Source organism: uncultured Microbulbifer sp. (assembly GCF_913055755.1).
Lineage (GTDB): Bacteria > Pseudomonadota > Gammaproteobacteria > Pseudomonadales > Cellvibrionaceae > Microbulbifer.
In genome coordinates this window covers 1-57,671 of record NZ_CAJXKH010000007.1, presented here as the reverse complement: position 1 = coordinate 57,671, position 57,671 = coordinate 1, and the positions used below count along the sequence as shown (strand labels likewise).

At 57.5% G+C, this 57,671-nt stretch carries 45 protein-coding genes and 1 pseudogene (1 of these 46 running past the window's edge); 24 read left to right on the top strand and 22 right to left on the bottom strand.

Features of this window, described 5'->3' with window-relative positions; genetic code table 11:
* The 5 genes from QZ511_RS02885 to QZ511_RS02865 form a co-directional block, all read right to left on the bottom strand.
* Nucleotides 1-1,582 carry the 5' portion of an OPT family oligopeptide transporter gene (locus tag QZ511_RS02885; RefSeq protein WP_295798666.1) on the bottom strand. It extends 428 nt beyond the left edge of the window, so the window shows 1,582 of its 2,010 coding nt (coding positions 1-1,582); it begins with the start codon at nucleotides 1,580-1,582; the stop codon falls past the left edge of the window.
* 113 nt (nucleotides 1,583-1,695) lie between these two features.
* Complete coding sequence (gene metF / locus QZ511_RS02880) at nucleotides 1,696-2,538, bottom strand: methylenetetrahydrofolate reductase [NAD(P)H] (RefSeq protein ID WP_295798663.1); 843 nt, start codon at nucleotides 2,536-2,538, stop codon at nucleotides 1,696-1,698.
* A gap of 109 nt (nucleotides 2,539-2,647) precedes the next feature.
* Nucleotides 2,648-4,033, bottom strand: coding sequence for an adenosylhomocysteinase (ahcY, locus tag QZ511_RS02875; RefSeq protein WP_295798659.1), 1,386 nt, complete (start codon nucleotides 4,031-4,033; stop codon nucleotides 2,648-2,650).
* 71 nt (nucleotides 4,034-4,104) lie between these two features.
* A complete protein-coding gene (gene metK, locus QZ511_RS02870) occupies nucleotides 4,105-5,325 on the bottom strand; it encodes a methionine adenosyltransferase (RefSeq protein ID WP_295798657.1) in 1,221 nt (406 codons plus the stop codon).
* A 100-nt stretch (nucleotides 5,326-5,425) separates the two neighbouring features.
* Nucleotides 5,426-6,382, bottom strand: a complete 957-nt coding sequence (locus tag QZ511_RS02865) for a metalloregulator ArsR/SmtB family transcription factor (RefSeq protein WP_295798653.1) — start codon at nucleotides 6,380-6,382, stop codon at nucleotides 5,426-5,428.
* Nucleotides 6,383-6,697: 315 nt separating this feature from the next.
* On the opposite strand from QZ511_RS02865, the gene tkt reads away from it, so the two are divergent.
* From tkt to QZ511_RS02830, 7 genes are all read left to right on the top strand, one after another.
* Nucleotides 6,698-8,698 carry a transketolase gene (tkt, locus tag QZ511_RS02860; RefSeq protein ID WP_295798651.1) on the top strand — a complete coding sequence of 667 codons (2,001 nt, stop codon included), beginning with the start codon at nucleotides 6,698-6,700 and terminating at the stop codon, nucleotides 8,696-8,698.
* A gap of 219 nt (nucleotides 8,699-8,917) precedes the next feature.
* Nucleotides 8,918-9,946, top strand: a complete 1,029-nt coding sequence (gap, locus tag QZ511_RS02855; RefSeq protein ID WP_295798648.1) for a type I glyceraldehyde-3-phosphate dehydrogenase — start codon at nucleotides 8,918-8,920, stop codon at nucleotides 9,944-9,946.
* Between the two features lie 10 nt (nucleotides 9,947-9,956).
* Nucleotides 9,957-10,433 carry a DTW domain-containing protein gene (locus tag QZ511_RS02850; protein ID WP_295798644.1) on the top strand — a complete coding sequence of 159 codons (477 nt, stop codon included), beginning with the start codon at nucleotides 9,957-9,959 and terminating at the stop codon, nucleotides 10,431-10,433.
* Between the two features lie 208 nt (nucleotides 10,434-10,641).
* Nucleotides 10,642-19,323 carry an RHS repeat-associated core domain-containing protein gene (locus tag QZ511_RS02845; RefSeq protein WP_295798640.1) on the top strand — a complete coding sequence of 2,894 codons (8,682 nt, stop codon included), beginning with the start codon at nucleotides 10,642-10,644 and terminating at the stop codon, nucleotides 19,321-19,323.
* A 1-nt stretch (nucleotide 19,324) separates the two neighbouring features.
* Nucleotides 19,325-19,831, top strand: coding sequence for a hypothetical protein (locus QZ511_RS02840; protein WP_295798638.1), 507 nt, complete (start codon nucleotides 19,325-19,327; stop codon nucleotides 19,829-19,831).
* A gap of 43 nt (nucleotides 19,832-19,874) precedes the next feature.
* Complete coding sequence (locus QZ511_RS02835; RefSeq protein ID WP_295798635.1) at nucleotides 19,875-20,384, top strand: hypothetical protein; 510 nt, start codon at nucleotides 19,875-19,877, stop codon at nucleotides 20,382-20,384.
* Entirely contained in the window at nucleotides 20,335-20,886 is a 552-nt protein-coding gene (locus QZ511_RS02830; RefSeq protein ID WP_295798634.1) for a hypothetical protein, read from the top strand. The genes QZ511_RS02835 and QZ511_RS02830 overlap by 50 nt, the downstream gene beginning before the upstream one ends.
* Before the next feature lie 63 nt (nucleotides 20,887-20,949).
* On the opposite strand, the gene QZ511_RS02825 is transcribed toward QZ511_RS02830, so the two are convergent.
* Nucleotides 20,950-21,291, bottom strand: a complete 342-nt coding sequence (locus QZ511_RS02825; RefSeq protein WP_295798706.1) for a helix-turn-helix transcriptional regulator — start codon at nucleotides 21,289-21,291, stop codon at nucleotides 20,950-20,952.
* A 104-nt stretch (nucleotides 21,292-21,395) separates the two neighbouring features.
* Between QZ511_RS02825 and QZ511_RS02820 the strand changes: the two genes are divergently transcribed.
* The gene (locus tag QZ511_RS02820; RefSeq protein WP_295798632.1) at nucleotides 21,396-22,088 is read left to right on the top strand and encodes a transposase; all 693 of its coding nucleotides are present in this window, start codon (nucleotides 21,396-21,398) and stop codon (nucleotides 22,086-22,088) included.
* A gap of 159 nt (nucleotides 22,089-22,247) precedes the next feature.
* Here the strand turns inward: QZ511_RS02820 and QZ511_RS02815 are convergent, their stop codons facing one another.
* Genes QZ511_RS02815 through QZ511_RS02805 form a run of 3 tightly spaced genes read right to left on the bottom strand, consistent with a single transcriptional unit; the run spans nucleotide 22,248 to nucleotide 25,010 of the window.
* Nucleotides 22,248-23,186: a tetratricopeptide repeat protein gene (locus QZ511_RS02815; protein WP_295798629.1), complete on the bottom strand. Its 939-nt coding sequence runs from the start codon at nucleotides 23,184-23,186 to the stop codon at nucleotides 22,248-22,250.
* Nucleotides 23,174-23,665 (bottom strand): hypothetical protein, encoded by a 492-nt coding sequence (locus QZ511_RS02810; RefSeq protein WP_295798627.1) that lies wholly within the window; start codon nucleotides 23,663-23,665, stop codon nucleotides 23,174-23,176. The genes QZ511_RS02815 and QZ511_RS02810 overlap by 13 nt, the downstream gene beginning before the upstream one ends.
* Nucleotides 23,666-23,678: 13 nt before the next feature.
* Nucleotides 23,679-25,010 (bottom strand): ATP-binding protein, encoded by a 1,332-nt coding sequence (locus QZ511_RS02805; RefSeq protein ID WP_295798623.1) that lies wholly within the window; start codon nucleotides 25,008-25,010, stop codon nucleotides 23,679-23,681.
* A 454-nt stretch (nucleotides 25,011-25,464) separates the two neighbouring features.
* Here QZ511_RS02805 and QZ511_RS02800 point away from each other — a divergent pair, with 454 nt between their 5' ends.
* The gene (locus QZ511_RS02800) at nucleotides 25,465-25,980 is read left to right on the top strand and encodes a peroxiredoxin (protein ID WP_295798620.1); all 516 of its coding nucleotides are present in this window, start codon (nucleotides 25,465-25,467) and stop codon (nucleotides 25,978-25,980) included.
* Nucleotides 25,981-26,113: 133 nt separating this feature from the next.
* On the opposite strand, the gene QZ511_RS02795 is transcribed toward QZ511_RS02800, so the two are convergent.
* Complete coding sequence (locus tag QZ511_RS02795; RefSeq protein ID WP_295798618.1) at nucleotides 26,114-26,929, bottom strand: DUF2884 family protein; 816 nt, start codon at nucleotides 26,927-26,929, stop codon at nucleotides 26,114-26,116.
* Between the two features lie 289 nt (nucleotides 26,930-27,218).
* Between QZ511_RS02795 and QZ511_RS02790 the strand changes: the two genes are divergently transcribed.
* A complete protein-coding gene (locus QZ511_RS02790) occupies nucleotides 27,219-29,804 on the top strand; it encodes a TonB-dependent siderophore receptor (RefSeq protein ID WP_295798615.1) in 2,586 nt (861 codons plus the stop codon).
* A gap of 176 nt (nucleotides 29,805-29,980) precedes the next feature.
* Here the strand turns inward: QZ511_RS02790 and QZ511_RS02785 are convergent, their stop codons facing one another.
* Together QZ511_RS02785 and QZ511_RS02780 are read right to left on the bottom strand one after the other, a co-directional pair.
* Nucleotides 29,981-31,114, bottom strand: a complete 1,134-nt coding sequence (locus QZ511_RS02785; protein WP_295798613.1) for a histidinol-phosphate transaminase — start codon at nucleotides 31,112-31,114, stop codon at nucleotides 29,981-29,983.
* Between the two features lie 77 nt (nucleotides 31,115-31,191).
* Entirely contained in the window at nucleotides 31,192-32,010 is an 819-nt protein-coding gene (locus QZ511_RS02780; protein ID WP_295798611.1) for a sulfite exporter TauE/SafE family protein, read from the bottom strand.
* Between the two features lie 322 nt (nucleotides 32,011-32,332).
* Here QZ511_RS02780 and QZ511_RS02775 point away from each other — a divergent pair, with 322 nt between their 5' ends.
* Nucleotides 32,333-34,723, top strand: coding sequence for a zinc-dependent metalloprotease (locus QZ511_RS02775; protein WP_295798609.1), 2,391 nt, complete (start codon nucleotides 32,333-32,335; stop codon nucleotides 34,721-34,723).
* A gap of 103 nt (nucleotides 34,724-34,826) precedes the next feature.
* On the opposite strand, the gene QZ511_RS02770 is transcribed toward QZ511_RS02775, so the two are convergent.
* Nucleotides 34,827-35,636, bottom strand: a complete 810-nt coding sequence (locus QZ511_RS02770; RefSeq protein ID WP_295798607.1) for a transglutaminase domain-containing protein — start codon at nucleotides 35,634-35,636, stop codon at nucleotides 34,827-34,829.
* A gap of 10 nt (nucleotides 35,637-35,646) precedes the next feature.
* Complete coding sequence (locus tag QZ511_RS02765; RefSeq protein WP_295798605.1) at nucleotides 35,647-35,877, bottom strand: DUF350 domain-containing protein; 231 nt, start codon at nucleotides 35,875-35,877, stop codon at nucleotides 35,647-35,649.
* A gap of 131 nt (nucleotides 35,878-36,008) precedes the next feature.
* Between QZ511_RS02765 and QZ511_RS02760 the strand changes: the two genes are divergently transcribed.
* The 3 genes from QZ511_RS02760 (at nucleotide 36,009) to QZ511_RS02750 (ending at nucleotide 37,925) form a co-directional block, all read left to right on the top strand.
* Complete coding sequence (locus tag QZ511_RS02760) at nucleotides 36,009-36,902, top strand: SPFH domain-containing protein (RefSeq protein WP_295798602.1); 894 nt, start codon at nucleotides 36,009-36,011, stop codon at nucleotides 36,900-36,902.
* 20 nt (nucleotides 36,903-36,922) lie between these two features.
* Nucleotides 36,923-37,342, top strand: a complete 420-nt coding sequence (locus QZ511_RS02755) for a hypothetical protein (protein ID WP_295798599.1) — start codon at nucleotides 36,923-36,925, stop codon at nucleotides 37,340-37,342.
* Between the two features lie 199 nt (nucleotides 37,343-37,541).
* Complete coding sequence (locus QZ511_RS02750; protein ID WP_295798596.1) at nucleotides 37,542-37,925, top strand: hypothetical protein; 384 nt, start codon at nucleotides 37,542-37,544, stop codon at nucleotides 37,923-37,925.
* A gap of 94 nt (nucleotides 37,926-38,019) precedes the next feature.
* Here the strand turns inward: QZ511_RS02750 and QZ511_RS02745 are convergent, their stop codons facing one another.
* The 5 genes from QZ511_RS02745 to QZ511_RS02725 form a co-directional block, all read right to left on the bottom strand.
* Nucleotides 38,020-38,418 (bottom strand): globin, encoded by a 399-nt coding sequence (locus QZ511_RS02745; protein ID WP_295798591.1) that lies wholly within the window; start codon nucleotides 38,416-38,418, stop codon nucleotides 38,020-38,022.
* Nucleotides 38,419-38,591: 173 nt separating this feature from the next.
* Nucleotides 38,592-40,166, bottom strand: a complete 1,575-nt coding sequence (locus QZ511_RS02740; protein ID WP_295798589.1) for a S8 family serine peptidase — start codon at nucleotides 40,164-40,166, stop codon at nucleotides 38,592-38,594.
* Nucleotides 40,167-40,590: 424 nt separating this feature from the next.
* The gene (locus tag QZ511_RS02735) at nucleotides 40,591-43,425 is read right to left on the bottom strand and encodes a pitrilysin family protein (protein WP_295798585.1); all 2,835 of its coding nucleotides are present in this window, start codon (nucleotides 43,423-43,425) and stop codon (nucleotides 40,591-40,593) included.
* A 224-nt stretch (nucleotides 43,426-43,649) separates the two neighbouring features.
* The gene (locus tag QZ511_RS02730) at nucleotides 43,650-43,844 is read right to left on the bottom strand and encodes a CPXCG motif-containing cysteine-rich protein (RefSeq protein ID WP_295798582.1); all 195 of its coding nucleotides are present in this window, start codon (nucleotides 43,842-43,844) and stop codon (nucleotides 43,650-43,652) included.
* A gap of 17 nt (nucleotides 43,845-43,861) precedes the next feature.
* The gene (locus QZ511_RS02725) at nucleotides 43,862-44,632 is read right to left on the bottom strand and encodes an alpha/beta hydrolase (RefSeq protein WP_295798580.1); all 771 of its coding nucleotides are present in this window, start codon (nucleotides 44,630-44,632) and stop codon (nucleotides 43,862-43,864) included.
* 359 nt (nucleotides 44,633-44,991) lie between these two features.
* On the opposite strand from QZ511_RS02725, the gene QZ511_RS02720 reads away from it, so the two are divergent.
* The 3 genes from QZ511_RS02720 (at nucleotide 44,992) to QZ511_RS02710 (ending at nucleotide 48,539) form a co-directional block, all read left to right on the top strand.
* Nucleotides 44,992-46,155 (top strand): phosphoglycerate kinase, encoded by a 1,164-nt coding sequence (locus QZ511_RS02720; protein WP_295798578.1) that lies wholly within the window; start codon nucleotides 44,992-44,994, stop codon nucleotides 46,153-46,155.
* A gap of 245 nt (nucleotides 46,156-46,400) precedes the next feature.
* Nucleotides 46,401-47,465 carry a class II fructose-bisphosphate aldolase gene (gene fba / locus QZ511_RS02715; RefSeq protein WP_295798576.1) on the top strand — a complete coding sequence of 355 codons (1,065 nt, stop codon included), beginning with the start codon at nucleotides 46,401-46,403 and terminating at the stop codon, nucleotides 47,463-47,465.
* Nucleotides 47,466-47,561: 96 nt separating this feature from the next.
* Nucleotides 47,562-48,539 (top strand): alpha/beta hydrolase, encoded by a 978-nt coding sequence (locus QZ511_RS02710; RefSeq protein ID WP_295798573.1) that lies wholly within the window; start codon nucleotides 47,562-47,564, stop codon nucleotides 48,537-48,539.
* A gap of 10 nt (nucleotides 48,540-48,549) precedes the next feature.
* On the opposite strand, the gene rarD is transcribed toward QZ511_RS02710, so the two are convergent.
* Nucleotides 48,550-49,464 carry an EamA family transporter RarD gene (rarD, locus tag QZ511_RS02705; RefSeq protein ID WP_295798570.1) on the bottom strand — a complete coding sequence of 305 codons (915 nt, stop codon included), beginning with the start codon at nucleotides 49,462-49,464 and terminating at the stop codon, nucleotides 48,550-48,552.
* 183 nt (nucleotides 49,465-49,647) lie between these two features.
* Nucleotides 49,648-50,880 carry a phosphoglycerate dehydrogenase gene (serA, locus tag QZ511_RS02700; RefSeq protein ID WP_295798568.1) on the bottom strand — a complete coding sequence of 411 codons (1,233 nt, stop codon included), beginning with the start codon at nucleotides 50,878-50,880 and terminating at the stop codon, nucleotides 49,648-49,650.
* 163 nt (nucleotides 50,881-51,043) lie between these two features.
* On the opposite strand from serA, the gene QZ511_RS02695 reads away from it, so the two are divergent.
* The 7 genes from QZ511_RS02695 (at nucleotide 51,044) to QZ511_RS02665 (ending at nucleotide 57,234) form a co-directional block, all read left to right on the top strand.
* Nucleotides 51,044-51,706: a fumarylacetoacetate hydrolase family protein gene (locus QZ511_RS02695; RefSeq protein ID WP_295798566.1), complete on the top strand. Its 663-nt coding sequence runs from the start codon at nucleotides 51,044-51,046 to the stop codon at nucleotides 51,704-51,706.
* Nucleotides 51,707-51,826: 120 nt separating this feature from the next.
* Nucleotides 51,827-52,351 carry an asparaginase domain-containing protein gene (locus QZ511_RS02690; RefSeq protein WP_295798565.1) on the top strand — a complete coding sequence of 175 codons (525 nt, stop codon included), beginning with the start codon at nucleotides 51,827-51,829 and terminating at the stop codon, nucleotides 52,349-52,351.
* Between the two features lie 231 nt (nucleotides 52,352-52,582).
* Nucleotides 52,583-54,088, top strand: a complete 1,506-nt coding sequence (locus QZ511_RS02685) for an aldehyde dehydrogenase (protein WP_295798563.1) — start codon at nucleotides 52,583-52,585, stop codon at nucleotides 54,086-54,088.
* Between the two features lie 237 nt (nucleotides 54,089-54,325).
* Entirely contained in the window at nucleotides 54,326-54,640 is a 315-nt protein-coding gene (locus tag QZ511_RS02680) for a hypothetical protein (RefSeq protein WP_295798561.1), read from the top strand.
* Nucleotides 54,641-54,708: 68 nt separating this feature from the next.
* Nucleotides 54,709-55,098: an STAS/SEC14 domain-containing protein gene (locus QZ511_RS02675; RefSeq protein WP_295798559.1), complete on the top strand. Its 390-nt coding sequence runs from the start codon at nucleotides 54,709-54,711 to the stop codon at nucleotides 55,096-55,098.
* 146 nt (nucleotides 55,099-55,244) lie between these two features.
* The gene (locus QZ511_RS02670) at nucleotides 55,245-55,997 is read left to right on the top strand and encodes a TerC family protein (RefSeq protein WP_295798558.1); all 753 of its coding nucleotides are present in this window, start codon (nucleotides 55,245-55,247) and stop codon (nucleotides 55,995-55,997) included.
* A gap of 124 nt (nucleotides 55,998-56,121) precedes the next feature.
* On the top strand, nucleotides 56,122-57,234 hold the full coding sequence (locus QZ511_RS02665) for an energy transducer TonB (protein WP_295798556.1): 1,113 nt from the start codon (nucleotides 56,122-56,124) through the stop codon (nucleotides 57,232-57,234).
* Between the two features lie 103 nt (nucleotides 57,235-57,337).
* Here the strand turns inward: QZ511_RS02665 and QZ511_RS02660 are convergent.
* Nucleotides 57,338-57,671, bottom strand: a pseudogene (locus tag QZ511_RS02660) (hypothetical protein); the annotation flags it as partial.

Sequence of the window (57,671 nt, the reverse complement as noted above, 5' to 3'; positions counted from 1 at the left end):
CCGTGGACAGGTCCCGCATCAGACTCGCCTGCGGTGCCGACAGGGGCGTTGCCTCGGGATTGACCGGGCTGACCCGGCCGATGCCGTAACCCTGGTCCAGCACCGACAGCACCAGCGGGATGGCACCGGCAGCGGCGCAGACACCGATAATCTGGAAAACCTGCTGCCGCCAGGGGGTGGCGCCGAGCAGGTGGCCACACTTCAGGTCCTGCATGTTGTCGCCGGCAATGGCGGCGGCGGAACAGATCATCCCCGCGAGATACATCACCGCGATGGGACCGAGCTTACCGGCGATGCCCTCGTTGCCCATCAGCTGCAACAGGATCAGCGCGGAGACGATCACGGTGGCAATGGTGACACCGCTGATGGGGTTGTTACTGGAGCCCACCAGACCGGCCATATACCCGGCCACCGAAGCGAACACGAAACCCAGCACCAGCATCAGCAGCGACATGATGCCGGCAATCCAGAAGCGCCCTGGGTAGCCGTCCAGCGCGTACAGGAAAATAAAGTACAGCGGCACCGCCGACAGCAGCACCAGCAGGCTCACATAGGGAATCGGCATGTCCTGTTCGGTGCGCAGGGCCACCTGGCCGGCCTTGGCCTGGCGGTGCGCGTGCAGCGAGGCCCTGACCCCTTCGACCAGCGGGCGCGCCAGGGTAATCAGTGACCAGACTCCCCCCACCATCATCGCGCCGACGCCGATACGCCGGCACTGCTGCCAGGAGGCCCCGGCCAGATTCTCCCAGTCCTGCGCCGACCAGCTGCCCATATCGCCAGTGACCCCGGCCAGCGCCATCAGCTCGTCGCCATTGACCAGCCAGTTGAGCGGCACGCCGATGATGGTGCCGATAACACCGCCGAGAAATACCAGTACCGCCACATTGAGGCCGACGATATAGCCAACGCCGAGCAGCGCCGGGCTGAGGGTAATGTCGCCGGTGAATAGCCAGTTGCCGCCCAGCCAGTGCCTGGTGGTAGCGACGCCCCCCGCAAGCAGGCCGACACCGGACTCCAGCAGTTTGATCAGGCCGCCGAGCCCGGCGGCCACCAGCAGCACGCGGAAACCGCGCTTGGCTTCCGCGTTGGGACGGTACTCCGGGTGGTCCTTGTCGGTCTCGATGCCACCGGTTTTCAGTACCTGGGCGGTGGCCATGCCCTCGGGAAACGCCAGTTCCGTTTCCACGATCAGCGCCCGGCGCAGGGGAATGGTGAAGGCCACCCCAAGCACCCCGCCAAGAATGCCGATCAGGGCCATGGTGCCCCAGTGGTAACCGGCCCAGGCCCCCATCATCACCAGCGCCGGCAAGGTGAAAATAATTCCCGCCGCCAGGGATTCGCCGGCGGAGGCGGCGGTCTGCACCATGTTGTTTTCGAGAATGGTGGAGCGGCGGAACAGGCGCAGAATGCCCATGGAGGTGGCAGCGGCGGGAATGGAGGCGGAAACGGTGAGGCCCACCAGCAGGCCGATATAGGCGTTGGCGGCGGAGAGCACCGCCGACAGCAGTGCCCCCAGGATCAGCGCCTTGATGGTGATTTCGCTGATTACCCGCTCCGCGGGGACAAGGGGACGGTCGGCCATAGGCAACTCCCTGTCGCTGGCTTTGAAGTTATTTTCCCCTTTAGATAGCAAAAAAAGGGGCCATTGGCCCCTTTAATGCGCAGCCCGTATGGTAAATACGGGAAATCGGCGGCTTATTCCTCGCCTTCCTTGTAGCCCAGGGCGCGCAGGATATCGGCGCTCGGGGATACCTGGTTCATGGTGTAGAAATGCAGGCCCGGTGCGCCGCCTTCCAGCAGGGTTTCACACAGGTCGGTGACAATCTCCAGTCCTAACTTCTTCACGTCTTCCGGATTGCGATAGCTTTCCATGCGGTATTTCAGCCAGCGGGGAATTTCTGCGCCGCAGTTGCGGGAGAAGCGCGCCAGGTTGGTGAAATTGGTGATCGGCATGATGCCCGGGTAAATGGGCGCATCGATGCCTGCCTTCTCACACTGGTCCAGGAAGTAAAAGTAAGCATCCGGGTTGTAGAAGTACTGGGTCAGCGCACTGTTGGCACCGGCCTCGAACTTGCCTTTCAGGAAGCGGATATCGTCGTCGTAGCTCTCCGCTTCCGGGTGGATCTCCGGATAGGCGGCGACTTCCAGATGGAACTGGTCACCGGTGTGGCGGCGAATGAACGCGACCAGTTCGTTGGCGTAAACCAGCTGCGCCACGGACCCCATGCCGGAGGGCATATCGCCGCGCAGCGCAACGATGCGATCCACGCCGGCTTCCCTGTAGCGCTCGAGCAGGCCGAGCACGGTTTCCTCATTGTCACCGCCGAACGACAGGTGCGGAGCAATGGAGATGCCGTCCTTGCGCAGCCCGGTCACGATATTGGCGGTGGTGTCGCGGGTGGTGCCGCCGGCACCGTAGGTGACGGAGAAAAACTCGGGGTTGAATGCCTGCAGTTGTTCGCGGGTCTGATACAGCTTTTCCCGGCCCTCTTCGGTCTTGGGCGGGAAAAATTCGAAGCTGATGCGTAATTCACTCATGGTCTTGTTCCATTCCCTCGGGCTGGATTCCGGTCTGCGCCGGAATGAGGTCCACGCGTTTGCGCGAGCGTCATCCCGGGCTCGACCCGGGATCCAGTACGGAGGTCAATTAATACTTGTAACTTTCCGGCTTGTAGGGGCCGTCTACGGAAACGCCGATGTACTTGGCCTGGTCTTCGGTCATGCGGGTAATCACGCCGCCGAAGCCCTGCACCATGTACTTGGCCACTTCCTCATCCAGATGTTTCGGCAGTACCTTCACGTACAGAGCCGGGATTTTGTGATCCGCCGGCAGGTCGCCGAACTTTTCCTGGAACAGGTGGATCTGTGCCAGCACCTGGTTGGCAAAGGAACCGTCCATGATGCGGCTGGGGTGGCCGGTGGCGTTGCCCAGGTTCACCAGGCGGCCCTCGGAAAGCAGCAGCAGGTGATCGTTGTTTTCCGCGTTGCGCACAATCTTGTGCACCTGCGGTTTTACTTCCTGCCACTCCCAGTTCTTGCGCATGAAAGCGGTGTCGATCTCGTTGTCGAAGTGGCCGATATTGCACACCACCGCGCCGCTCTTCAGCGCCTTCAGCATATTGGCATCGCACACATTGACGTTGCCGGTGGTGGTTACCAGCAGGTCGGTATGGGCCAGCAGGTCGCTGTTGATACAGGACGCTTCGCCGTTGTTGACGCCGTTTACGTACGGGGAAACCAGTTCGAAGCCGTCCATGCACGCCTGCATCGCGCAGATGGGATCCACTTCGGAGACCTTTACGATCATGCCTTCCTGGCGCAGGGAGGCAGCGGAGCCCTTGCCCACATCGCCGTAGCCGATTACCAGCGCTTTCTTGCCGGACAGCAGGTGGTCGGTACCGCGCTTGATGGCGTCGTTGAGGCTGTGGCGACAGCCGTACTTGTTGTCGTTCTTGCTCTTGGTGACCGCGTCGTTGACGTTGATCGCGGGTACTTTCAGGGTGCCCGCCTTCAGCATGTCCTGCAGGCGGTGCACACCGGTAGTGGTTTCTTCACTGATGCCGTGGCACTTGTCGAGCAGTTCGGAATATTTGCGGTGCAGCAGCTCGGTGAGGTCGCCGCCGTCGTCCAGGATCATGTTCGGCTGCCAGCCGGCAACATCCGCGCCCACGGTGCGTTCCAGACACCACTCGTACTCTTCCTCGGTTTCGCCTTTCCAGGCAAACACCGGAATGCCGCGGGCGGCGATGGCGGCAGCGGCGTGGTCCTGGGTGGAGAAGATATTGCACGAAGACCAGCGCACTTCCGCGCCCAGCGCCACCAGGGTCTCGATCAGCACCGCGGTCTGGATGGTCATGTGGATACAGCCCATGATGCGGGCGCCTGCCAGCGGCTGCTCGGCGCGGTATTTTTCCCGCAGGGTAATCAGCGCGGGCATTTCGCCTTCGGCGATTTCAATTTCCCGGCGGCCCCAGTCGGCCAGGTTGATGTCGGCAACTTTAAAATCTTTGAATTCGGTGTTCATCTGGTTCATTAAAAATCCTGAATTTTTCGCTGTTGTTGTACTGAGCGATTTAACGCGGGCTTGTGGCCCGCGTGTTCAAATCAAAGGCCTGCCTGTGCGCGCAGGGTATCCGCCTTGTCGGTTTTTTCCCACGGGAAGGCGGTGAAGGTTTCGGTCTGCTGGTGGCCGCTGCTGTCGACCCAGTTGTAGGTATGCTCGAACGGCTCGCGGCCGAAGTGGCCGTAGGCAGCGGTGAGCTGGTACATCGGGTGCAGCAGGTCCAGCGCCTTGGAGATGGCGTAGGGGCGCAGGTCGAAGTTTTCCCGCACCAGCTCGATCATCTTCTCGTCGCTCACCTTGCCGGTGCCAAACGTATTGATGGACACGGAGGTGGGCTCCGCCACACCGATGGCGTAGGACACCTGGATCTCACAGCGGTTGGCGAGGCCAGCGGCGACGATATTTTTTGCCACATAGCGGCCGGCATAGGCCGCGGAGCGGTCCACCTTGGAGGGGTCCTTGCCGGAAAAGGCGCCGCCGCCGTGGCGGGCGGAACCGCCGTAGGTGTCGACGATGATCTTGCGCCCGGTGAGGCCGCAGTCGCCGACCGGGCCGCCGATCACGAACTTGCCGGTGGGGTTGATGTGGAACTTGGTGTTTGCGTGCAGCAGTTCTGCCGGCAGCACGTGGTGCACGATCAGTTCCATTACCGCTTCGCGCAGGTCGTCTTGGGAAACCTCCGGGTTGTGCTGGGTGGACAGCACCACCGCATCGATCGCGCAGGGCTTGCCGTTTTCGTCGTAGCGGAAAGTGACCTGACTCTTCGCATCCGGGCGCAGCCACGGCAGCAGGCCGGATTTGCGCGCTTCTGCCTGGCGCTCTACCAGGCGGTGGGCGTAGTAAATCGGTGCGGGCATAAAGGTGGGGGTTTCGTCGGTGGCGTAGCCGAACATCAGGCCCTGGTCACCGGCACCCTGGTCTTCCGGCTTTACCCGGTCCACGCCCTGGGCGATATCCACGGACTGCTTGCCGATCACATTGATCACACCACAGGTTTCGCCGTCGTAGCCCACCGCGGAGGAGGTGTAGCCGATATCGGTAATCACCTTGCGCACTAGGTCTTCCAGGTCGACCCAGGCGGCGGTGCTGATTTCACCGGCGATCACTGCGACACCGGTTTTCACCAGCGTCTCACAGGCAACGCGGGCATTCTTGTCGCGTGCCAGCAGGGCGTCCAGAACTGCATCGGAAATCTGGTCGGCGATTTTGTCCGGATGGCCTTCGGAAACGGATTCCGAAGTAAAGATGCTGTATTCACTCATTGTGATTTCTCCATTTGCGCCGTGGCGCTCCTTTTTTCCGCTGCTGGCGGAATGCGAAACTTACAAAGTGTTAAACCCACCTGATAAGGGAACCAGGTAATCAGGGCTTAACAAATTCCTGAATTTGAATCTGAAACCCGTTGCGCAGTGCACTGTGCACACTGCGGCCTTTGTGCAGGCCAACTTCTGCAGCCCATTCAACCAGCTGCTGTGGTGCAAACCCCAGCCACAGGTCGCCGCAGGCTTCACGCGCCCAGTCCTGCTTGTGATCGTGCAGATCCGTAATCAACAACTGCCCGCCGGTCTTCAGGGCTTTCTGTAAATCGTGAAATATCTGCGCCGGCTCCGGCGTATGGTGTAGCACCATATTCACAACTATGCAGTCCGCGCTCTCCGGGCGGGACGCCGCGGCGCGGGTGTCGTCGCACACAAACTCGATATTCTGCAGTCCCTTTTCGTCGGCAAACTCCTGCGCCCGCTCGAGCATGGTGTTGGAGAGGTCCAGCGCCGTCACCGTGCCGAAGCGGCTCGCCAGCTCTTGCAGGAACTCGCCCTCGCCGGGGCCCACTTCCATTGCGTGACGTCCCGGTTTCAGCAGCTGTGCTACCTGGGGGCCGTAGACGCTATAACTGGCGATCAACTCCTGCTGTTCGCGAAAACGATTGCCGTAATCGGCAAAGAAGCGCCGCGACGCCTCCGCGCGTTCGGCGGCAATCTGGGCCACGGTCTGCGCGCGGGCCTCGGTCAGGGGCAGCAGGTCCAGGCCCGCAAACAGCTGCTGCAGCAGTTCGCTGGCGGCGGTGCGGCGGTAGAACAGGTTGTTGCCCTCGCGGCGCTTGCTCACCAGCCCCGCCTGGGCGAGTACCTTCAGGTGGTGGGACAGCGCCGGCTGGCGCAGGTCGAAGATGCGACACAGCTCCAGCACGCTGTAGGAGTCCTGGCTCAGCAGGCGCAGTATCTCCAGGCGCAGCGGATCGCCAGCGGCCTTGAGGGTCGCTGCCAGCTGTGGAATCTGGTCGCTGGGCTGGCCCGCCTGGGCGCTACTGGAATCAAGCATGCCGCGGAGTCTAGCAGCGCCCCGAATCTATATCAAAGTTTTTTGATTTAGGTGTATTAAAATTTTTTGATACAGCTGTAACCATTGTTCATTCAGGTAGCCAGATTGCAGGTTGTTAGGAAAATGTTGCTGTCAGCGACCGCTATTTGCTCCTCTGACCTTTGCGCCGGCGGGCCGATTACGGGAAAATACGCCCCCGTTTTGTCCCCGGTCGCCACCGGTAGCGGCAACTCGAGGTAGCGGAAAACTGGCCGCCAGAGCCGGGCCCGCAGCGCATCTGATGAACCGAAGATCCCCAAACCGAGAAATCTCCCTATGTCTTCTACTCCGTCTCGCACAGAAAAGGCCAACGCCATCCGCGCCCTCGCCATGGACGCGGTCCAGAAAGCCAAGAGCGGCCACCCGGGCGCGCCCATGGGTATGGCAGATATCGCCGAAGTGCTGTGGAACGACTACCTGAAACACAATCCGGCCAACCCCGAGTGGGCGGACCGCGACCGCTTCGTGCTGTCCAATGGCCACGGTTCCATGCTGCTGTATTCCCTGCTGCACCTGACAGGCTATGACCTGTCCATCCACGAGCTGCAGAACTTCCGCCAGCTGCACTCCAAAACCCCGGGCCATCCCGAATACGGATACGCGCCGGGCGTGGAGACCACCACCGGCCCGCTGGGCCAGGGCATCACCAACGCCGTGGGCATGGCGCTGGCAGAAAAAGTACTGGCCGCCCAGTTCAACCGCGAAGGCTACGAGCTGGTGGATCACCACACCTACACCTTCCTCGGCGACGGCTGCCTGATGGAGGGCATCTCCCACGAGGCCTGCTCCCTCGCGGGTACCCTGGGCCTCGGCAAGCTGATTGCCTTCTATGACGACAACGGCATTTCCATTGACGGTGAAGTGGAAGGCTGGTTCACCGACGACACCCCGAAGCGCTTCGAATCCTACGGCTGGCATGTGATCCCGGGCGTGGATGGCCACGACGCGCAGGCGATCAAGGCCGCGATCGAGGAAGCCCGCGCGGAAACTTCCAAGCCCACCATCATCTGCTGCAAGACCGTGATCGGCTTCGGCTCCCCCAACAAGCAGGGCCGCGAAGAGTGTCACGGCGCGCCGCTGGGTGACGACGAGATCGCGCTGGTACGCGAGACCCTGGGCTGGAAATACGAGCCCTTCGTAATCCCGGAAGACCTGTACCACGCCTGGGACGCGCGCCCCAAGGGCGAGGCCCAGGAAGAAGAGTGGAACGACATCTTCGAAGACTACAAGGAAGCGCACCCGGAACTGGCGGCCGAGTTCGTACGCCGCACCAAAGGTGAGCTGCCGGCAGACTTCCTCGCCAAGGCCGACGAGTACATCAAACAGTGCCAGGCCGACGGCGAGAAAATCGCCTCCCGCAAGGCGAGCCAGAATGCGCTCAACGCCTACGGCCCGCTGCTGCCAGAATTCCTCGGCGGCTCCGCCGACCTCGCAGGCTCCAACCTCACCATCTGGTCCGGATCCAAAGGCGTGAGCGCCGACGACGCCGACGGCAACTACGTCTACTACGGCGTGCGCGAATTCGGCATGAGCGCCATCATGAACGGCATCGCCCTGCACGGTGGTTTCGTCCCCTACGGCGCCACCTTCCTGATGTTCATGGAATACGCCCGCAACGCCGTGCGCATGGCCGCACTGATGAAGCAGCGTGTAGTGTTCGTCTACACCCACGACTCCATCGGCCTCGGCGAAGACGGTCCCACCCACCAGCCGGTAGAGCAGCTCACCGCGCTGCGCTCCACCCCGAACCTGCACACCTGGCGCCCCTGCGACGCCACCGAATCCGCGGTGAGCTGGAAAATGGCGGTGTCCCGCAACGACGGCCCCAGCGCCCTCATCTTCAGTCGCCAGGGTCTCGCCCCGCAGCCGCGCAGCGATGAACAGCTGGCCGCCGTAGAGAAGGGTGGTTACATCCTGCGCGACTGCGACGGTGAACCGGAAGCCATCATCATCGCCACCGGCTCCGAAGTGGAACTGGCCGTAGCTGCCGCCGACCAGCTCGCCGGTCGCAAGGTGCGCGTGGTCTCCATGCCCTGCGCCGAAGCCTTCTCCGCCCAGAGCGCCGACTACCGCGAATCCGTACTGCCTTCCGCCGTGCGCGCCCGCGTCGCGGTAGAAGCTGCGCACAAGGATTACTGGTACAAGTTCGTCGGCTTTGACGGCGCCATCATCGGTATGGAAACCTTCGGTGAATCCGCACCGGCCGGTGACCTGATGAAAGAGTTCGGCATCACCGCCGAGAAAGTTGCGGAAGCGGTTGAAGGACTGCTGAAGTAACAAAGCGCTGACTGCTGATACGACGTACGTTGCGCAGCAGTCAGAATCGCAGGGCAGGTGCGGGGCAAGGGTTTTCGGAAGCGTCGCAAACAGGATGTTTGCGCCGCAGCGCCCAGGGATGGGTTCACCGCGGTTCCAAAAACCCTTGCCCCGTGCCTGACCGCCACCGCACGGGAACAGCGCACTGACCGAGGGTGGAGGAATAAGCCCGAGGTACAAATGTCCGCACCTATACCCACACCGATAAGAATCGCCATCAACGGCTACGGCCGCATCGGCCGCAGCGTGCTCCGCGCGCTCTACGAATCCAGTCTGCGCGACCAGCTGCAGATCGTCGCCATCAACGAGCTGGCCGACTGCGCCACCATCGCGCACCTCACCAAATACGACACCGTCCACGGCCGCTTCCACGGTCAGGTCTCCGCGCATAACGACTGCCTGCAGGTCAACGACGACAGCATCGCCGTCACCCACCACCAGAACCTGGAAGACCTCGACTGGCGCAAAACCGGCGTCGACATCGTGCTCGAATGCACCGGCAGCTTCAGCGAACGGGAGCGGGCCGAACTGCACCTGAAGGCCGGCGCGAAAAAAGTCATCTTCTCACAGCCCGCCAGTCGCGACGTCGACGCCACCATCGTCTACGGCGTCAACGACACCACGCTCACCGGCAGCGAAACCATCATCTCCGCCGCCTCCTGCACCACCAACTGCAGCGTGCCCGTCATCGCTGCACTGGAAAAAGCCTTCGGCATCGAAGCCGGCGTCATCACCACCATTCATTCCGCCATGAACGACCAGCCGGTGAACGACGCCTACCACCACACCGACCTGCGCAAAACCCGCTCCGCCATCTCCTCCATCATCCCCGTGGACACCGGACTCGCCCGCGGTATCGAGCGCATACTCCCGGACATGGCTGGCAAATTCGAAGCCCAGGCTATGCGCGTACCCACCGTCAACGTCTCCGCCATCGACCTCTCGGTGCAACTGAAACGGAACGTCACCCAGGCGGAAGTGAACTCCGTGCTGAAAACCGCCGCCGCCAACCAGTTCGCCGGCGTGCTCGGCTACACCGAAGAACCCCTGGCATCCTGCGACTACAACCACGATCCCCGCTCCGGCACCGTCGACGCCAGCCAGACCCGCGTCGCCGGGGGCAAACTGGTCAAGGTGCTGATCTGGTTCGACAACGAATGGGGTTTTGCCAACCGCATGCTGGATGTGGCCAGGCAGCTGATGGCTTGAAGCGGCTTCCGTGAAGATATTTCTGCTGACCCACGAGCGCGAGCTCGACAGGCGCACCAACACCGGGTCATTAGCACTTTCTGTGGCCGGAGGAGCTAACGGGCTGGTTCAGCGTATCGTCTGGAGTCGCACCAGCCCGGATCCGGTGCTGGCCAAGATGGTGGAAAGTGGCGCGGCTGGATTGTTGTATCCGCTATCCGAGGCCGAGGGGAGAGAAATTGAGGTCGCCGAGTGTGACAACTTCATCCTGCTGGACGCCACCTGGCAAGAAGCGCGCAAGATGTTCAATCGCAGCCCCTATCTGAAAGCGGCCCCCCGGGTAAATCTGCGGCCGGAGCAGGGCTCCAGCTACCGCCTGCGGCGCAATCAGAAAAGTGGTGGTCTGTGTACCGCAGAGTGTGTGATTGAAATCCTGCGTGCGAAGGAAGACAGAATACTTGCGGGAAAAATTGAAGAAGCCTTTCTGAAATTTAATATTCAAATGTAACGTGCGCGACGCAGCGAAATAACCGCTATAGGTGCGAGATTAACCGGGCTGCCTGCGGTAACGTTAGTCAGTTTAGTTCATTTGAGTTGGGCATATTGTGTGAATCGAGTCTCAAAACACTGCGTGTAATGGCGTGTAATGCGTCGACCTGTCCCTGTTCCGGTATCTTCTTTGGTAATTCTTACCTGGTATGCCGCAGGGAATATCGATGAACCGAATTCATCAGTTTTTATTTTGTTTCTTGTTTCTTGTTGTTTCCACTATCGCTAATTCAGTTCCCATAAGTGGAACCTTGCTTCCAGTTAAAAGCGTTTCAGTCCCATCGAACGATAACGACGGGAATTATTCGGTTGTTATTGACTCTGCTCCGGAAACGAACCTGGAAGGCTGGATTGAGCTACAGGAGCAAAAGGACGGCGGCAGCTATTCGAGTATTTCAAATTTTATCATTGGCGGCAGCTCTGTAGCGGTTTCAGATCGCTATACAGCGGTATATCGTTACCGTGCCAAGCGCTGTCTAGGATTTGAGAATACTCGGTGCACCGCTTGGGTTTATTCTGGCAACGTTTCGGTAGTCCGTACTCCCGGTCGGCCAACGGCGCCATCTTCTGGTGCGAAAAGCACTAATGGAGCTATCAATGTCACCTGGAGTAAGCCCGCTGGCGTTGTGAGCGATTACGACCTGCAAAAGCGTCTCGGGAGCGGTTCCTGGACATCTGCTGGCAGCGATTTAACAGGTACGAGTAAATCCCTGACGGGTTTGAGTAACGGAAACTGGACATTCCGTGTGCGCGCTTGTGATGAGTACAGTGGAACCTGTTCTACCTATTCACCCGCCAGCGGAATCAATTACGTCCGCTATAAGCCTTCTACCCCAATTTCGCCGTCTTCCGGAGTAAAAAGCACCAGCGGCAGTGTTCCAGTAAGCTGGTCCAAGCCCAGTGGTTCAGTGACCTACTACGACCTGCAGAAACGCTTGGGTAGCGGTAGCTGGAGCAATGCCATAACTGGTACTTCTTCGACAAATGGTTCGCCGTCTCTCACCGATGGGAACTGGACCTTTAGGGTTCGCGCCTGCAACGGGTACAGCTGGGCGTGTTCCGGTTATTCAGCGGGGAGCGGTATTAATTATGTGCGGCGCCCGCCATCAACACCGGCGGCGCCGAGCCCGGCAGCACACAATACCAGCGGCAGTGTGCCTGTAAGCTGGAGTAAACCGAGTGGCACTGTCTCCTATTATGATCTGCAAAAGCGCCTGGATGCCGGTTCCTGGTCCAATGCGATTACCGGTACAAGCGCGACCAGCGGGACGCCGGGTAGTTTGGCTGAAGGTAACTGGACATTTAAAGTCCGCGCCTGCAATGAGTTCAGCTGGGCCTGTTCTGCATATTCATCGGTGAGCAGCGTCGGGTATGTTCGGTTTAAACCGTCCGCACCCGTAGCGCCGTCCTCCGGAGCACAGAGTACGAACGGTAGTGTACCGGTTAACTGGTCCAAGCCTAGCGGTTCAGTCGCCTATTACGATCTTCAAAAAAGGTTGGGTGGTGGTAGTTGGTCCAATGCCATTACCGGAACAAGTTCAATCAGTGGAACTCCGTCGTCGCTGGGCGAGGGGGATTGGTCCTTCAGAGTTCGCGCCTGTAATGACTATAGCTGGGCGTGCTCAAGTTATTCACCTGCAAGTGGCATAAACTATGTCCGTTATAAACCAACTATTCCAGCTGCACCTAATCCGGAATCCACAAGTACCACTGGTAGCTTGTCGGTAAGCTGGAGCAAGCCGAGTGGTGCCGTCTCCTACTACGATCTGCAAAAGCGCCTGGATGCTGGCTCCTGGGCCAATGCCATTACCGGTACAAGTTCGACCAGCGGTACACCGGGTAGTTTGGTCGACGGTAACTGGACATTTAAAGTCCGCGCCTGCAATGAGTTCGGCTGGGCCTGTTCCGCATATTCAACGGCTAGCAGTATCGGATACGTGCGACTGAAACCTGCGACACCTCCCGCGCCTGTAGTACCAGCGAATACAACAAACCAGAGTATCACGGCAAATTTCGGTGCTGCCCCGGGAGGTGGAAAATATTACAAGCTACTAAGCAGAAATGGGGCGAGTGGAAGTTTCGCAGAGCATAGCCCCGGCACTCATGTGACATCGGTAACAGCCGTAGCTAGTGGCCTGACGGACGGAAACTGGTATTTCAAAGTCTCATTTTGCAACGAATTTGATTGGGCCTGTACTACCAGCACTGCCAGCAATGCCGTCAATGCACGCAGGTTGCCACAGAGTGTCTCTCTATCAGTTCCCGGTGCGGTTAAAGCCCGGAATAGTTACGAAGTAGATTTTTTGTCTTCTACAATGGTTACCGAGTGGACGTTAAAAGAGCGCAAGGTAGGTACCAGCACTTGGAACACGGCTTATCAGGGCGGTGCGACAAGTAAAAACTTCACCAAAACTGTGCCCGAAGAATCTTGGGAATATCAACTGACCGCCTGTAATACCTCAATTTCCTGTTACACAACGGGTGGGGCATCGATCGATATCACCCCCTGGGTGATTGGGGATATTACAGATGCCCCTCCGACAGCACTTCTGGTTCCGGAAAACGACTCAACTGTCGGTCATTTGAATCCGGGAGTGGCGGTAAACGGTGGTTCTGTCAACCTTTCAATTCCCCTTGTATTACCTCCGGGCCGGGCGCGGTTTCAGCCCAAGGTCAGCCTCGAATACAACAGTACGGGTGGAAATGGCTTGCTTGGAGTGGGGGGTAGTATTGCAGCCGGTGGCGCCATAAGCCGTTGTGCGGATATCTATGACCTGGAAGGAACCGGCGGCAGTGTCACTGACGATACGGAAGACAAGCTCTGCCTCAACGGCGAACGCCTGGTGCTTGCGAACAGCAGTAGTAGTTATGGTATTAGTGGTGCCGTCTACTACCCGGAAACCAAACCGCAGCTGAAGGTTACGCAATCTGGCACTCTGGCTTCAGCCTCCTTTACCGCCGAGCACAGCAACGGCACTGTGGACTACTACGGCAATCACTCAAACAGTCTCATTACGCGCAATGGTGTGCGTATTACCTGGAAGTTGCGCAAAAGCCAGGATTTGCATAACAACAGCATTACTTATGAATACCTGGCAATCGAAGGAGATTCTCTCCTTCGCAATATCTACTACACAGGTAACGGTGATATTTTGGGTAACCGTCGCGTATTTTTCGGCTATGGGCCCCGTGATGATATTCAGGTGAGCTACCGTAACGGCAGTCGTAAGAAGATCGATCAGCGCTTGACACTGGTGCAGACGTATATTGGTAGTGTTCGAGTCCGGGATTACGAGATCGCCTATCATCCAAATACGACGCTTTCCAAACTGAAGGGGGTAACGCCGTGTGGTTGGAATAGTGCTGGTACAGAGCGTCGCTGCTACAAGGAAACATATTTTGAGTGGGACAATTGGCAGTCTGGGATTTCCAGTACGCCGCTCAAAGCTGTGCCTTTTACCAGCACTGTGTTCAGTGGTTGGGATGAAGGTATCGGTGCCAATTTCGATTACGATGGCGATGGAACGCCGGATTTGGTTTATAGCGAGGGGCACGACGGGTTTGTAAGATTGTCGACGACTGGTAGCGCGGAAAAATTGCCGTTTGCGAGCAAAATGGACGGTGGGAGCTACAATCAATCCGAAAGTTTTTCCAATAGCGGAATTGACTTTAATGGTGATGGAAGGATGGATCATGCACAGTTGGGGAGCAGCATACGCTTTGCAAGTTGGGATGGAGAGCAATTTGTAACGATCGCGAGCAATGCTGATTCCGAGTGTATTGACTGGCCATACAATGATAACCCTAATGACCCGTTGATGAACAAGTTTCGTACTTGCTCCGCATACTCCTTGGATCTAAATGGTGATGGTATTCAGGACCTCATTACGACGTATCAAACGGATCGATACAGTGTCACGTTGAAGTTTTTTCGGGGTGGCGGGAATGGAAGCTTCACTTATCTTGGTAGTAGTGATTCTTTATCCATAGATAGTCCTCTGGTTATTACCGATTTCGACGGCGATGGTCGTCAAGAGCTTTTTGGTCGGGACGAAGGCCTAATCAATTACAATGATAGTAAGACGCTTGTCATTTCTACCAATTGGGATGGCGATGATTTCCAGTCGATCAGTGTTGATGATGCGGGTGTGCAGGTAAGTAATTCTTATACGCCTGTATATTTTGATGCGAATCAGGATGGTTTGCTGGATGTCTTGGAGTTTGTTGCGGGCGATTTTGAATGGCGCTTGCGGATTAACACCGGCGGGGACCTGACTTCGGTAAATTACTTTGTAGGTTGGAATGATAGACTTCAGCAGTCGTCGGTTATACCGTCAACCGGCACACCCGTTACGAGATTTTTGCACAGCTATATCCGTACGGTGGATTATAACAGGGATGGTGTAACCGACCTGGTAATCCCGGGAGATATCGTTTATCCCTACGGTTGCGCCATTCCCTGTGTCGGGGATGTAGACAACCTTAAGGATAAGTTGGACCTCTATTCGTGGAAGATCGTATTTGGTAATAAGGATGACAAGGGAATCATCTCGTACGGAAATGAAACCGCACTTCCTGTGATCGCCCCGCTCACAGACCTGAATATCTTTGATTACAATGGTGACGGCTATGCGGATTTTGTAACCCGTTTCGGGCGTAAGTTAAATGGGGATATCGCCATGACCGGCCCCTACGCCAACCAACCCGGTATTTATGTTTACTACAACCAGAACAGCAATACCGATCAGGTTTCCTCGGTTACCACGGGCCTGGGCGTAAAACACGAATTTGATTACGCCATGTTGCACAGTGATGATGATTTCTACTCCGTCACCAGCACCGTGCAGCCTTTCCCCAATATCAATGGCAGCACCAATTCCAATGCGGTTAAGGAATACCGCACAAGTGATGGCCTGGGTGGTCTGACTAAAACCACGTTCGGTTACAAGGATGCGCTGTTCAACCTACAGGGAAGGGGGCACCAGGGCTTCAGGGAGATCACCGAGCGCAAATACGCCTCCGCTTCCGACAGCCAGTCCTATGCGGAAGTGGTGACAACGTTCGCGCAGGAATTCCCGCAATCCGGATCTGTCCTCACCCAGGTAACCAAGGTGCGCAACAGCAGTGGAGAGCTGGTTACAACAGGTTCCTTGGTCAATAATCTGACAACCGTCGAGGGTCAATTGGCCGCCACCAAATTTGTCTACGCCGAAACCTCGACAACAGAAAAGTCCGAGCTGGATGGCAGCCCTATCAGCACAGAGTCGGTCACTCGAGTGCATAACTACCTGGGGCTGCTCACAGGCGAGACGGTGACCGTTAGCGATGCTGCCGGTGATGTGACTAAAACCGTTACCAAAGACAACAGCTTCACCCTGGATACATCTGTCTGGTGGTTCAAGCTGGACAGCAGCTCAGAGCGCAATCAGATCACCTATACCGTTGTGCCTCAACTGCCGGACGACGCGCTGGCCGATGTCACCGTTACCAAAACGTTTGAATACACCGACGCCAGCACCCGCCAGCCTACCAAGGTGACCAAGACCAGCAGCGATACGTCGCTCAACCTGATCACCACCAATCGTTACTCGGGTCCATACAAGCAGCTGGATAGGGTTACCCTCACCAGTAATGGTGCCGGCAACACCGCGATTGAGGGCAGCCGCTGGACCGGGATGGGTTACTCTACGGATGGGTACTTTGTAACCAAAACCTACAACAGCGCTTGGGGTCTGACGGTGGCCGCCAACGATGCCACCTATGATACGCGCACTGGTCAACCGCTGACGCAGACCGATGCAAACGGCCATACCACCACCAACCAGTACGATCACTTCGGCCAACTGATCGAAAGCGACGCCCCCGGTGTGCCTGTACAGAAGCTGTCGCGTCAGTTGTGCAGTGCCGGCTGCCCGGTCGCTGCCACCAGCCGCAAGGCAGTTTACTTCGAAATTGCTGCCCAGGCCGGCGCTCCGTTGAACGTGAGCTATTACGATGTGTTGGGCCGAGAGGTTTACCGTGAGACCGAAGGTGCCAACGGTACCATCGTTCAGTGGCAGAGTTATGATAGCCGGGGCCGGGTCACACAAGTGGCCGATCCCCACTACGTCAGTGCCACAAACGGCTACGGTATCGTCGACTTCACCGAGTTCGATGGGCTCAATCGTCCCATCGCCAAAACGGTGCAGCGCCTGCCCATCAGTTATGATGTGGCTTACGACTACAGTGGCCTGGGCACCGATATCACTGTTACCCCGAATGCGCTTGGCCCGGTACTGATGATGGCAAGCCGCAGCAGTGTGCTGGGCCAGCCCCTGTATCATCAGGATGCCAAGGGGCAGCATACCTATTTCCGCTACGACGCCCTGGGCAATGTCGCCATGATTCAGGACGTTGCCGGTAACGCTATAACCGCGACCTACAACGGCTTCGGGCACAAACTTGGCCTCAGTGACCCGAATATGGGCAACTGGCAGTTTTCCTACAACGCGCTCGGCGAGCTGCGCTGGCAGAAAGATGCAAAAAGCCAGGTTACTACGTTCAACTACGATGCCCTCGGACGATTGAGGCATCAGTACCCGGGGTCCGATGCCGCGCATCACTTCCAGTTTGATGCGAGCGCCTACGGCACGCTAGATCGGGAATACACCGGATCCAGCACAAATCCTGCCTTTGAGCGTATATACGAATACGACAGTCTGCAGCGCGAGATCGCCCGCACCACCCAGATTGACGGCCGTGTCTTCGTCCAGAAAACTGCCTGGGATACGAATTACGGTCGCATTAAAGGGCTGAGCTATCCCGGCGGCACCATCGTTGAAACGCGTTACGACGAAACTGGGCGTGTGGCTGAGGACTGGGATTTCGCTGCCGGTATCAAACTGCGCAGTGTGGATAACCGCAGTGCCACCGAGGCAATCCTCCAGCAAAGCTTTGCCAATGCGTTGATCGAGGAGACTAATTACAACGCCGCCGGCCTGATCGAACAGCGTTGCGTCAGTAGCCTGATTGGCAACTGTTCGAAATCCAAGCTGATTTACGACGAGTACGATAGCTACGGGAATCTGAATCACAGGGAAAATGCCATTGCAGGGGTAGAGGAAAGCTTCACCTACGACAATTTGCACCGCCTTACCCAGTCCAGTCGCAGCTGGAACGGATATGTGCCGACAACCCTGCACAGCACGGTTGATTACGACTACGACGCCGCCGGCAACCTGCTGTACAAGACCGACTTTTCCAGCGGCAGCCTCAGTGCGTACCAGTATGGTGATGCCAGTCGATCCACGGGTAATGCCGGCCCCAATGCGGTCACTCAGGTCCAGCTTAAAGATCTGTCAACCAGATCCTATGCATACGACCTGAACGGCAACCTCACGGCCGATGGGCTCCGAAGCATCAGTTACGGTGTCAATAACAAACCCAGGTCCATCAGCCACAGCAACGGCAACAGTGCGACCTTCTACTACGGTTCCGACAACAGCCGCTACAAGCAGGTCGCGACCAACGGCAGCGCCACGACCACCCGCTACTACCTGGGTGCCTACGAGTACGAGCAGACCGTGCAGGGGGGCAATACCACGGTTGTGGAGCGCACCGCGGTCGGCGATTTTGCCCAGTATCGTACGCAGACGCTGAATGGCTCGGCAGAGTTCACCGGTTGGGAGTTCCTGCACAAAGATCACCTCGGTTCTATCGAGAGCGTCAGCGATATCGCGGGTGCAATCAAGGAACGCCGCGGTTTCGATCCGTTCGGCAAGGCGCGGGATCTCCGTGAGGATGACAGCAATGGCGGCCTGCTGGGGCGCGCTACCACCAAAAGGGGCTTTACCGATCACGAGCACCTGGATGGGGTGGAGCTGATTCATATGAATGGGCGGGCTTATGATTACAATCTGGGCCGGTTCCTGTCGGTGGACCCGTTTATCTCGATGCCGGAGAATAGTCAGGCGTATAATCCGTATTCTTATGTTATGAATAATCCGTTGAGGTATACGGATCCGACGGGGTATTTGGTCAACTTACCAGAAACCAATATCTCGGTGAGCGATGAAACAGCACGGGATGTGCAATCGCAAATAGACAATTGCAATTCCAGTAGGTGCGGCGGGGTTGCGGTCACGCTGAGTGATGGAACCATAGTTGTTTACCTAAAAGGTAACGGCAATGGTGGGGGAAAAATCGGTGCGGTTGCGGTAAATTCACCTCGTGAACGTACGGACAGAAATGGCGCTAATAGTGTTGCCAGTGGGCAGAGTAGCGAAGAGAAGCACCTTGGGATCTTGTCGCGCGAAACTGCTAGTGGAGCCCAAGAGGGTTTGACTGTGAGCAGTAGTCTCATTGCCCTTGGCACCGCGGAAGCTAAGATGCTTCAGGAGTCAAATCAAGTTCTTTTGGATGGTGATCGAGTTCGTTCTTTGCATTATTACGGTAACCAATTTGATTCAGCCGAACTTGTAAAGGCAGCTAAAGAAGGGCAGCTAAAATTAGTTAGAATATCCCAGGCTGCCGGTGGCGCAGGTTATGTTCTAACAGCAGTAAATATATCTACCGATGCGTACCAGTTCAGAACTGGCGAGTTATCCACTGGCCGATATGTATATCGACACACAGGAAATACTATTGCAATTGGTTTGGCTGTTGTGGGAAGTGGTGGCTGGGCTGCTGTCGTAGGACTTGGATTTTTCGGGGGTGAGAAACTCTACGATCATGCTATTGTTCCTGGTGCAAGAGTTGTTCGCCAAGAAGTGCGAAAAATGGATCAAGTCATAGAGCGAGGCAATGGTGCCGAATTGGTTACTTTTGGCCGAGAGTTAAATTTAAATAATTTATTTGGAGGGGATAGGTAAGATGAGAATATTCTCTCTAAATGGAATGAATCAATTTAGTCATGTTTGGCCACTGTTTATCTATGGAAGCGTCTTTTTAATTATTCCTTTGGTTTTTGATGCTAGATTTGGAGCAGAAAGTCTTAGGTTTGCGATGTCGGCTGCAACCGTTGCTTTTCTTGTAGTTTTCATTCCTCATATGGCTATTCATGCTCGTTATTTGGTTTTAAGTCGTGGGGTGTCGATTGGGTTTTATAGCGGTCAGGTAAAGATTGAACATGGCGGTATCACTGACTTGTATTCGAAAAATGACATTTCAAAGGTCGAAATAGCAATTTCTAAGGCACGAGATTCTGGTCTAATACAGTGGTTTCCTTGGGATGGCTATTCGTATGCTGTTATTACACTGAAAACTGGTTATAAAATACTAATTACTAGCTTAGTCGTTCCTCATCTTGAGATGGAGTTGAATTTCCTAAAGCCAGAAAAACATATTTTAACGATTTGTTGGCCGCCGAAATTGGTATAACTCTTCTGGGCAGAGTAATGAAAGCTTAGATTCTGGCAATTATTTGAATGATTACCGGGCTGATGGGCAGTTAGGACCTGATAGGTTTACTGAAAAGCAGCAAACTGAAATCCGCTCTGAAATTGGTTTGGCTATGGAAGGGGCCGCCAAAGGTTTTGATAGCGAAGGGGCTGGCCTGGAATACGCATACGAAAATATTTTTTCAATCGCTAACAAATACGATATTGAAATAAGTTTCAACTATAGGCTTGACGGAGAAAAGTGGTATTTAAGTAATGCTGGTACGCTTTTCTATAACAATGCCAGTAGCCCAAGGGACATTCATACGCACCAAACCAGCAATTTCTGGAGTGCGGAAGATATGTATAAGAATAAAGCCTGGAAGCATAACCGGTATTTAATGAACGACACGGGTATTTATAGGTTTAGAGGACCTGATTGGCGGTCTGACTGGTATGCGGCGAAGAATGCGGGTCGCCCGCTACCATCCTCAAACGATTACCATGCAAAGTATGGTGGCAATGACAGGTGGGCAAAAGTTTATGTTAGATAGGTTTGTGCCGGGTGCAACTCGTGATAAAGGTTTCTTAAAAAGTGGATTTTTATTTGTTGCCATTACTTTGGCTACAAAATCTGTTGCTAATGAACCTTACCCCATAGATTGGAGATTTTTATCCATTGAGGCATATCACGAAAGCCTTGGAAATATAGAAGTCAAGGCAAAAGAAACAGATGATAAGAAATTAAGGCTTTGGGTTGACTCTGGTCTTTCAAGTGGGCTTTTGTCTGAGAAAATCACGGAAGGCATAGTAAACCCGAACATTCGATCTTTATCGATACAGGTAACGGAACCAATAGAAAAGGCGAGTGTGTCAGAGTTTTCCGTTTGCCTTTGGTATGGGGATCAAGCCAGAATTAATGTAGGTACAGATGATCAGCCTAAATACAGATGGCAGCAAAACCAGGTTACATTTGTATTTGGCAAGGATGGGGTGAGCCGGAAGGTATACCGCAATACGGACGTGCTCAAAATCTCTTCGTGTAATCCCGGATGAGATTTACCAAAACTACCAAAGCCCCGGCAGAGCAATCTGCCGGGGCTTTGTCGTTATAGACTCTCAAGCCTGCTTCTTGAGCTTGGCATTCTCGATAAACGTATCGATCACCTGAATCACCTGCCGCTTGGTGGCGGCGTCCAACTTCTCAATCTGCTGCATCCGCCGCAGCAATCTGGAATCCGGCTGGCTGACCTTCTTCACCGGCTTGACGCCGAGCAGCTCGTCCGTGCTGACCTTGAGGGCCTGAGCCAAGTCTACCAGCAGGTTGGCCGGTGGGTGTTCGCTCTCGGTCTCGTAATAGGCGATGACCCGCCGCGTCGCGCCGATCTCCTCGGCCAGTTCCTTCTGGGTATAGCCGGCAGCCTTGCGCAACTGCGCCAGGCGCTTGCCAAAGTCGGCCAGGTTCTCGTTAAATATTGGGGTCAGAGTAAAATATTGTCACCGTATCGCACATAGATAGATTTAAAACCCTCTAATCTCGTTGCTGTGATTTCAAGGAGGAAATCATGGCAAGACTACCCCGCCTGACGCCAGCCGGTATTCCGCAGCACCTGATTCAGAGAGGGAATAATCGGCAAGTGTGTTTCTGTTGTGAGGACGACTTTGTTGCTTATGCCGGCTGGCTAAGGGAATACTCGCAGCAGCACCGAGTTAAGATTCATGCCTGGGTGTTTATGACCAATCACGTGCATCTGTTGGCGACACCGGAAACCGATGATGGGATAGCACGGATGATGCAATCGCTTGGTCGAATGTATGTTCGCTACTTCAATCGTACCTACAGGCGGACCGGTACGCTTTGGGAAGGGCGCTACAGGTCATGCCTGGTGCAGTCGGAAACCTACCTTCTGGAATGCTACCGCTATATAGAGCTCAACCCGGTTCGAGCCGGTATGGTGCATCACCCTTCAGATTATTTCTGGTCTAGTTATTCCGCGAATGCCTTGGGGAAATCTTCTTCGATACTGACAGCCCATCCCGAGTATTTGAAGTTGGGACGATACCCGAAGCAGCGACGAGCGCGTTATCGGGCACTATTTGATGCGCATTTGGAGCGGCCTACTGTGGATGAGATAACAGCCGCTACGAATAAGGGGCTCGCGCTTGGTTCCAGCAGTTTCAAGGAGCAAGTTGAACAGATGTTCAATCGGAGAGTCACTGAAGGTAAGGTCGGTCGACCTCGATTAGCGGGTGGGTAGCTAATTCGACCGAAGCATATGACGCTATAGATTTACTCTGACCCCAAATACATGTAACGCCATAAATCTTGGCAGTAAGGGAATGACCTGTAGTGGCACACTGACCCCAAATAACCTAGTTAGCGAGAGAGCGGAAAAATCTTATGTCCGCTCGAACGGCTAGTAGCTGGGTTTAAGCGTGACCGTCTTGATTTCCTCTTCCACTTTTTTGTGGAACCAGGCCGGGCCTACCCAGGAGTAGAGGACCAGTGCCAGCCAGGCATAGTTTACCAGCGAGGCCCACTGGCCGTTTCCGGTATCCTCCAGCACCTGGGAGGTCAGCTGAAATATCAGGTAGCCTACCACCAGCAGCAGGGTTGTACGGGTCCCCTCTCCGGCGGCAATCCATGAATTGAGGCGGAACCAGAGACCGAAAAGGACGCTTTTTCGGGCCTTGATCGATGACAGAAGATAGAGCGCCTGTTCGTCACTGGCATCCATCTGCAGAGCCCAGATTGCGTGCTCCCGGGCCTCTTCTACCCTGTTTTCCCGCAGCAGAATATGTCCCATCAATACCAGTGATTCCTGATGTTGAGGCTCAATTGCCAGGGCGTTTTCGGCGTGGTGCTTGGCCTCTTTCAGATCGCCGCCACTCAGATGCCATTGTCCCAAAGCGGCAATTGTATCCGTATCCTCCGGTTCCAGCTCCAGCGCTTTTAGAAGGTTTTCCAGTGCCGCTGGTCGCTGTCCGAGAAGTGACTGGACCTGGGCCAGTGCAAGGTATGCGGCTGCAAACTCCGGGTCCAGAGCCAGACAATTCCGGTAGCTGTCAGCCGCTTTTTTCAATTGCATCTTCGCCGTTAAGCTCAAGCCGAGAGCGTAGTGTGCGAAGGGGTCCTCCGGTTCCATACTCAGACCAGTACACGCTTCATGGTGTGCGGCAGCCAGGCGCCGCGCCGAGACCAGATTGACGGCCAGGTAGCTGTGTAGATAGCCGTTGTCTGGCTCAATCGACAGCGCTTCACGCAGTGTGTCAATTGCCGAATTCACGTCGCCGTAATTGGATTGGCGGTGCGCTTTTTCGATCAGTCTGGCAACGGCATTGTTTATCGGGTCCATAGTGACACCCCGTTTATCACTGCCGTAAGCACTGCCAGTTGGAATTTACTACCAACAAAATAGCCGGCTAGCAGTATGGGAATGCCGTTCAGGGCCTTTCCGCCGAAATACTCAAAAAGTTCATAGGCGGCGCTCTGTCGGAGGTATACGTAGTAGCTGGGAATTAGCGAAAACCCCACCAATAGGATACGGGTGTACTGATGGGTAAGTCCCTCGAACACCTGCAGGTTGATCAGAAAGCTCATCGCAAAGAGCAACAGGAAGTAGCCCACAAAACCACATAGAATGGCGAACAGCTCTCGCAGCCGCGTCGGGCTGCCCAGGGCCAAACTGTTGATTAACGACCAAACCCAGCTAAAGAATGCACCTCCGAACATGAATCCCAGTAGTGGCCAGAAGGGATTCACTGCCAATCGCGTTAACGCACCGGGCCGCGGCTCATCAATAATCTGGTACATGGTCGCGCTGTGGCTAGCCATCGTTATTTCCTGTTTATTTTCCGTGTTTCTTGAGGAAACCGAGTACTTCGTTGTACTGGCCGGCCTCATTGGCGTAGCGCGCATAGTTTCGTGCAGTCGTCAGCCATTCCACAGTAGTCGGCTTCACTTGCTTCAAGGCTTGCAGCAAGTGCGTATTGCAGAGTGACTGCTCGGAACCCGATTCAATTGACTCGTCAATGGCTTCATCGACTGCAGATTCCACAAGATTGGCAAGGTCCGCCCCGGAAAATCCCGAGGTTAATTTCGCTATCTTGGCGACATCAATAGTCTCGCCCCCCGGACGCCCGAATAATTGGCTTTTTAGAATCTCTGTTCTGGCCTCGGCATCAGGTGGAGGCACGAACTGTATGCGATCGAAACGTCCCGGACGCCGGAAGGCCGGGTCCAGCGCCCAGGGCACGTTCGTGGCCGCCAGAACCAACACGCCGTGATTATCCTGGGCGAAGCCGTCCAATTCTGCCAGGAACTGGCTTACCAGTTTGGAGGATGTGGCCTCCCTGGTGTGCTCACGCTTGGCGGCGAGGGCTTCCACTTCATCAAAAAAAATGACTGCCGGGCTGCTGCGACGTGCTTGCTCAAAGACAGCGTGCAGCTTGCTTTCTGACTCGCCGATATACATGTCCAGGATATCGGAGATAACCACATTGAAGAAAGCGGCGTTGCACTCTCCGGCGGTAGCTCTGGCTAGCATGGTTTTTCCGCACCCCGGTGGTCCATACAGCAGAATGCCACCGCCAATTTTTTTGCGAAATTTAGAAAATAGTGACGGTTTTTGATACGGGAGAATAATTTTTTTATTGATTTGCTTTTTGACAACTTCCAGTCCACCAATATCAGAAAATGTAATCGCTTCACTTTCTGGCTGTAATATGCGGTTCAACTCAGTTGCGGTGGTATTGTCGTTGGAAATTACCCTGAGCCTGGACCCGTTATGGGTTTCAATGCTGCGGGCATTCAGCTGCGCAGCCAGTTGAGGATCTTCCAGTGTGGAGTTGAGCCCGGTTGCGGCGGCATAAGCGGATTTGGCTTCATTCATATCGCCCATTTTTGCAAGGATTCGGGCGCGCTCCAGCAACACATGGCAGTTGTTTGATACGAGAAAGTCCAGTGCGTGTTGATCCTTGCCGAGTTTCTGCATGACCTCTGCGGCGAGTAATTGCTCCTCATCCGCTAGCTGCTCACCGGTCAGGGAGTCCAGATAGCCAGCTGCGGTATTAATGGAGTTTGCAGCCGTCAGTGCCCGCACTAGCGCCATACGTAGCGCGAGGTTATCCGGTGACGCGGAAAGAGCCGTTTCCAAACCGCGAATAAGGGTTTCATCCATGGTGCGAATCCAGGTCTGCCGATATATTGGTCGTTTCAGATGTGCTGCGCTCGGTGCGGTGGTGGCGAATTAGCGCGCAGCAGGTAAGGTAGCCAGTAAATATGGTTAAGAACACAACAATGCTGGCCGTAACTGGCAAAGTATCTGCGTGCCCTGTTACAAAAGCAGGAAAGCCTGCCGCGAATAGTGCGTGTAGACCGTCTCGGCCATAAAGGTGAATGCGCATTTTTTATTCTTTGTATGGAGACTGCCCCATACCATTATTTTATGTATACACTTCGTATACAAAATGTCTGGATTTCGCATGGGGCAATATTTAGCTCGCTGGAATTTAGCATAGAATACTGAGGTTGCCCAAGTTCAAGTGTTGACTGTCGGGTGTGTGACAGGTGATTCCATGGGGCTTGGGCTAATTTTGGTTTTGCGCCTTTTTAACAATATCTGGAGAAGAGAAATGAGAAAGCTGTTCTTACTGGTGGCCCTGCTGGCAATAGCGTTACCCGGCTTTGCGCTGGAAGTGGGCAAGCCGGCTCCCGAGTTTTCCCTCACCGCGTCGGATGGCAAAACCTATTCCCTGGCGGATTTCCGCGGCAAGCAGGCGGTGGTTATCGCCTGGTACCCGAAAGCCTTTACCAAGGGCTGCACCATCGAGTGCAAGTCGCTGGCGGAAAAGGGGCATCTGATTCGCGAATATGATGTGGCCTATTTTATGGCCAGCACCGATGAAGTGGAGGTGAACGAGAAGTTTGCCAAGCAGTACAAGGCCGATTTCCCACTGCTGAGCGATCCGGGTGGTGAGGTGGCTGCAGCCTACGATGTGAAGATGCCGCTGTTGAATGTGGCCAAGCGGGTAACCATCTATATCGGCAAGGACGGCAATGTGCTGAAGGTGGACAGTGATATCAAGCCCGCCACCAGCGCGGAAGATATCGCCAGCACCCTGGGCGAGCTGGGTGTTGCGAAAAAATAGCTCTGCCGGGACCCCAAAAAAACGGCCGCTGGTAGCGGCCGAACCCTTGGGGGGTACTTCTAGGGGGTCTTCCTCTAGGGGGGTAGAGAAAATGTCGATCTGAAGCAATCCTCCTGATTGCTCGGCCGGTATCTCAATCCAGCTCGATCAGGTCAAAATCCTTCAGTTCCGGGATGTCCTGCTGCAGGTCGGTTTCGATGGTGTCCATTACCGTCAGGTTGTGGCACAGGTTTTCCGCCCGAGACTCCAGGTGTTCCGCACGCGCCTCCAGGATCTCCTCGGCAGCTTCTGCGGCTTGTTCCGCGTCGCGTTCGATACTGGCACCGCCAGTGAATACTGCTTTTAATGCGTGCCAGGTGATGGTGCCGGCGGATTCCAGTGCGATCTTTTCAATCCGCGGTTCCAGTTCCCGCTCCACGATCTCCTCGATGGTGCGCTCTATGTCCTCTCCCGCTTCCTCGTCCCAGTTATCGCCCAGTACGTAAACGCCTTCCTGAGCCTGCAGACGCTCGCGGGTAGCCAGGCGCATTTCATCCGCCGCCTGGCGGAATTCCACCGCATCCGGGTGGTCGGCGCCGGCAAGGGTGGTGAGGGCGATGCCCACACCTTCCATGGCGATATCCACTGCGTCGATGGCGATGCGGGTAATGTCACGCCCGGACTGCAACAGGCCTGCGTGATACGCCTCCAATTGGTTCTGCTGCGCTGCATTCAGGGGCACTACGCGGTCGTTGACCTGCAGTTCCCGGGGCTTGTTTGCGTCGTAGCGCAGGGTTTGTTTGTCGTCGTCGTGCATCACCTCGAAGAATTCTGCACTCACACGGGTGTTGTGGTTCAGGTCCAGCGAGCACTGGCTGTTCTCGTCGGTGGTCAGGTTGATCTCCGCGGCAGTGGCCGCTATCGGTGCCGCCAATGTCAGGGCTGAGAAGAGAAGCAAGGCTTGTTTCATAGGGTTGTCTACAAATTTTCTGTATCGATATGGCTGTGACGCCGCCGCTTCGGGCTTTGGATGCACCTTGCTGAAAAAAGTTTTCCAGGGGCCGCAGTGGGGGGCGGTTGGAGAGCTGGCACACTTATTGCTCCCTACCCAGTAACGCAGTCGCGGTTTCTCTGCAGCAAAAGCACCCGAAGTACTAAAGACATATTACCTGCGAACCCTCGTGGAGCGCAGTACGGGACGCTTTTGCCTGAAAAAAATAATGGTTATGGCAATTGTTCAAAGACGAGTGGGGAAGAGTATGAAGCGTAAAGCTCTGAGTTGTGCTGTGATGGCGGTTATCGCCGGAACTATGGTTGCGCCGGTATTACCGGCAGTGGCGGAGGAAATTGAAGAGGTTGCGGTGACCGGCGTGCGGGGCAAGCCGCGCTCGGTATCCGACTCACCGGTACCGGTGGACGTGTTCGGCAGCGAGGCGCTGGAATCGGTTTCCTATACCGATACCAACGATGTGCTCAAAACCCTGGTGCCTTCCTATAATGTGACCCGTCAGCCGATCAGTGACGGCGGCACCTTTATCCGCCCGGCGCAGTTGCGTGGCATGCCCACCGACAAAACCCTGGTACTGGTGAACTCCAAACGGCGTCACCGCGCTGCACTGGTGCAGATCGGCGGTTCCGGAACCCAGGGGCCGGATATCGCCACCATTCCCAGCTCGGCGCTGAAATCTGTCGAGGTGCTGCGCGATGGTGCGGCTGCCCAGTACGGTTCCGATGCCATTGCCGGCGTAATCAACTTCATCCTCAAGGACAATGCCGAGGGGGGTTCCTTCAGTGTGCGCACCGGCGAGTACAGTGAGGGCGACGGTTTCCAGACCACCGCTACCGGTAACGTGGGTATGCCGCTGGGCAGCGACGGCTTCCTGAGCATTTCCGGCGAAGTGTCGCAGGCCGACTTTACTTCCCGTGCGGAACAGTACTGCGGCAGCTGGTTCTGTCTCGACAAAGACAATCCCATTTACGACAGTGAAGCCTGGTATGCGGCCTATACCGAAGATCCCGACTTTATGGCCGCGACCCAGAATGCATCGCTCGAAGGCGATGTGGTGCAGCCCTGGGGGCAGCCCAATTCCGAGGCGGCGCGTATCTTCTTCAACGCCGGCTATGACCTCGGTGATGGAATGGAGTTGTACGCATTCGGTAACTACTCCGAAAGCGAGGCGGATGGCGGCTTCTATTACCGCTATCCGAATAACGGCACCATCGAGGACCTGCGCACGGAAGACGGTTCCATCTACAACCCGCTGGAAAAATTCCCCGGCGGCTTTACCCCGCGTTTCAGTGGTGAAGTGACCGATACCTCCTTCGCGACCGGACTCAAGGGCGAAATGACTTCCGGGCTCACCTATGACTTGAGTGCCCGTTACGGTCTCTCTGAAATCGCCTACTCGCTGGCCAATACCGTCAACCCCTCCATGGGCCCCGACAGCCCGACCTCATTCAAGCCGGGTACCCTGGCCAATGAGGAAATGCAGCTGCAGGCGGATTTCTCCAAGGAACTGCAGATGGGCCTGAACAGCCCGGTGATCGCCGCCTTCGGCCTCAGCTATATGGATGAATCCTATGAGTTGACCGGCGGTGACCCGGCATCGTTCGAGGCGGGCCCCTATGCCACCCAGGACCCCTGGGGCTTCTGTAACGCCGACGGTACCGCCACCAGCGCGGGGATGGCGGCAATCGCCGGAGGCTCCAGCCTCGACTGTGCCAACGCCGACGATCCGGTGTATACCGTGGTGGGTGTGGGCTCCAACGGCTTCCCCGGCTATTCTCCGGAATACAGCGGTAACTATTCGCGCGACTCCTACGCGGTCTACGGTGACCTGAGTACAGACCTGACCGACCAGCTGTTTGTACAGGGCGCGGTGCGCTACGAAGACTACTCCGATTTCGACTCGGAACTGGTAGGCAAGCTGGCGATGCAGTACGACATTACCGATGCCATCGGCATGCGCGCATCCGTTGGTACCGGTTTCCGCGCACCAACACCGGGCCAGCAGGGCACCACCAACGTTTCCACCCGCCTGCCCAATGGCTTCCCGGTAGCGACCGGTCTGTTCCCGGCCAGCAGTGACGTGGCGCAAGCCCTGGGGGCGGAAGCGCTGAAGCCGGAAACCTCCACAAACTTTACTTTCGGCTTTACCGCGGACTTCGACAAGCTGAGCATGACGGTAGACTTCTACCGCATCGATGTGGACGACCGCACCTACGCCATCTCTACCCTGGATGTATCCGCGGACAGTGGCAGCGGTGCCGCCTACGACAACTACCTGGCGCTGGTTGGTGCCGGTGTGGTCGGTGCCGAATCCATCGGTGGGGTTTTCTACTTCACCAATGCCTTCGATACCACCACCGAGGGTGTGGACGTGGTAGCGACTTACCCGCTGGCCTGGTCCGACACTCAGGTAACCAATATCACCGCGTCACTGAACTACAACAAGTCCGAGTTTGCCTCCGATCCCAGTGAATACCTGAATGAGGAAGACCAGTACGACTTCGAAAACTTCCAGCCGAAACTGCGTGGCGCAGTGACTGCCATGCACGAAATCGGGCCGGTTGCACTGATGGCGCGCGCCAACTGGTATGGCAGCTACGAGAACTTCGACGCTGGCAATGTACAGGAGTTTGATCCGGTTGTGCAGGTGGACCTGGAGGGTAAATACCACATTACCGAGTCCACCAATGTCAGCCTCGGTGGCCGCAATATCTTCGACGAGTATCCGGAACTGGACCAGCTCGGTGACTATTGCTGTGGCGCCCGCTACCCGTCCGATACCGTGGTTGATTGGCAGGGCAGTTTCTACTACATGAGTCTGAACCACAATTTCTAATGACCCCTGATAAACACCTATAGAGGTCTTCTACAAAAATTGATCCCCGCTCTGCGGGGATTTTTTTGCCTGTGTCACCGGTGGCCTTGTATAGGATGTCAGGTAAATTTCGGATACAAAAAAGGCCAGCAGAGCTGGCCAGTTGGAGCGACTACAACGGAAATTGAAGTTCGAATTCAGCTCATTCTGTGCAGTACCTTGGGCAGTGCGGAAGTGTACTTCTCCACATCTTCCAGGTAGCCCATGCTTACCCGCGACCAGTTGGTGTAATCGCGGTAGATACCACGGATCAGTACGTTTTCTTTTTCCATCTCTGCGCGGAAGGTTTCCGCATTGAGATCGCCGAGGTTGACGAACATAAAGTTGGTTACGGAGGGTAGTGCAGTCAGCCCGTTTTCCTTGACCGCCGCGGAAACCATTTCCCGGGCTTCCTTGACCTTGGCGCGGCTGTAATCCATGAACTTGTGGTCTTCATAGCTGGCGATGGCGCCGGCGAGACCCGCCTGGTTGAGGCCGTACCAGCCAATGCCGTAGCGCTGCATTTCCTGGATCTTTTCCGGCTGGGCGATCAGATAGCCCACGCGCATACCAGCGAGGCCGTAAATCTTGGAGAAGGTGCGCGCGACGATGACGTCATGTCCCTGTTTTATCAGGGGGATAACCGAGTTGGCGTCGCCGTTATCGGTCAGCTCGTTATAGGCCTCATCCGCAAGTACGGTGCACTTTTTTGACGCCTTGATACAGAAATTGCGCATCGCCACCGGGTCAATCAGCATGCCGGTCGGGTTGTTGGGGTTGGTGACCTGCACCATGGAGACCGAGTCGTCGATCGCCGCGTACATGGCATCGAGATCGATGGCGAGGGAGTCCAGTTTCGGCAGACGTTTGATCTCGCCGATATTCTGGACTTCTACCACCTTGGCGGTGGTATCCCAGAACAGATCGGGACCCAGGATACTGCCCTTGTGTGCTGCCACAATGGCGGCAGCTACCAGCCCGGCACTGGAGCCGGAGCCCAGCGCAATGTGGTCCGGTGTCAGGCCGTGGCGTTCGGCGATCATGGTTTTCAGGCGCATCACACTGTCGTATACGTAATACGCGCCTTTTTGGCTGGCCTGCATCATCGCCTTGAGGGCGGCAGGGCTGGGGCCGTAGGGGTTTTCGTTGGCGTTCAGTTTGGCCACGCCGGGGGGCGGCCCATACAGGGGCGTCGGGCGCACCATTTCCTTCGCGGATACAGATGCAGCCGCACCCATGGCGGCAGCGGAAAATGCTGCGGTTGTCCCCTGCAGGAACAACCTTCTACTCATTGATTTATGCATTATTGTGTTCTCCTGGTTTTCAGCGTGTCGGAATGAAAAGAGGAAACCGTTTTCACGATTTCTTTTTATGCCTTGGCAAACATGGCGACGGAAACAGCAATCAGGTACAGCCCAAACAGGCGCTTGAGATGTAGTTCATCCAGGCTGTGTGCCCAGCGTGCGCCGATTGGGGCGGAAATGATGGAAAAAATGGAGATGGCGATCAGCGCGGGAATATTGATGTAGCCGATCGAACCCATGGGCAGATCTGGTGCGCCGAGCCCCATAATGAGGAAGCCAATGGCGCCGGGGAGCCCGATCAGAAAGCCGATGCCGGATGCCGTTGCCACCGCCTGGTGCGCGGGACGGTTACACAGCACCATGGTCATCACCGTAATTGTGCCGCCGCCTATACCGAGCAGTGAGGAAAAACCACCGAGGAAGCTCGCCAGTCCGGCGCGGGCGATACCGGTGGGCATATCCAGTTTGCCTTTGAGACCGTCAAACAGGTTGGGAAACAGGAAATAGATCGAGTAGACCAGTACCCCGGCGGCAAATACATAGATCAGGCTTTTGCTGTCGGTAAACGACGCGATATACAGGCCCGCACCGACTCCCAGTACGATCCAGATTGACCAGTCCCTGAGGACCTTGAAGTCTACCGCCCCCCGCTTGCTGTGTGCCTGCACCGAACGCGCCGAAGAAATCACGATGGAGGCGAGGGATGTGCCCACGGCCACCCGCATCATTTCATCGGAAGCACTGTGGAGAAAGGGGAATACCGCCAGAAGCGCCGGCACGACGACAAAGCCGCCGCCGTTGCCGAAGAGTCCCGCCGTGATTCCGGCAATCAGGCCTGCTGCGCACAGCAACAGGATAAACAGTGATACTTCTTCGAGACTCATACATTCCCCCGTAACTCGTCATTGAGTCAGCACATTGCTGGATATACAGGGAAAAGCATTAACTGTGCCAAAGCGCGCACTGTGTTTGGGCGCAGCGCCGAACGGAAGCTGGGCGGCGGTGAACTGAATGGGTGCGATCAACTATTTGGATGCCATTGGGGTGCGCAATCCCGTTGCAACAGAGTGGAAAGCCCGCTTATAGAACAGTGAAAGTGAGGGTGTGCGGGGAAAGGGCAGAAAACCCTCGAGAATATTTGTCGCCTGCGCCATGATGGTAATCTGTGTACGCGAAAACAAATAAGAACCGTTATCGGGGGAGAATATGTTCAAACGACTTATGCTCGTCACGCTGCTGATGGTCAGTCTGCCGATACAGGCGGAAACCATCAGTGCCGCCACTACCGGGATGGAAAAGCAGCCGGGTTATTTCGATTTTTACTGGGACGCCGGTAAAGGCCGGATACTGCTGGAAATCGACCAGTTCGACCGGGAGCTGTTGTTGCTCACCGGTCTCGCCCAGGGGCTGGGTTCAAACCCGGTGGGGCTCGACCGCAACCAGGCCGGTGAAAGCCGCGTGGTGAAGTTCGAGCGCGTCGGCAACAAGGTGCTGCTGCACCAGGAAAACCTCAAGTACCGGGCACTGTCCGACAGCGCGGCCGAGCGCCGCGCGGTGGCAGAGGCCTTCGCGTCTTCGGTGCTCTGGGGGTTTGATGTGGTCGCCGAGGAAAGCGGTGCTGTGCTGGTGAACTTCACCCCCTTCCTCCTCAGCGACCAGCACGGCATCGCCCAGCGTCTCAAGGACACCGAGCAGGGCAGCTACACCTTGGATGATTCCAAATCCGCGGTCTACCTGCCGCGCACCAAGAGCTTCCCGAAAAATACCGAATTTGAGGCGCAGCTGACCTTTGCCGGCAGCGAGCCCGGCAAATACCTGAAGGAAGTGGTGCCGACGCCAAACCTGGTGACCCTGCGCCAGCATATCTCGCTGGTGGAACTGCCGGACGCGGACTACCAGCCGCGCCGGTTCCACAGCCGCAGCGGCTATTTCCCGCTGACCTATCGCGACTATGCGACCGCCATTGACCAGCCTATGGATCAGCGCCTGATCTTCCGCCACCGCCTGCAGAAAAAGCCGGGCAGTGACGAGGTGGTAGAGCCCATCGTTTACTACGTGGATGCCGGCGTGCCGGAACCGGTGCGCAGTGCGCTGATCGAGGGCGCCAGCTGGTGGGACCAGGCGTTTGCCGCGGCGGGCTTCAAGGGCGCGTTCCAGGTAAAGGTACTGCCGGAAGATGCGGACCCACTGGATATCCGTTACAACGTGATCAACTGGGTACACCGCTCGACCCGTGGCTGGTCCTACGGCTATTCGATTTACGATCCGCGCACCGGGGAAATCCTCAAGGGCAATGTGACCCTGGGCTCGCTACGGGTACGCCAGGACCTGCTGATTGCCCAGGGCTTGCTGCAGCCTTTTGCGGACAAGGAAGCGGATACCGAAAACCTCAAGGCAATGGCACTGGCGCGCATTCGCCAGCTGTCGGCCCACGAGGTAGGGCACACCCTGGGATTGGCACATAACTTTGTCACCAGTACGGCAGGGCGCGCCTCGGTAATGGATTATCCGGCACCGCTGGTTTCACTGGAAAGCGGGAATCTGGATGTCGATCAGGCCTACGCCAACGGAATCGGTGACTGGGACAAACTCGCCATCCAGTACGGTTACGGTGTTGCAGAGAACGACGAGGAAGGTTTCCTCGCCGGGGTGATCGACGCGGCAGAGCAGAAAAAACTGCGCTTTATCTCCGACCCGGATTCCCGCGCGATCAACAACGCCCATGCGGTATCCCACCTGTGGGACAACGGCGGCGATGTGCTGGAGGAGTTTGCGCGCATGACCGGACTGCGCCGCCACGCACTGGACAACTTCAGCGCCGCGGCCAACCTGCCGGACATGCCGCGCTCCTCCCTCGACGAAACCCTGGTGCCGGTCTACTACGGGCATCGCTATCAGGCGGAAGCCGTGGGCAAACTGATCGGTGGCCTGGATTACGACTACCTGTACAACGATGCCGAGCCGGAAAGCTATACCATGGTGGCAGCGGAAAAACAGCAAGCGGCAATCGATGCGCTGGCCGGCACCCTGCGGCCGGAATTTCTGACCCTGCCGGAGCGGGTGCTGAAACTGTTGCCGCCGAAATCTTACGGCTATAGCCGCACCAACGAGAGTTTTGCCGCTTACACCGGGGTCGCGTTTGACGGTATTGCGATGGCGGAAGCGGCCGCGGGCCATACCTATTCCATCTTGCTCGATCCGGAGCGCGCCGCGCGCCTGCAGGAGCAGCGTGCGCGACGGGGCGAAGGTCCGGGGTTCGCGGCTCTCCTCGCCCAGCTCACGGAGCAGGCGTTGCAGCGCTGGGACTATGAAGGCCTGGAGGCGGCAATTCACCAGCGGGTGAACCACGTCTACATTCATCACTTGATGCTGCTGGCAGCTAACAGCAAAGCGCCGGAGTCCGCCCGCGCCCGCGCCGACTTCGAGCTGGCAAAATTCCAGCACGCCATTGGCGAGATGAAATTGTTCGGGGATGACTCCCAGGGTTACAACGCGCACTATTTCCACGAGGCCAATCGCATCGCGGCGTTCCGCGATGGCAAGCTGGAAGTCAAGGCGGGGGACCTGAAGGCAATGCCGCCGGGATCGCCGATCTGAGACGGATTTTCAAACATATAAAAAATGCCGGGCAGTCAGCTGCCCGGCATTTTTTTATGCGGATTTGCGAAACCGGGTGCCGTCGAGGCCTGAATTGGGAAGGTTAGCCGCGTATAAACTGGGATTTGCGTATCCAGTGGTTGCCGCGATAGGTGCGTGTGGGGGCGGAGGTGGTCTTGGCCCAGAAGTAGTCGCGGTTGAACTGGAACTCTACCTCGTAGCCTTCCGCCAGTGCAGCCAGCGGCATTGCCTGCCAGCTGGACTGGCGGCGTTTACTGGTGGCTTCCAGCAGGTATTCGGTGTCGTCCACAATCGCCACTACCCAGGCGTGCCCCTGGCCCTTGTGGGTGCCGAGGGCTACCCGCGCATCGACTCCCAGGTTGATCAGCCAGTCGGCCAGCAGGATCGCGTGGTCTTCACAGTCGCCGCGCTTCTGGAAATAGGCCTGGCGCGAGGTCTGCCAGATATCGGCGAGACCGGCATACTGCAGGTGGTCGTACTGGTATTCCTTGCGAATGGCCAGGGTATAGAGCGGCACCCACAGGGACTCGGTTTCGAACGGCTGGAAGCCCACCAGGTAGCTGTTGGCGAAGTGATGCAACTGGTCGAGCCCGCGGGCGGAGGCGGTAACATTCTCGATACCCTGCCAGTTCCACACCGAGATATAACCGCTTTCTTCCACTGTGCGCTTGCCCACAGCCCGCTGCACCATGGATTCCGTCAGCGGGGCGCCGCTGCCGTTCACCACCACGCTACCCCGCTGGTTGTCTTTTAGGGCCTGCTCTGTCGCGGCGGCAGCCATGCGCTGTTGCACCGCCAGGGCGTTTTCAACACGCGCCTGTTTATGCTGCTGTAACAGCTCCGGTAGCGTCAACAAGACCCCGAGCAGGATACCGGCGAGCAGGATGCGCATGGGGAAGCCCTCAGCCCTTGAGCCCGAAGGAAATGATCAGGGCCACAAACACCAGGATGGTGGAGGCAAAAATAGCCACGGCAATATTGCCGTTTTTCAGTTCTTCCTCGATGTTGACGTGCTTGAGCAGCTTCTTGTCGATCAAGATCAGCGCGAGCATGCCAATCAGCAGTGCGAGCAGCGTATACAGAAGGTTGAGGCCGAGATTAAACAGCGTTGCAGTAAGGAATTCCGATTGCACGTTAGCAGTCCATTGTTATTCGAGAGGGTGCAATTAGAGCACAGCAGACGGCGATTTTCCCCCTGCCACTTGTCTCCCGGGGAATGTCTCCCTAAGGTAACCGCTGTTTTTCGACCGAGAAGGGAAGTCTGATGCTGTCTAAATTGTCAAAGCTGCTGGTGGTGGCCGCCGTTATGGGCCTGGTTGCCTGTGGTGATCGCGTGGAAGTGCCGCCGGCACATGTGGGCAAGATACTGACCAAGAATGGCTACAAGCCGAATACGGTACCACCGTCCAAATTCCGTCTGGATCCCTGCCTGTTTTACTGCGACAAGCTGGTGACCCTGGCCACCGCGGATTTTGGCCACCTGGAAAAGTTCAAACTGTTCATGCCCAAGGACCAGCTCAATATGAGTTTTGATATCCGCATGACCGGTACCGTGAACGACAAGTACATCGACAATATTTTCGACAAGGTGCCGCCGACCCAGAACAATATCTCGGTGAGCCAGGTGTACAACACCTATGCGCAGCCGGTGATTCGCGATGTGGTACGCCGGGTAATCGCCAAGTACTCCATCAATGAAATTGCCTCCAGCCGCGAGATGCTGAGCCAGGAACTGTTCGCGGCGGTGACCACCTCCCTGGATGGAACCCCGATCAAGATCAAGCGCCTGGGTATTGCGGATGTGCAGTTCCCGAAAGTGATTACCGAGGCCAAGGAGCGCGCTGCCGAGCGCCGCGAGCTGATCGAGCAGGAAAAGGCGCAGTTCGAAATCCAGAAGATCCAGATGGAACGCGACCTGGAGCGGGAAAAAATGAACCGCGCCATCGCCCGGGAAAAGGCCATGGGACAGAAAGAGGTGAATGACCTGCTGGCGAAGTCCGTTACCGACAAGTACCTCGCCTATCGCACCCTGGAAGTGCTAGACCGTATGGCCGAGTCCGAGAACAAGGTGTTTGTGCCGGTGGAGGCACTGGGTACCATCGGCCTGCAGCAGGCGGTGTTCAGCGACCAGATGAAGCAGGTTGCACGCAAGCGTTGATCAACAGGGGAGACCGATTGATGGAGTTCAATTCTCAGATTGCCAACTGGCTGATGACCGCTCTCGGCGGTCTCTCCACCTGGGTGGTCATGGCTGCCTGTGTGCTGCTGTTTGTGAATATTTTTCTGCGGGTACGCTTTCTGCGCAGTCACGGTGAGGGATTGCACTGGTTGCTGGATCGCACGCTGGTGATCCGCTTTCTGTGCCTGCTGTTTTTTATCTGGGTGCTGATCGGTTTCAACAGCAATGGCCCGAAGCTGGTACTGGCGCCGGACTACAGTGACGAGCAGGAGGCAACCGAGCGCGCGTTAACCGGAGAGAGTGGTGAAGTCCAGAACCTGGCGCCGGCGCGGGAGAGTGCAGAGGAAAGCAGCGAGCACCTGCAAGAGTTGCGCGAAGCCCAGAAATCGGATCAGCAGGCATTATTGGGGGAGGAATAATTTCCCCTGGATGCTGGTTAAGGTGGTCTTAAATGAGTTTTTCCTGTCGGTTTTCTGGCATTTATCTTCGCAATGTACGGGTGGGAAAAACGCAATATTGACATCCACTTTTACCCGAAAAAATTTTCTGAAATATGCAGTTGGGAGCCAACTTCTCTCTGAATAGACTTCGTGGCACATCTGAAGAGGAGGAACTCCTATGCGTTACTTGGCTTCATTAATACTGCTGTTATCCATGTCTGGCGTTGCCCTGGCAGGTGATACCCTGCAGCAACTGCCTCCGGGTGCCGAAACGGTTCAGATCATGGGTAAGACCTATTGGCACAGTGGCGATAACTTTTATCAGTTCAACGAGGAAACCGGCCAGTTCTATCAGGTTCCGCAACCTACCGTGCAGGCCCATCGTGACCGGGCAGCACACATGTCTCAGCGCAGCCAGACTGTGCCTGCGACTAACCTGACCGGTGACCAGATTGAAGGTTGTCGTAACGCCGCTGCGGATAAATCTAATGCTGTACCCAACAGGGGCAGTGAGGTTTATATTCAGGAGTACAACCGTTGTATTACTGACCTGCAGCAGTAATCAATAATTGACGAATAAAAAGGGCTTGCCGGGTTACCGGCAAGCCCTTTTTATTTGCAGCGAGTTCTATTCGCGGCGAGTGCCTTTACGCCGGTCAGTAGGCACCGCGTATCAGCTCGATACCGGGCTCGATGGCCCGGCGCCACGCGAGCGCGGTCTCTTCATCAAATTCCGGATCGTAGTGGCGCAGGGTCGCCAGCAGGGCGTCCAGCCACAGTCCGTACCAGTCGGGGCGAATACCGTAGCCATTGCGGGAGTGACTTTCCCCCAGTGCCCTCAGCTTGGTATCCGGCATGCCGCGGGAATGCAGTACCAGTTGCATGATGCCGTTGCGCAGCAGGTGGCGCTGTGCGGGCATGTCCGTGTCCTTGAACAGGTTCCGGATTTCCTCGGAGCTGCCCATAAATCGGTCGTAGAAGTCGATAAAAAAGCTTTCATTGTTGCAGCAGCGGCCGTAACTCTGAAACACGATATCGCTGTCGGCATTTCCCATTGCCTGTACTCCCCAAGCTATCGTTGTCACTGCGTGGCATAGAACGCAGGTGACGGCGGATTCTACTGATGGCGGGCAGGGCAAAATTGATTTAAATCAATTTCCGGGACGGAGGGAAGAAAAAGGGGGCCATAAGCCCCCCCCTTTTCAGTAGGTTTTTGCGTGGAAAGTGATCACTTTGTGCAGTTTTTACCTTTGCAGGGCTTGCCGCTGCCGCCACCGCTACTGCCGCCGGAGCTGCTGCCGCCGGAGCTACCGCCGCAGCCATTGGCTGTGAGGTAGTCCACCGCATCTTTGGCCTGGACCAGGCCGTAGCCGTAAGCATTGTCGCGGCCCGCCGCGCCCAGGTCTTCTGCGGTGTTGTCCAGGGCCGCGCGGATTTCGCTGGCGGTACAGCTGGGGAAGTGGCTCCATACCAGCGCGGTTACCCCGGCAACATGCGGCGTGGCCATGGAGGTGCCGTTGTAGTAGGCGTAGTCGCTGGCCTCGATCGCAAGCGTGGTGCTGGCGCCCAGTTGGCCAAGCAGGGCCGCGCCATCGGTATCGGAAATACCGGCGGACGGGATGCCGGTTGCAACGCCCCCCATTGTGCCGAACAGCATGCCGGGTTCGTTGTTGTAGACCACCGCGGCTACACCGCCGCCCGCTTCACAGGCCTGTACCTTTTCCGCAAAGCTGATATTGCCGCGGGAAATCAGGCACACCTTGCCGGTGGCATCGGCACAGGTGGATTCCCCCAGTCCACAATCCACAAGCGCGCCGGAACCGGTACCCATCGGGCTGTCCTCCATTCCGCTCGCCTCGATGGCGTTGCCACCTACAGTGAGGGTGGTGGAGAGGCCCGCGCCCACGGGCACGGAAGACAGTACATCTACCCCCGGGCCAGAAAGCTCGACCTGATCAGTTTGCTGGGAAAAGTCGGCCACAACCTTGTTGCTGTCGATGGCGGCAACAGACACCACGGAGTCGTAGGAGGCGGGATAGGAGTGACGGGTGTTGCCGTCGTTACCGGCCGCTGCGATGGAGAGGATGTTCTGGTTGGCATAGAGGTCGGCAAACGCCTGGTCCTCGGTGCGGGACTTGAAGGTGCCGCCAAGGCTCATATTGATCACGCTGGCCCCGTTGCTGGCGCACTCGTCGGCCGCGGCGACCAGTGAAGAGGAGTAGGCCCAGCCGTCCGCGCCGAACACCTTGACGATATGCAGCTTGAGGTTGCCGTTGGGATTCACACCAACCACGCCCACCCCGTTACTGATGGCGGCGATAGTGCCGGCCACATGGGTGCCGTGGTGGTTTTCATCGGTGTACCAGTTGCCGGTACCGGAATCGAAGCTACCGGTAACGTTGTTGCCGGACAGGTCCTCGTGGGCGATATCGTAACCGGAGTCGATGATACATACGGTCTGGTTGCCGGCCATGGCATCAATGACCTGGTCCGCCTGTACCATGGGGATACCGAAGGGGACGGTCTCGGCCATCGGGTAGCGTTTAACGTCCTGCTCCACGTAATCCACATTGGGGTTGTTGCGCAGGGCGTTAAGCGCTTTGGCCGGCAGGTTGGCTGCCATGGCGTTGCGCTTTTCCAGCGCCAGTGCCGAGCGGCCGCCATTGTTTTCCATCATCGCTTTTACCGCGGGGCCTTTGCCCTCCTTGAATTTGATGATGTAGCGATCGTCGGCGGCGCTGGCCTGGGTGGAAATGGCCAGGGCCAGGGTGCTGGCGAGCAGGATTGGAAGTCTTTTATTCATCTCTTTTATTGCTCCAGTTTGGGCTGGTACTTCTTATTGTTGAGTGTGTAGTTATTGTTGGCGGCAGCCTGTCCACAATGAGTACAGGCGTACAGCCGGTGGGGAAAATCTAGCAGCTTTTCACGGCGTACCAATTGCGCGCTGCAAGTAGTGCGTATTGGTGTGCAAAAACTGTTTTGCAAGATGGATGGCGCGACAAAGTGCTGGAGGGGGTGGTGGTGGAGTTCGTCAGGATTATTGATGCAACTGTAATTTCTGGTACGACCGTGCCTGTTGTGAGGGGTGGGTAGATTTGTGCGCCACAGCGCTGTTTGCGCAAGGACGACACAGGAACGTGTTCCAATAAAAAAGCGCCGCGACGCGGAAACCTGTTGCAGTTTTCCGCGCCGCGGCGCCCGCTGTACCCGTCTATTGAGCGGTGGGATTACTGCCCGCTAGAGGCACCCTCCGCCACTGGCTTGCCGTCGGCGTCCAGCTCGGTAATGGTGCCGATCGCGAGTTTCTCGATATCCCCGGCAATCTTTCGCTTGTCGCCCACGATTACCCACACGAACTGGTCCGGTTTGATGGTGGACTTCGCCAGTGCGTGCACCTGGTCCAGGTTGATGTCGCGCACCTGCTGGGCGTAGCCGTCCATATAATCCAGCGGCCGCTCGTAGGTGACCAGGTCGGACATGGCGCCGGCCACGGCGTCGATGGTCTCAAAGCGTCCTGGCAGCTCGTTGATGCGCTTGTCTTTCAGCTTCTGCAGCTCATCCGCCTTGGCGGGATTGCTGTTGATGTATGCCCGCAGCTCTTTCTGCAGCTCCGCCAGAGATGGGCCGGTTTTGTCGGTCTGTACCGGAGCGTATACCAGCAGTGGCTGCTGGCCCTTGGCGCCGGTCATGAACGAGTAGGCACCGTAAGCCCAGTGCTTGTCTTCCCGCAGGTTCATGTTGATACGCGCGGTGAAGGTGCCGCCGAGAATGTCATTCATCATATGCAGGGCTTCGCGCTCGGGAATTTTTTCCGAGGGGGCGAGCAGACCGCCGATAATGATGGACTGTTCGGAGTCGGGCTTGTCGATCAGGTAGACACTGGATTTCTCCGGCAGCGCCACTTTGGCCAGGTTCTTGACCGGCTTTGCGGCCTGCGGTGCCTGCCAGTCGGCGAAGTGCTGTTCCAGCTTTTCCATCAGCTGCGGCATGGTGATATCACCGGCCACAATCAGGGTAGCGTTATCCGGGCGCAGCCAGGTCTGGTGGTAGTTCACCAGGTCGTCCCGGGTCAGGGAGGCGATGGACTCCTCGGTACCACTGCCGGTAAACGGAATGCTGTAGGCGTGGTCGTCGCCGTACAGTAGCGGCGGCAGGTTGCGCAGTGCCATCTGTACCGGCTTGGTTTTTTCCTGCTGAATGCCTGCGATCCAGCGACCGCGCTTGCGCTCGATTTCCTCATCGGAAAATGCCGGATTCAGCAATACGTCGGCAAACAGTTTGATGGAGTCATCCAGGTTGCTGGTCAGTGCATTCAGGGAGACGCTGGAAGAGTCCAGGTCGGCACCGGTTCCGATACGGGCGCCGAGCATTTCCTCTTTGGCACTGATTTCCAGCGCGCTCAGGTGCGAGGTGCCTTCCTTCATCATCGACATGGCGTAACTGGAGGTGCCCAGTTTGGCGCCCTGGTCGGCGGCATAGCCGGCATCGAATTTCAGTTCCATGTTTACCACCGGTACCGAGTGGCGTTCCGCCAGTACCACTTTCAGGCCATTGGGCATTTCCGCGGTCTGAATTTCGGGGAAGGGCACCGAGGGGAAATCCCCCAGTTCCGGCAGCTTGCTGCGGTCGGCACCGGCTTCGGCGGTCTTGTATTCCGGGAAGGGGTGGACTTCCAGATTGTGATCGCCGCTCGCGAGCCACTGGTTGGCCGCGACTTTTACCTGGCTCGGTTTCAGCTGCTGTTTTTCATCCATGCTTTTCAGCAGACCGTTGGGATCGTTCAGGTAGAGCTCGCCGCGAGCCAGGATGACACCCTTGCCGCTCCAGCCGCCGACCTGTTCCAGATCGCGCGCAGTGGAGGCGTATTCACTCATGTTTACCCGCGCCAGCTCTTCGGTGGTGGGGCCTTCCTCGAGGAATTTCTGTAACTCCTCATTGATTGCGGCTTCCACTTGCGCCAGTTCCACACCGGGTTTGGCGTCGGCAATGATCTGGAAGATGGAGGACAGTTCAAATTCATACAGCGCCACGTTCACGCTGGTGGCAATCTGGTCCTGGTACACCAGACGCTTGTACAGGCGAGAGTTCTTGCCATCTCCCAGTACCGAAGCGGCCAGGGCGACGGCTTCCGCATCTTCGTGGCCGAGGTTGGGGGTGTTGAAGACCTTGTACAGGCGCGACTGGGCCACGCGGTCGTACATGGCCTCGCGGGTGGACTGGTCGCGCTTGGCAATCCAGGAATCCTTTTTCGCCAGCGGCGGGCCCGCGGGAATATCGCCGAAATATTTGCTCGCTTTTTCTTTCGCGGTGGCGACATCGATATCACCGGCCAGCACCAGTACGGTATTGGCGGCGCCGTAGTAGGTTTTGAACCACTCGTGCACATCATTCAGTGCGGCGGCATTCAGGTCTTCCATGGAACCGATAGTGGTCCAGGAGTAGGGGTGTCCGGCGGGAAAAATAGAGGCCTGCATTTTTTCCCAGACCTTGCCGTAGGGCTGGTTCTGGCCCTGACGTTTCTCGTTCTGCACCACGCCGCGCTGCTCGTCGAGCTTTTCCTGGGTGATCACGCCAAGCAGGTGCCCCATGCGGTCGGACTCCATCCACAGGGCCATATCCAGTGCATTGCTGGGCACGGTTTCAAAATAGTTGGTGCGGTCCAGCCAGGTGGTACCGTTCATGCCGGTAGCGCCGGCCTGCTCGAACGGCTTGAAGTATTCGTCGTCGAAGTTTTCCGAGCCGTTGAACATCAGGTGTTCGAACAGGTGTGCAAAGCCGGTGCGCCCGGGCTTTTCGTCCTTGGAGCCCACGTGATACCAGACCCCCACGGAAACTACCGGCGCCTTGCGGTCCTCGTGCACAATCACGCGCAGGCCGTTGGGCAGGGTGAACTTTTCGTAGTCGATCGACAGTGCTTGCGGGGCCGCGCTGGCGGGCGCGCCGACCTCGGCTGCGGGCTTCGCTGCGGTAGTGGTCGCATTGGCGTTGCCGCCGGTGGAGGGGTCGCCACAGGCGCTGATGGCGAGGGCCAGGGTCGCTGGCAGCCAGAGTTTGTTTGCCATAACGGTGATTCCTTGTTGTTTTTAGGCTCGGATCTATTGAAGTCGGCCATGCACTGCGGGATCTCCGCGGCGGGCCAATCCTGCTCTTGCGAGCTGGACCCCTGTTTATATCCCTCGCGCTTGAGGGCTGCAATGGGGGCGAACGCAGGGACCCTTCGGCTGGTGGTGCGAAATCGGGAATAATTGCCCGGGATTCAGGCAGTTGGGGCCGTTGTGCAAAAATCTCAGGTGTCGTTTTCGTGTTTCAACTGCACCTGCCACTGCCCTTCCATATCGACACTGACCAGTACCTGAATCGGCTTGCAGCACACCGAACAGTCCTCGATATAGTGGCGACTGCCGGCGGATGTATCGATCAACAGCAAAATGGTCTCCCCACAGTAGGGGCACTGATCAGTGAATTCCTCCACGGTATGCATAGCGGGTCTCCGGTGGCTTATTTGCCGAGATAGGGCGCGGCCCAGGCCGCCAGTGTGTCGGCTACGTAGACGGCGTCTTCCCGTTTTGTCAGTAGGTGGTCCGCGTCATCCAGGCTGATAAAACTCTTCGGATGCATGGCGCGGTTGTAGATATCTGCGGCCTCATCAATGGAAACGGTCTGGTCTACCGGTGAATGGTAGATAAGCAGCGGGCGGCCGAGCTGTTGGATATAACCTTCCTGTATACCCACCACGTCGTCTACGAAGTGCTTCTGGATCACAAAGGGGCGGCCGGAAAGCTGTACTTCTGCGCGGCCGTGCTCCTCGATGGTATCCAGGGAGCAGGCAAACTGCTTCAGCACGTGTTCCGGGTCTGCGGGGGCGGCGATGGTGGCGATAGCTTTGGCCTCGGGAATATCCGCGGCAGCCGCCAGTACCGCGGCGCCACCCAGGCTGTGGCCGATCAGCAGGTCGGCAGGCTGGTATTCGTCCCTCAGAAAGCTCGCCGCGCACTTCAGGTCGTCCACATTACTGGAGAAGTTGGTCTCGCTGAAATCCCCCTCGCTGTCGCCGAGGCCGGTGAAGTCGAAGCGCAGCACCGCGATGCCCAGTTCGCCCAGTCGCCGGCAGATGCGGGACGCTGCCAGTACATCCTTGCCGCAGGTAAAACAGGGGGCAAACAGGGCGAACCCGCGGGGTGCCGCCGCCGGGGTTTCCAGGATACCGGCGAGCATCTGCCCCCGGCTGTTGGGGAAGGTCACTTTGTGGCGACTGTTGCGCTTGCTCATCCGCAGGGTTCCCGGTCTCGTGAATGCGAAATTAAAGGCTGTCCGGCAATGGTAGGAGTCCTCGCGATCCGGAACAATATTGGCGGAACCGGGGCCCGCGGGTAACCCCGGTCTGCAAATGGCCGGATCTTGTAAAAATGACAACGCTATCAAGGGGTTATAGGGGCTCTGTCGTAATCCAATTACACAACGGGTTGATATACTCCCGGCCTGACCAGTTTGCCCGGTACACCGTTGCCACAGGGGAACTGGATGCTGTGGGCAGTGGCGAGCGCAACCGCGTATAATCCGCGCCCGCTCCCCGGCCGCTGAGGTCGGGGGTAAGTGAGTATTCAGCAACCAGCAAACGAGGATTGGCTATGGCGGTTAAATTGATGAAGGACCTGGATCTGGCGGGCAAGCGCGTATTGATCCGCGAAGACCTGAATGTTCCGGTGAAAGACGGGGTCGTGACTTCCGATGCGCGCATCCGCGCGGCACTCCCCACCATCAAGGCCGCCAGCGAGGCAGGAGCCAAGGTCCTGCTGATGTCCCACCTGGGCCGCCCCACCGAAGGGGAGTACGCGGAAGAGTTCTCCCTGGCGCCGGTAGCCGCCCACCTCGGCAAGCTGCTGGGCAAAGACGTGCCGGTGATCGCGGACTGGCACAACGGCGTGGAAATTGCAGAAGGTGACGTGGCGCTGCTGGAAAACGTGCGCTTCAACAAGGGCGAGAAGAAAGACGACGAGAGCCTGGCCAAGCAATACGCCGCGCTGTGCGATGTATTCGTGATGGACGCCTTCGGTACCGCACACCGCGCCCAGGCCTCCACCCACGGGGTGGCCAGGTTTGCCCCGGTTGCCTGTGCCGGCCCGCTGCTGGCTGCGGAGCTGGATGCACTGGAAAAAGCGCTGGCGAATCCGGCGCGCCCGATGGTGGCCATTGTGGGTGGTTCCAAGGTCTCCACCAAGCTGACCGTGCTGGAGAGCCTGTCCGACAAGGTGGATCAGTTGATCGTCGGTGGCGGCATCGCCAATACCTTCCTGGCAGCCAGCGGCAAGCCGGTGGGCAAATCCCTGTGTGAGCACGACCTGGTCGACACGGCCAGGAGCCTGATGCAGAAGTGCGACATTCCGGTGCCCACCGACGTGGTAACCGGCAAGGAATTCAGCGAATCCGCGGCGGCGGAAACCAAGTCTGCGGATGCGGTGGTGGATGACGACATGATCTTCGATATCGGCCCGGATTCCTCGGCAGCGCTGGCGGATATCCTGAAAAGCGCCAAGACTATCATCTGGAATGGCCCGGTCGGTGTATTCGAATTCGACCAGTTTGGCGGCGGTACCGAGCGCCTTTCCAGGGCCATCGCCGACAGCGATGCCTTCTCCATCGCCGGTGGCGGTGACACCCTGGCCGCAGTGGACAAGTACGGTATTGCCGAGCAGGTTTCCTACATTTCTACCGGTGGCGGCGCTTTCCTCGAATACGTGGAGGGCAAGGTGCTGCCGGCAGTGGCGATGCTGGAGTCCCGCGCAAACGACTAAAGTTTCACTCCGGGCTGACGAGTACCCGGGATAGAAGAGTACCCGGGGTAAAAGAGTACCCAGGATAAAAGAGTATCGAGGTAAAGAGTATCGGGGTGGAGTTGGCGTCCTAGTCGGGAAGTCTGCTTCACCCCGCTCAGATGTAGCATTCATAACTAAAATTGATGCGACCGGGCCCGTGGCTCAGGAATCGCACACAAGTTGTACCCATTACCAGCTAAAAATCGACGAGAAAGGGCTTTTTCATGGCTTTAATCAGCTTGCGTCAACTGTTGGACCACGCCGCCGAACACGGCTACGGCGTGCCCGCGTTTAACGTCAATAACCTGGAGCAGATGCGCGCGATCATGGAGGCCGCACAGGAAACCGACTCCCCGGTGATCGTGCAGGCGTCCGCCGGCGCGCGTAAATATGCCGGTGCTCCCTTCCTGCGCCACCTGATCCTGGCGGCGGTCGAGGAATTTCCGCATATCCCGGTGGTGATGCATCAGGACCACGGCACCAGCCCCGCGGTGTGCCAGCGTTCCATCCAGCTGGGTTTCAGCTCGGTGATGATGGACGGCTCGCTGATGGAAGACGGCAAGACCCCGGCGTCCTACGACTACAATGTCGACGTGACCCGGCGCGCGGTGGAAATGGCGCACGCCTGTGGTGTTTCCGTGGAAGGTGAGCTGGGCTGCCTGGGCTCTCTGGAAACCGGTATGGCCGGTGAGGAAGACGGTGTCGGCGCCGAGGGCAAGCTGTCCCACGACCAGCTGCTGACCGATCCGGAAGAAGCGGCGGATTTCGTACAGAAGACTCAGGTGGATGCCCTGGCGATTGCCTGTGGTACCAGCCACGGTGCCTACAAGTTCACCCGTCCGCCTACTGGTGACATCCTTGCCATCGACCGCATCAAGGAAATCCACGCGCGGATTCCCGACACCCACCTGGTGATGCACGGTTCCTCTTCTGTACCGCAGGAGTGGCTGAAGGTAATCAACGAGTTCGGTGGCGAGATTCCGGAAACCTACGGTGTACCGGTCGAGCAGATTTGCGAAGGCATCAAGCACGGCGTGCGCAAGGTCAATATCGATACCGACCTGCGTCTGGCGAGCACCGGTGCGGTTCGCCGTTTCCTGGCCCAGAACCCGTCCGAGTTCGATCCGCGCAAATTCCTCAAGGCCACCACCCAGGCCATGAAGGATATCTGCGTGGCGCGCTACGAAGCCTTCAATACCGCCGGCAATGCCAGCAAGATCAAAGCGATCAGCCTGGACGATATGCACCAGCGCTACGACAGCGGTGAGCTGAAGCCGAAAATCGTCTGATCCTCTGGTCAGGTGTGTGAGAAGGGCGAACTTGTTCTGCAAAGTCCAGGTTCGCCCTTTTTCGTTCCCTTCCGCAAAATGCAGTAGTATTGAGTCATGGACCTGCTGCAAGAACTCAATACCGTCGACCCCGGCCCGGTAATCCGTCGTCCGGATTATTCCGCGTTGCGCCAGCAGTTGCCGGAGCTGAACTTTTGCTGCAGCCAGCCCCTCCCCGAATCCGTCATCTCCTACCGCAATTTCTACCGCCTCAATTTTGACGAAGCCTCAGGCACCGGCATCGGTACCTTCAAGGCCGCCGGCTTTGAACTGGTCGCGCAGTACTGGCTGGTGGAAAACCCCAGGGGCACCCTGTTTATCTGTCACGGTTATTTCGACCATACCGGTATCTACGGCGCTGCGGTACGCTTCGGCCTGGAGCGGGGCTACAACGTGGTGATTTTCGACTTCCCCGGCCACGGCCTGTCCAGCGGCGAGCCGGTGGCTATCGACACCTTCCTGCAGTACCGGGAGTCACTGGATGTACTGCTGCGCAAGGCGAGGGGGAAAATGCCCGGGCCGTGGCACGCCATGGGGCAGAGTACCGGCGGCGCGGCGCTGCTGGTGTATATGCAGTTCAGCCAGTGGCAACCGTTCGCCAAGGTCATGCTGCTGGCGCCGCTGGTGCGACCGGCGCGCTGGCACCTGCGCAAGTGGATGTTTTATCTCGGCCGCTACCTGATGCCGCACCCCAACCGCGGCTTTAATATCAATACCCACGATGCGGAATTCGCGCGCCGCCAGGCACATCGCGACCCGCTGCAGTCTCCGGTGATGTCGATCCGCTGGCTGGGTGCGATGGTGGACTGGCTGAAGACCTTCCCGAAAACCGCGCAGAACCCGAAAAAGATTCTGGTGGTGCAGGGCACCGATGATGAAACCGTGGACTGGCGCTACAACATGCGCGTCATTCGCGAGCGCTTTCCCAATAGCAAACGGGTCATCGTGCGCGGTGCACGCCACCAGATGATCAACGAAACCCAGCCGTACCGAAAGCAGATCCTGCAGGCCCTCGACGATTGGCTCGCGGATTAGATCGCAGTAGTCAAACGGCCCGTTTGCGCAGGGCGCGCAGCTTGCGCCGCTGCAGCAGTGCGTCCGCGGAATAGAACCCCAGGGCTACCCACACAAAAATGAATGTGACCAGTTTGCTGCTGTCGAAAGGCTCTTTGTAGATCAGGGTGGCGAAGAAAAACATCAGGGTTGGCCCCAGGTACTGCAGGAACCCGAGGGTCGACAGGTTCAGCCGGCGCGCGGCGATATTGAACAGCAGCAGCGGTGTCAGGGTAATCGGGCCCGCGGCCAGCAGCAGGGCGTTCAGCTGCCAGGAATTGTCCAGCAGATTGCTGGTGGGGCTGCTGGTCCAGAACAGGAAGCCGACCGCCAGCGGCAGCAGGAACAGTGTTTCCACCGTCAGCCCGGTAAGGCTGTCCACCGGGGTCTTCTTGCGCACCAGCCCGTAAAAACCAAAGGTCAGCGCCACCCCGAGGGCAACCATGGGCAGGCGCCCGAACTGCCACAGCTCATAGGCAATGCCCGCCGCCGCCAGTAGCACCGCCAGCCATTGCATCGGGCGCAACCGCTCGCCCAGTACCACCACGCCCAGCAATACACTGATCAGCGGATTGATGTAATAGCCGAGGCTGGCATCCAGCAGGTGGTTGTTGGTCACTGACCAGATAAAGATCAGCCAGTTGGTACTGATCAGTGCGGTGGAAAGGACCAGCGCGGCAACGGTTTTACCGGAACCCAGTACCTCGCGCAGGCCCGAGAGCTTGCCCAGTACCGCGAGCAGGATCAGTGCCAGTACCAGCGACCAGATACTGCGGTGGCTCAGGATCTCCGTTGCCGAGAGGTCGCTGAGCAACTTGAAGTACAGCGGCGCGAAGCCCCAGATGAGGTAGGCACCCATGCCGGCCAGCAGGCCCGTGGCAGCAGTATCGGAATTCTGGTTTTGCACTGGAGATACCCCTGGCCCTGTGTACAGCGAAAATTCGTTGCACGGCAAATCATCGGGCCGGTCAGTCAGGGAGAAAAGAAAAAGAAACCCGGGCAGTACTGCGCTGTAGCGCAGTACTGCCCGGGTTGCGGAGTCTAACAGACGGCAGTGCCGGCCGTCAGAGCCGGGTTGGAAAGTCGCGCCTCAGAACAACACGCGGCAGCGCAGGGTGCCGGGGATGTTCTTCAGCTTTTCCAGCGCCAGGTCAGAGTACTCGGCGTCCACATCGATCACCACATAACCCACAGATTCATTGGTCTGCAGGAACTGGGCGGAGATGTTGATGCCGTTGTCGGAGAACACCTGGTTGATCGCCCCCAGTACGCCGGGCACATTCTTGTGGATGTGCAGCAGGCGGTGTGCGCCAGCATGGCCCGGCAGGGCAACTTCCGGGAAGTTTACCGAGCTGGTTGTGGTGCCGTTGTCGGAATACAGCGCCAGCTTGTCGGAAACCTCCACGCCGATATTTTCCTGGGCTTCTACCGTCGAACCGCCGATATGCGGGGTCAGCAGCGCGTTGTCGAGGCCGCGCAGCGGGGACACGAACTCGTCGTCATTGCCGCGGGGCTCCACCGGGAACACATCGATGGCGGTGGCTGCCAGGTGACCGCTCTTGAGGGCTTCCGCCAGGGGCTCGATCTCCACCACGGTGCCGCGGGACGCATTCAACAGGATGGCACCCTTCTTCATCTTGGCGATCTGCTCGGCGCCGATCATCCACTTGGTGGACGGCAGTTCCGGCACGTGCAGGGAGACCACGTCGGACTGCGCCAGCAGCTCGTCGAGGCTGTTCACCTGGGTGGCATTGCCCAGGGGCAGTTTGGTGACCACGTCGAAGAAGATCACCCGCATGCCGATACCTTCCGCCAGCACAGAGGTCTGCGAGCCGATGGCGCCGTAGCCGATAATCCCCAGGGTCTTGCCGCGGGCCTCGTAGGAGCCCACCGCGGACTTCTGCCAGCCGCCGCGGTGGCAGACCATGTTCTTCTCGGGGATGCCGCGCAGCAGCATGATGGCCTCGGCGATCACCAGCTCGGCTACGCTTCGGGTGTTGGAGTAGGGGGCGTTGAACACCGCGATACCCAGCTCGGTAGCGGCCTGCAGGTCTACCTGGTTGGTGCCGATACAGAAACAGCCCACGGCGATCAGCTTGTTGGCGCTCTCCAGTACCTTGCGGGTAAGCTGGGTGCGGGAGCGAATCCCGACAAAGTGCGCGTCGGCAATCTTCTCGATCAGTTGCTCTTCCGGCAGCGCGGTCTTGATATATTCAACGTTGGTGTAGCCGCGGGAAGACAGCAGATCCACCGCGGACTGGTGAACGCCTTCCAGTAGCAGAATGCGGATTTTGTCTTTCTTGAGGGAAATCTGTGGAGCCATAACGGATCTCTTGGCCGTGCGCGGTGGAGAAGTCACCGCGGCAGATTAGCGGAAATAGAACAATCAATTGAAGACCGCCGGGGTCCCGGCGAGGGCGGCATCATACCACAAGGGCTTTCCAAAGCTTTATACGCAATATCTATCCTAGGTATCGAATTTGGTTATGTATCGACATCAATTCACCTGCAATTCTCCTGTAGACCTGCCTCTGCGCAAGATTGTGTGCGTCGGGCGCAACTACGCTGCCCACGCGGAGGAGCTGAATAACCCGGTTCCGGAGGAGCCGTTGCTGTTCATCAAGCCGGCAACCGCGGCGGTACCCATGGCGCGCCCGGTGCATTTGCCGCGGGGGCGGGGCAGTTGTCACTTCGAGGGTGAGCTGGCGCTGTTGATTGGCGAGCGGCTGACGGATGCCAATGCAGCGGACGTTCCCCCGGCCATTGCCGGACTCGGCCTGGCGCTGGACCTGACCCTGCGGGAACTGCAGTCGGACCTGAAAAAACAGGGCCAGCCGTGGGAGAAGGCCAAGGGCTTTGACGGCGCCTGTCCGCTGTCGCCGTTCGTGAAGCTGGACTGGCTGCCGGACTGGGACAACCTGACCTACACCCTGTGGCTGAACGACGAGGTCCGCCAGCGCGGCAAGTCCAACCATATGCTGACGCCGATCCTGGATCTGGTGGCGTATATCAGCAGCTATTTCACCCTGTTGCCGGGGGATGTGGTGCTGACCGGCACCCCTGCGGGAGTGGGGGAGCTGCTCGCCGGGGACCGGATTGCCATGGGGCTGGAGGAGGACTGGTTGCGGGTGGAGACTTCGGTGGTCTGATTGCAGCCCGTTATTTCTTTAGCTGGTGTGGTGGCGCAGGAGTACCGGCAAACTAAGATTGTCCCATTCCAAAACCCCCACTAAGATGCGCGCATTCATACTCATACTGCGGGAAAAACGATGACAGATCTCAACCAGAAGACCACCATCCGCATCCTCACCACCGGTGGCACTATCGAAAAGAGCTACTGTGAAGCCGAGGGCACGCTCAAGAACCGGGCCTCGATTATTCGCGATGGCCTGATTGCCAGCCTGCGTCTGCCATATACCCATCTCGAGCTGGAAAGCGTCCTCAACAAGGACTCGCTGGAAATGGACGACAGTGACCGCATGCAGATCTGCAGCGCCATCGCCCGTACCGCCGAAGAAGGGGATCCCATCGTGGTGCTGCATGGCACCGACACCATGTCCGTCACCGCCGAGTACTGCTACAAGCGGATGGGGACCCCCAAGGTGCCCGTGGTATTTACCGGCGCCATGAAGCCCATGGGCTTTATCGACTCCGACGCCCGCCAGAATGTCACCGAGGCACTGCTGGCCGCACGGCTGATGGAACCCGGCTTCTATATCGCCTTCCACAACCGCGTTTTTGCCATTCCCGGTGCGCGCAAGAACCTCGAGACCGGCACTTTCGAAGCCATCTGAGCCGTCGAGTCGCAACGACCGGTTTGCACCCCCGGGTCGCTCCGGTCACCGCCTGCGGGACTTCTCCCGCAGGACTGGCTGGCGCACCGGTCCTCCCGATCCCGCTGAAAAACCTACACAGTCGCAGACTACACTGATACCCTCTGCTTCTCTTTGATTTGTGATCACATTTTAGGTATAAATTGAATAATCATTCAGTTTTAACCTGTTAACCGAGAATTGAGGTGTGCCATGGCAGAACAACAAATCCCGCAAACCCTGCAGGAATGGCAGGCGCTGGCCGCCGACCTGGAGATCGAGGGCCGCGCGTTCATCAACGGTGAATACGTCGATGCCCTGTCCGGCAATACCCGCGCCACCACCAGCCCTGCCGACGGCCGCGAGCTGGCACAGGTCGCCAGCTGTGGCCCGGAAGATGCCGAGCGCGCGGTGAAGGTGGCCCGCGATACCTTCGAATCCGGCGTCTGGTCCCACATGCCGCCCATGGAGCGCAAAAAGATCCTGGTGCGCTTTGCCGAGTTGATCGAACAGAACAAGGTGGAGATTGCACTGCTGGAAAGCCTCGATGCGGGCAAGCCGATCAGCGACACTATGAATGTGGACGTGCCCGGTGCGGTGACCACCATCCGCTGGAATGCCGAGGCCATCGACAAGATCTACGACGAGATCGCCCCCACCGGTCCCACAGAAATTGGCCTGATCACCCGCATGCCCCTGGGGGTGGTGGCGGCCATCGTGCCGTGGAACTTCCCGCTCTCCACCACCGCGTGGAAGCTGGGCCCGGCACTGGCCACCGGTAACAGCGTGATCGTCAAGCCCGCTTCGAATACCCCGCTGACCGCGCTCAAGCTGGCGGGGCTGGCGAAACAGGCCGGACTGCCGGATGGCGTGCTGAACGTACTGCCGGGGCCGGGCAGCAGCCTGGGCAAGGCCCTGGGCCTGCACATGGATATCGACTGCCTGACCTTTACCGGCTCCACCGAGGTGGGCAAGACCCTGACCGAGTACTCCGGCCAGTCCAACCTTAAGCGCACCTTCCTCGAGCTGGGTGGCAAGAGCCCCAACATCGTGTTCGCGGATGCGGACCTGGACAAGGCCGCCGAGGCTGCGGCGCTGGCGGTGTTCTACAACCAGGGCGAGACCTGTACCGCCGGCACCCGCCTGCTGGTTGAAAAAGGCATTGCCGACACCTTTATCGAAAAAGTGAAAAAGGCCTCCGAGCGCTTCAAGCCGGGCCACCCGCAGGACCCCAACACGGTCATGGGTGCGTTGATCGACCAGAGTCAGTTCGACACGGTGGAATTCTACGTGGCCAAGGGCCTGGAGCAGGGCGCGCAACTGGTTTGCGGTGGCAAGCCCGCAGCGGCCGTGGAGGGTGGCCACTACTACGAGCCGACCATTTTCAAGGGTGTGAACGGCGACATGAAAATTGCCCGCGAGGAAATTTTCGGCCCGGTGCTGTCGGTGATCGAGTTCGAGACCGAAGAGCAGGCCCTGGCGATCGCCAACGACTCCATCTACGGTCTTGCCTCCGGGGTGTGGACCAAAGACATCGGTCGCGCGCACCGCCTGGCGCGGGACATTCGCGCCGGTTCCGTGTGGGTCAACAACTACTTCGGTGGCGATATCACCGTGCCCTTCGGCGGCTTCAAGCAGTCCGGTAACGGCCGCGACAAGTCCCTGCACGCGCTGGACAAGTACTGTGAGCTGAAATCCACCTGGATCGATATCAGCTGATTCCCGATCCCTGTAAAGAGCTGAATTTGACTCCTTTGGGCCGCAATCGCGGCCCTTTTTTGTGATTTGATTTGGGAAGTGGACAGCTGCGATTCAGGCTGGGTACAGCCTGGTGCAGGCAGTATTCGCAGATACAGCATAGGGGCCTCGATCGCAAAGCCATGAACGACCTCGCAGATCTGGACCTGGTCGGCGTTGTATTCTCGCAGCGTCACTATCAGCCATATAGAGATGAATATGAAAAAGCACCCAGTGATGTCCCTAGTATTGATGGCAACCCTGGTTTCCGGAAGCGGACTGGCAGTTGCCAAACCGGACAAGTCCGGTGATCTCCCTCCGGGGTTGCAGAAAAAGGTCAATCGCGGCGGTGAGCTGCCTCCGGGCTGGAAGAAAAAACTGCGTCGCGGCTATGTCCTCGAGGACGCCATCTACAACCACGCGGTAATCGTACATCCGGTAGACAGCCGTGGCCTGGTGACCGTGCGTATCGAGGGTGAACTGGTGCGCCTGGTGCACGCAACCCACGAGATTGTCGACATCCTCTCCCACTGAGAGTGGCCGCGCGCGAGCCTGCAGGCTATACCTACAAGTCAGTAGGCCTTTCCGCAGGAGACTGATTCATGTCTGAGTTTCACCACGGCTTTTCGGTCAGCATCGAGCGCATTGGCGACGAGCGCGTGCTGCTTACCATGCACGTGCGCGGCAAGCTGGAGCACCAGGATTATGCAACCCTGGTGCCCATGCTGGAGTCCGCCATCGCCGGTATGGAACATCCTAAAATCGACGTGTTGATGGATATGCGCGAGCTGGAAGGCTGGGAGATGCGTGCGGCCTGGGACGACCTCAAGCTGGGAGTGAAGCACGGGCGTCAATTCAACCGGATTGCGATGGTCGGCAGTGAAAAATGGCAGGAAGTGGCCGCAAAAATGGGCAGCTGGTTTATCGGCGGTGAGGCAAAGCTGTTCGACAACCGGGAAGCCGCTGAAGCCTGGCTGCAGGGGGACAGCTGACGGAGGCCTCGCCCCTACCTCCGCCCCCGGCGCTGTATAGCTACCTTTTTTCGATTGCGGCCCCTGTCGTCAGGCAGGGGCCGTTCGTATAATGGCCGCCAGAAAATATATCTCTGAACATCTGCATACACAGGGGGAATACACGGATGTTTGAATGGATTGCGAGCCCGGAGGCCTGGGTCGCACTGGCGACACTGGCGGCGCTGGAAATTGTACTTGGCATCGACAATATCATCTTCATTTCCATCCTGGTCGGCCGCCTGCCGGACAAGCAGCGGGAGCCCGCGCGACTTATTGGGCTGATGCTGGCGATGGTTACCCGCCTTGCACTGCTGTTTTCCATTGCCTGGATCATGGGACTCACCGCGCCCTGGTTTACCGTGCTGGGTGAGGAAATTTCCGGCCGCGATGTGATCCTGATTGGCGGTGGCCTGTTCCTGCTGGCCAAGGCCACCCATGAAATCCACAGCAGCCTCGAGGGCGCGGAAGGCAGTGCGGGCGGCGCGGCCAGCGCTACTTTCGGCATGGTGCTCTTGCAGATCGCGATTCTGGATATCGTGTTTTCCCTGGACTCGGTGATTACCGCGGTGGGGCTGGTGGACCACGTATCTATCATGGCCATCGCGATTATCCTGGCGGTGGCCGTCATGCTGCTGGCGGCGAAGCCGATCGGCGACTTTGTCGACCGTCACCCCACGATCAAGATGCTGGCCTTGTCATTCCTGATCCTGGTGGGGGTGACCCTGATCATCGAGGGGTTCGATGTGCACGTGCCGAAGGGCTATATCTATTTCGCCATGGCGTTTTCTGTGGCGGTGGAAATGCTCAATATCCGTTTGCGCAAAAGACAGGCCGAGGCCGTCAAATTGCACAAGCCCATTGTCGAAGAGCACCATTGATTGCCGAAGATTTTACATGGCTTGCAAAAACGGCGAACATTCTGGTTCGCCGTTTTTCGTTTGGCCAGGTGTAAAAGCGACGCCAGAGGGATTTTGAATAATTAGAAGATTGGTTGGATGAATTATGCTCAATTGTGTTAAGGCACCCGTTTTTCTCATCGCCGTGCTGCTAATGAACGCACTGCTTGTAAATGGCGCTCATGCTTCGGAACTCGGGACGCTGTTCGCCGCCTATCAGTCAGCGGTAGAGGAGGGCGATACCGAGAAAGTGCGGGAGTCCGCCGCTGGGGTCTACGAATACACTCGGAAAACGTACCCGGAAGACAACAAAAACCGCGCGGCGGCGACCTTGAATTATACCAAGGCCCTGTTTGCCGACCGCGAATACGAACTGGCAGAAGAGATCGCCCGGGAAGCATTGGCGCGATACGAGTCGGTGTATGGAGAAGAGTCCCTCGATCTGGTGGATCCCCAGCTGGAACTTGCGCGTGCAATTGCCGGCAACAGAAGGTCCTCTGCGGAACACAGGAGAACGTTTAGTCGCTATCTCAATAAGGCCCTGAAGCTTGTCGAGGACAACCGCGGCGAGGCGTCGGCACTGTACGCAGTGGTCGCATTGGATGCCGGGAGGATCTCTCTGGACCAGGCCGGATCCCCAAGAGCGAGAAAGTACCTTGAAATTGCCCAGGAGGCATTCGACGGCCCCTATCAGGAGCACACGTTGAAACGGTTTCTCGCGAGCTTTTATCTGGGCAAGTTCTACATGGCGAAGGAGCAGTACCGCACCGCGAGGCCGTACCTGGAATCGGCCCTGGAGATCGCCGATACCGACGGGGCGCCTGACGGTGCACTGGAATTAACGGCACGCGCCTTTCTGGTGGATATCTACGAGCAGGTGGGCGAGGAAGAGATGTCCATTGCCCAGTGCCGGGCCATCGGTAAGATGGTGCCATTCAATATGGATCAGGAGCCCAGGTCACTTTATCAGCGCATGCCGGAATATCCTGCGAGCGCGCTGCGAAATAACCGGGAAGGGTATGCGGTTGTCAAATTCACGATTTCCGATACCGGTATTCCGGCAGATGTCACTGCCATTGATACCGAGGGGTCAACCAGTTTTGGCGGCGCAGCAGAAGAGTATGTCAAAGGTCTGCGTTATGCCCCGCGTTTTGTAGATGGCAAGGCGGTGGATACGCCGGACAGGAAAGTGAAAATCAGTTTCAATCTGGCAAAATAAATTGATTCTTGACTGGAAAGCTGCGAAGGATCGGCCTTTACAGCTGAAAAAAGGGGCGAATACATTCGCCCCTTTTTTATAGATTGTGTTCAGGTGCGGTCAGTTACTGGCACAGGCTGCGGATACCGTGCGCTTCCTCCGCCGCATCCATCCACAGAAATTCGTCGTCGTCACTGAAGTAGTAGTACACGCTATTGTTCGGCAGAATCAGCACCGTGATACCGCCGTAGCCCGACATGAAAGGTATCCATAGTGGATTACTGCAGCCGCTCATGTTGCTGCTGACCTCGTGTGCCCAGAAGCCATTGTTGTATTTGTGATCGGTCAATGGACCCAGCCCGCGGTCAGCGCTATTTTTCTGCAGTGCCGCGTCCAGTTGCACCTGGTCGAGTACCGGCTGGCTGCCGGCCGCATAAAAACTGCCGATCTTCGCCACG

What these genes read in the sequence shown, in the direction of transcription:
- metF (WP_295798663.1), bottom strand. Translation starts at nt 2,538, where the DNA reads ATGAGTGAATTACGCATCAGCTTCGAATTTTTCCCGCCCAAGACCGAA.
- ahcY (WP_295798659.1), bottom strand. Translation starts at nt 4,033, where the DNA reads ATGAACCAGATGAACACCGAATTCAAAGATTTTAAAGTTGCCGACATC.
- metK (WP_295798657.1), bottom strand. Translation starts at nt 5,325, where the DNA reads ATGAGTGAATACAGCATCTTTACTTCGGAATCCGTTTCCGAAGGCCAT.
- QZ511_RS02865 (WP_295798653.1), bottom strand. Translation starts at nt 6,382, where the DNA reads ATGCTTGATTCCAGTAGCGCCCAGGCGGGCCAGCCCAGCGACCAGATT.
- tkt (WP_295798651.1), top strand. Translation starts at nt 6,698, where the DNA reads ATGTCTTCTACTCCGTCTCGCACAGAAAAGGCCAACGCCATCCGCGCC.
- gap (WP_295798648.1), top strand. Translation starts at nt 8,918, where the DNA reads ATGTCCGCACCTATACCCACACCGATAAGAATCGCCATCAACGGCTAC.
- QZ511_RS02845 (WP_295798640.1), top strand. Translation starts at nt 10,642, where the DNA reads ATGAACCGAATTCATCAGTTTTTATTTTGTTTCTTGTTTCTTGTTGTT.
- QZ511_RS02840 (WP_295798638.1), top strand. Translation starts at nt 19,325, where the DNA reads ATGAGAATATTCTCTCTAAATGGAATGAATCAATTTAGTCATGTTTGG.
- QZ511_RS02830 (WP_295798634.1), top strand. Translation starts at nt 20,335, where the DNA reads ATGCAAAGTATGGTGGCAATGACAGGTGGGCAAAAGTTTATGTTAGAT.
- QZ511_RS02820 (WP_295798632.1), top strand. Translation starts at nt 21,396, where the DNA reads ATGGCAAGACTACCCCGCCTGACGCCAGCCGGTATTCCGCAGCACCTG.
- QZ511_RS02815 (WP_295798629.1), bottom strand. Translation starts at nt 23,186, where the DNA reads ATGGACCCGATAAACAATGCCGTTGCCAGACTGATCGAAAAAGCGCAC.
- QZ511_RS02810 (WP_295798627.1), bottom strand. Translation starts at nt 23,665, where the DNA reads ATGGCTAGCCACAGCGCGACCATGTACCAGATTATTGATGAGCCGCGG.
- QZ511_RS02805 (WP_295798623.1), bottom strand. Translation starts at nt 25,010, where the DNA reads ATGGATGAAACCCTTATTCGCGGTTTGGAAACGGCTCTTTCCGCGTCA.
- QZ511_RS02800 (WP_295798620.1), top strand. Translation starts at nt 25,465, where the DNA reads ATGAGAAAGCTGTTCTTACTGGTGGCCCTGCTGGCAATAGCGTTACCC.
- QZ511_RS02795 (WP_295798618.1), bottom strand. Translation starts at nt 26,929, where the DNA reads ATGAAACAAGCCTTGCTTCTCTTCTCAGCCCTGACATTGGCGGCACCG.
- QZ511_RS02790 (WP_295798615.1), top strand. Translation starts at nt 27,219, where the DNA reads ATGAAGCGTAAAGCTCTGAGTTGTGCTGTGATGGCGGTTATCGCCGGA.
- QZ511_RS02785 (WP_295798613.1), bottom strand. Translation starts at nt 31,114, where the DNA reads ATGAGTAGAAGGTTGTTCCTGCAGGGGACAACCGCAGCATTTTCCGCT.
- QZ511_RS02780 (WP_295798611.1), bottom strand. Translation starts at nt 32,010, where the DNA reads ATGAGTCTCGAAGAAGTATCACTGTTTATCCTGTTGCTGTGCGCAGCA.
- QZ511_RS02775 (WP_295798609.1), top strand. Translation starts at nt 32,333, where the DNA reads ATGTTCAAACGACTTATGCTCGTCACGCTGCTGATGGTCAGTCTGCCG.
- QZ511_RS02770 (WP_295798607.1), bottom strand. Translation starts at nt 35,636, where the DNA reads ATGCGCATCCTGCTCGCCGGTATCCTGCTCGGGGTCTTGTTGACGCTA.
- QZ511_RS02760 (WP_295798602.1), top strand. Translation starts at nt 36,009, where the DNA reads ATGCTGTCTAAATTGTCAAAGCTGCTGGTGGTGGCCGCCGTTATGGGC.
- QZ511_RS02755 (WP_295798599.1), top strand. Translation starts at nt 36,923, where the DNA reads ATGGAGTTCAATTCTCAGATTGCCAACTGGCTGATGACCGCTCTCGGC.
- QZ511_RS02750 (WP_295798596.1), top strand. Translation starts at nt 37,542, where the DNA reads ATGCGTTACTTGGCTTCATTAATACTGCTGTTATCCATGTCTGGCGTT.
- QZ511_RS02745 (WP_295798591.1), bottom strand. Translation starts at nt 38,418, where the DNA reads ATGGGAAATGCCGACAGCGATATCGTGTTTCAGAGTTACGGCCGCTGC.
- QZ511_RS02740 (WP_295798589.1), bottom strand. Translation starts at nt 40,166, where the DNA reads ATGAATAAAAGACTTCCAATCCTGCTCGCCAGCACCCTGGCCCTGGCC.
- QZ511_RS02735 (WP_295798585.1), bottom strand. Translation starts at nt 43,425, where the DNA reads ATGGCAAACAAACTCTGGCTGCCAGCGACCCTGGCCCTCGCCATCAGC.
- QZ511_RS02730 (WP_295798582.1), bottom strand. Translation starts at nt 43,844, where the DNA reads ATGCATACCGTGGAGGAATTCACTGATCAGTGCCCCTACTGTGGGGAG.
- QZ511_RS02725 (WP_295798580.1), bottom strand. Translation starts at nt 44,632, where the DNA reads ATGAGCAAGCGCAACAGTCGCCACAAAGTGACCTTCCCCAACAGCCGG.
- QZ511_RS02720 (WP_295798578.1), top strand. Translation starts at nt 44,992, where the DNA reads ATGGCGGTTAAATTGATGAAGGACCTGGATCTGGCGGGCAAGCGCGTA.
- fba (WP_295798576.1), top strand. Translation starts at nt 46,401, where the DNA reads ATGGCTTTAATCAGCTTGCGTCAACTGTTGGACCACGCCGCCGAACAC.
- QZ511_RS02710 (WP_295798573.1), top strand. Translation starts at nt 47,562, where the DNA reads ATGGACCTGCTGCAAGAACTCAATACCGTCGACCCCGGCCCGGTAATC.
- serA (WP_295798568.1), bottom strand. Translation starts at nt 50,880, where the DNA reads ATGGCTCCACAGATTTCCCTCAAGAAAGACAAAATCCGCATTCTGCTA.
- QZ511_RS02695 (WP_295798566.1), top strand. Translation starts at nt 51,044, where the DNA reads ATGTATCGACATCAATTCACCTGCAATTCTCCTGTAGACCTGCCTCTG.
- QZ511_RS02690 (WP_295798565.1), top strand. Translation starts at nt 51,827, where the DNA reads ATGACAGATCTCAACCAGAAGACCACCATCCGCATCCTCACCACCGGT.
- QZ511_RS02685 (WP_295798563.1), top strand. Translation starts at nt 52,583, where the DNA reads ATGGCAGAACAACAAATCCCGCAAACCCTGCAGGAATGGCAGGCGCTG.
- QZ511_RS02680 (WP_295798561.1), top strand. Translation starts at nt 54,326, where the DNA reads ATGAAAAAGCACCCAGTGATGTCCCTAGTATTGATGGCAACCCTGGTT.
- QZ511_RS02675 (WP_295798559.1), top strand. Translation starts at nt 54,709, where the DNA reads ATGTCTGAGTTTCACCACGGCTTTTCGGTCAGCATCGAGCGCATTGGC.
- QZ511_RS02670 (WP_295798558.1), top strand. Translation starts at nt 55,245, where the DNA reads ATGTTTGAATGGATTGCGAGCCCGGAGGCCTGGGTCGCACTGGCGACA.
- QZ511_RS02665 (WP_295798556.1), top strand. Translation starts at nt 56,122, where the DNA reads ATGCTCAATTGTGTTAAGGCACCCGTTTTTCTCATCGCCGTGCTGCTA.